This window comes from Vibrio sp. 10N.247.310.23, from assembly GCF_041467155.1.
GTDB lineage: Bacteria > Pseudomonadota > Gammaproteobacteria > Enterobacterales > Vibrionaceae > Vibrio > Vibrio crassostreae_C.
Window position 1 is genome coordinate 230,687 of sequence record NZ_JBFSTZ010000002.1, and the last position, 57,538, is coordinate 288,224.

The window sequence follows — 57,538 nt, forward strand, 5'->3', positions numbered from 1 at the left end:
TAGTTGTGGGCGCACAGGACAGCTTAACTGAGTCGAACGAACTTAAGAGCCAAGCCGCTGGCTTAAGTGACAAAGTGGCGACTTTTAAGCTTGCTTAACTGGTTCGCTCACTGATGCCTGATCAGTGAGTGCACGTTAAGCAATAAGCCAAAGCGACGTAGATTACGTCGCTTTTTTTGTATTTGTGAGTAATCGAATTCTTTACTAATCTACTTCTGAAAACTCTTTCAGCGCACTCATTGCAGCTTCTGCTTTGTCTTTTTGAACGAAGATGTGGTCGTGATAGTAGCCCGCAACCACGTTAGCGCTAATGCCGTAAGAGCCAAGCTTTGTCGCAAACGCTGCCGTCAATCCAACCGCTTCAAGGCTCGAATGTACCGATAAAGTGATCAGGCTAAACACAGCGTCGAAGTCTAGCTGAGCTTTGGTCGCAACGTCTTCTTCCAGAACCAGCGTTAAACCTTCTTTTTCACGAAAAGTCGAGATTGGATTGAGCTGAACATAGTCTGCTAGCGCTCCGTCGACAGTGCAAAAAACATAGTTACCGTCGATTAATTCTGGTGACATGGATTTCAGTAGGAGGTCTAGATCCGTAATGGCAGTCATAGTCAGTTTCCCTGCGTTAATAAGCTAATTGATGATGTATGCAGTCACGATAGAAGCAACTGACAGTTAAGTAAAATTAATGATTTTAATTCTGCATCAGTTTTACTAATGGCAAGTTTTCCTCCTTAGTGATGGCATCGTACTTCTACCAACTTGTCGATTGTTCCATCTCGTCAGATAAATGGTCGATAAAGGCTCTTAACAGCGGTGTGACTTGTTTACGCGTTCCATAAATAGCATGAACACCGAGCGTTTTAGGTTGCCATTCAGAAAGCAGTGGCACTAATAGACCATCACGCATCAAGGTTTCCACTGAAGGGAAGGGCAGTAAACAGATACCGTTGCCTTTGAGTGTGGCAGAAAGCAGAACCTCTGAGGTGTTTGCACTGATATTCCCTTTAATCGGAACCGATTCGAGCCCATTGGGGCCATTGAACGTCCAAGCGGTTTTGCCAAAGTAACTGAACGATAAACAGTTGTGGTGCGCTAGATCTTGGGCTTCTGTGGGTGTGCCTTTCTCTTTTAGATATTGAGGCGATGCGCAAATCACGGAGCGGCATTCACCGATCTGCTTCGCGACAATATTGGGCGTCAGTTCGTTGGTTATGCGAATGGCCAAATCGATGCGTGACTCAACCAGGTTGACGGTCTGATCAGTCGAGATAATGTCGATAGAAACCTCTGGCCATTTGGCGATGAAGCGACTAATTGATTCCATCAAGAAGCTATCGACAATCGAGTAGCTCGCAGTAATACGCAGCTGACCTTTTAAATGCTCTCGGTTTTGGTTTCTGATCCCAGCTAGGGATGTTTCCAGTGCCAAAAGTTCTCTGGCGACCTCAAGTGTTTCTTTACCTGCGCTGGTTAAACTCAAGCTTCGTGTTGTTCTGTGAAGCAAGCGTGTGTCCATCCATGTTTCTAACTCACCCAAATAACGAGTGACCTTGGTTCGTGAGAGATCAAGGTGCTCTGCCGCAGCGCTTAAACTGCCACGTTCCACTATGGTGACAAAGACATTCATTGCCTCGAGTTTATCCATTGTTTTATTGCCTAGAGAATTAAACCGACCTCAGTATATGTCCGAAAACTGCAACAGTTAAAGTTAATTTGATGTCTATTTCATCTAAAAACAATCAAATAAGATATTTGGACATTCAGCGAGTTGGCAGGTGTTCAACTCCAAATATCGGAATAAAGCCATGAATACGTTATCGAAAACCCTGTTATCAAAAAGCATGCTTTTAGGAACCATAAGCCTAGGAACCGTGCTGGCATCAAGTGTTGCGCTAGCGACAGAACTGAACATTACTCACTATAACCCCGGCGAGAACGCGATATTCCCGGCAAGCTCGGTATTGGTCTCGGGTGAGAAAGAAGTGATTCTGTTTGATGCGCAATTTAGTGTGGCTGATGGACAAAATTTGGTGGAGCAAATCAAAGCGACTGGCAAAAAATTATCGATGATTTACATCAGTAGCGGCGACCCAGATTACTACTTTGGTTTGGAACCGATAGTTTCGGCATTTCCTAACGTTAAAGTCGTTGCCAGTGAAGCCGTTGTCGCGCATATCAAACGCACCAAAGATGCAAAGCTTGAATACTGGGGGTCTATATTAGAAGGCAACGCGCCCTCTAAGGCGATTGTTCCAATGGTGATGAACGACACAACATTAAGCATCGAAGGTGAAACCATCGAAGTGAAAGAGATAAATACACACCAAGCTTACCTATGGGTTCCGTCTGAAAAAACGGTGTTTGGTGGCGTGTCGGTGTATAGCGGTGTGCATGTATGGATGGCAGATACTGCATCGAAAGAGATTCGTAGCCAGTGGTCACAATCGTTGGAGCGTATGAAAGCACTAGAGCCAGAGGTTGTAATTCCGGGTCACTATTTAGGTGAAATGCCAACAGGAATAAATGCAGTTCACTTCACGAAGGATTATGTGGCTGATATTGAAAAAGCGTTGGCGAGCAAAAGTAATCCAACATCGGTCGAGATCAGTGATTACATGAAGAAAGCCTACCCGAAATTTGAGGCTACGGAAGGCGATTTAGAACTTGGCGCGAAAGTGCTAAGCGGCGAAATGGCTTGGCACTAGAGTTGATTATCTCGGTTGTGTCCCAGAACAGTCTGAAGATTGTATGCTAGATTTATTGGTGATACACAACTGGAGATATCGATGATCTGGCTTTCAGTGAAAGTACTACAGATTGGACTTGTCTATGGATACAGGAAGTATCAAAAAACGAAAAGAGCTCCAGCTTAGGAGCTCTTTTTTTGTTTCGGAGAGACGACTTTCTATTTCAAGTGAGAAAGAAAATCAGCATTTACCCGGTTTACAGTTAGTAGTCAGATTAGCCTAGTAGCCAGATCCGCCCTGCAACTCAATATCACCAATAAGCGAAAGTATGTTGAAAATAGAACCCATTACTCCTCACATCGGCGCTCGTATTCACGAACTAGAGCTTTCTACATGCAGTGCTGATGAACTCGATAAGGTGCATCAGGCACTTATTGCCCATCAAGTGATCTTTCTCGACGGGCAGACTTTGTCTCCAGAACAACACTTGATGATTGCACAGCGCTTTGGAACGTTAGAACCTGCACATCCTTTCTTCCCTCGCGTGGAAAGTGCGCCACAGGTGAGTGTGATTGAAACAACCCGTGGCAATGCGCCAAAGGAAAGTTATTGGCATACCGACTTAACGTGGCGCAGCTTGCCGTCGAAAGCTTCCCTGTTGCATGCTCAACACATTCCAAGCATTGGTGGTGACACTATCTGGTGTTCTATGACTGCGGTTTTTGAATCTCTACATGAAGATATGAAAGCTAAGTTGAGAGGGTTGTCGGCGACTCATTCGCTTGTGGCCTTTGAAGGTATAGAATCAGAAGACATTGATCTCGATTGGCACAAATCCTTGATTAAAACAGCACAGGAGAATCCGCCAGTGGTTCACTCTGTTGTTCAAGTTCATCCTGAAACAGATAAAGAAACGCTCTGTATCAATGAACAGTTTACTCGTTATATCAACGAACTCGACCGCAAAGAGAGTGATGTTTTACTCAGCCAACTGTTTGAAATTGCGAGACGCCCTGAGTTTCAAGTTCGTTTCAAATGGGACAACGGCTCAATGGCGATCTGGGATAACAGGGTAACGCAACATTACGCAGTGATAGATTACGGGGATACTCCAAGAAAAATGCATCGAGTAACAGTGACATAGCGGTAAGCTGAACACAGTTATCAAAAGAACACCGCGCATGCCCATCCCTGAACCAAGCACTCGTACTTAAATTTAAGCGTCAGCAGGGTGCATCATTCATCTACGCTTAATAATAAAAACAAATGCGTTGGTACATATTTGATTGAAACCTCACTGCTCGGACGTGATGTGTAATATAATCGGCGCCAAAATATAAGTATAAAAACCAAATCATAGAATTAATAAACGTCAGGGCTTAGAGAGCAAAGTATTTCGTATGAACGCGATTCGTAAAGTTTACCAGTACGCAGAACCGAATTTAACCCTCGTGGGTTGGATGGGCTTTGTCGGCTTCCCAATTTACTACATTGTGTGGGAGTTTTTGTTCCCGCAACCCTACGAAAACTTAGCGCTTCGCCTGTTTTGCTCGGTATTGTTCTTTGGCATTATATTTCGCAATCGCGTCCCATTTGAATGGCGAAAATACCTTCCGGCTTATTATCAAGTTGCCGTAACTATCTGTTTGCCAGGTTTCTTCTTCTACATGCTGCTAATGAATAATTGGTCCAACGTTTGGGTTATGTCATTCATGTCGGCTATTTTCCTCCATATTTTATTGGTGCACGTGACGAGAGTGATGTTTGCACAAACCTTTGCCGGTATTGGGATTGCTACCTTGTGCGCTTGGATTGCACAAGGCTTCTACCTCGAACTCACAATGGATTGGACGCATGTGCCAATCTTTTTGTTTATCTACTTATTCGGCAACTTGTTCTACTTCCGCAATCAGGTGGAACATGAAAACAAGGTGTCATTGGCGAAGTCTTTTGGTGCGGGTATTGCCCATGAGATGCGAAACCCTCTAAGCGGATTACTTACCTCTATTGATGTCATGCAGTCCATATTGCCGAACCCTAAAAGTGGCGATCAAAAAGGGCAATATGCGTTAAGCAATGAAGAAGTGATTCAGTTGCGTGAAGTGGGCGATGAAGCGATGGAGATCATTCATTCCGGTAACGAAACGATAGATCTGTTACTGACTTCAATTGATGAAAACCGAGTCTCTCGATCTACGTTTAAGAAGCATTCAGCGCAAGCGGTGGTTGAGGATGCGATAGACAGTTTCAATTACAAGCGCTCTGCTGATAAGTCAGCAATCTCCTTGGATGTGCAGAGTAACTTTGAGTTCTTGGGTAGCGACACCTTGTTGAAATACGTCATGTATAATCTGTTCAAGAATGCGTTCCATCATCGTAGCCCTGAAGATTTTCATATTCATGTCACCATGTTCAGTGATGAAGTGACGAACCAGATAATGGTGACGGATAACGGCTCTGGTATTTCGAGCGATATCATTCGTCGTATTTTCCAAGACTTTTACACCACAGGCCAGTCGGGTAATTACGGTTTAGGTTTGCCATTTTGTCAGAAGGTCATGCGCTCGTTTGGTGGTGAGATTAAATGCCAGTCTGAAGTGGATCAATGGACACAGTTCACGATGACTTTTCCATCTTTGTCTTCCCATTCGGTGAAAGAAATCAAGAATGAACTGACTAAACTTAAGATTGTGCTAATGGTGAGTGACCAGAAAGTTCTCACCAATAAAATGACTGAGGTAGCCCGTTTTATGGGGTTTGAGCTCACGGTGTTGGATGTAGCATCTGCGCTTAAAAATAAGGAATACCAGTTCGAATTCGACTTGATATTCGTTGACATGGAGAGCTTGGATTTAAGAGCAAGTTGCCTCGATAGGATTGAATCTTTACTTTCATTCACTGAAGCTCGAATCATCTATTTGTATGAACATCACCCAATTAAACGTGTCCGAAACGTTGCTTTTGAACCTATTTGGGTGGAAACACAAGTTTGGCTACTGAATACCAAGGCGACCATCGAACGCTTACTTTTCGACTCCAACTATGTGATGCCTTCAGTTTCTGTAAAACCGTTAGAGGCTACCAATAAGCGCACGATCATGGTGGTCGATGATAACGAATCTCTGCGCCGATTTACCGCGATGTTATTGGAAAAGCAGGGTTTTGATGTCGTTCAGAAAGAAGATGGGCAACAAGCCTTAGACGCGTTGGACAGCGATGATATTGATTTAATTCTGATGGATATCGAGATGCCAATCATGGACGGTGTTGAAGCTTCTCGTCGAATTCGAAGCGCTAACAAAGCATACTCTTCAGTGCCAATTATTGCTCACACGGGTGACAGTTCTCCTGTGACATTGGAAAAAATGGAATCATCAGGCATGTCAGATTTTATCGTGAAACCTGCCGACAAGAACCGACTATTCGATAAAATTGCTCACTGGATTTAGTGGATGTAATAGTCAGAAGTTCACGGCCATTGGGTAGACATAGATACAAGAAAGAGCTCAGCGAATGGCTGGGCTCTTTTTGTATCGCGACATGATAGCGTCCATTCAGTCCTGCCGTTGGTGTTGGTTATAAATATGGTTTGAACAAGGTTACACGAACTCTAACTCGGGGTGATGGTACGCTTCGTGACAAACCGTGAGCACATGGTCAATGTCTCTTGGCGTCATGTCGGCATTCACTGAAAAACGGATGATGTTTTTGTTCTTGCCAGTCGCAGGGCGGCAGAATACTGCACCGAACACATCACGCTGTTCTAGGAAGTCACGCACACGTTCAGTGTTTCTTTCATTGCCGCACTCTAGCGCTACAATTTGAGACTCACTGCGGATATTAAAGCCAATTCGCTTTAGCCCCGTAGTCAGCGATTTTGCCCGATTGAATAAGGCTTCTCGTTTGTCTTCCGCACCTTTGATCACTTCCAACGTTTTCTCTAAACGAACCACCTCTTGTGGTAACACCGTCGAGCTAAAAATCGCAGGGTACGCGACAAACGGCAAGGTTCTAGACAGTTGTTTAGGACCAAGGATTGCCCCGGCGCGATAAGCAAAGGTTTTTGCCAAGCTAACGGTGATGAAGTCTACTTGGTTGGTGAGCCCTAATGCTTGTACTAAGCCTGCACCATTTTCTCCATGTGTACCCAGTGAATGGGATTCATCAACGACGACCGCACAATCAAACTCTTGCGCCATTTCGTAGATGTCGCGTAGTGGGGCAATGGTGCCTATTGTGCTGTAAACAGAGTCGACAACAATGACGCCTGAGCCGTGGCGCTCTAACTGTTTGCGTAGGTGATTCATATTGTTATGCATAAACGGATGGGCAACTGCGCCGGCAGCGCGAATGCCTTCCCAGAGTGACATGTGTGCAAGGAAATCAATATACACAGGTGTGCCCGGTGGGCAGATGGTTTGCAATAGCCCAATATTGGCCGCCCAGCCCGATTGAGAAAGCAAACAGCTCTCCATTCCAACATAGTTCGCAAGCTCAGTTTCGAACGCAGGTTTAGACTGCTCATCTTGTAAGAAAATCGCAGATATCACCACGTTGTCATCGTGCTCACAGATCGCCGCTTGATGGGCTTGTTGGATCTGTTTGTTGTGTGACAGCGCTAGGTAATCATTGCTCTGCATCACAACGGCACTGCGCTGGGGGCGTTTACCCAATACCAAATGCTTTTGGCTTTGGTTCTGGGTAATCAGGTCTTGAATATAGAAGTTCAAGCGTTCTTCGATAAAGGAAGGTAGTGGTTTGTTTTTTGTTTTATCACTCATAATAGTTCTCTTCAAATACAGGAAAACGCCAGCGCTGACGGCTGTATATTGACGATAAAAAGTGATGTGTCATTAGCCAAGTTGCATAATTTTGTGGGTGCTTGCAAACTCAGCATTTAAGGGTTTTGAGGCGAGTGGGTTTCCTTACGGTTCGGGGCTTTACCCGAATTAAGATAGGAATAATAGCCTTCTTTTTTATGACAAAAGGCTATTGAAATTCGGTGTTCGAATGGCTATGAAAAGGTCGATTATGAAAAGCTACGGTGTGCTAGCTTTGTTTATTCACTAGCACGTATTAGCTATTAATTAGCACGTATTAACTATGAATTAGCACGTATTACCTATGAATGTGAATCAGTTCTATTAAGTCGTCCAATTGCTGTTTGGCTTTCCCCTCTAACGAGTAACCAATATTGATGCGTAGGCAGTTGCTGTAGAGATCGAGTGTGCTGAACAGGTGTCCAAGCCTGATATCAATGTTCTGGTCGGCAACTGCCTGAGCAAAGGTTGATTGGTTCAAGTTGGGTATTTGCAGCCAAAGCACCATGCCACCTTGTGGGTTACTTATCTTCACATCTTGAGGAATATGCTGAGCTAAATAGCTTAGGTATTGCTGGCGTAATGAAAGGATTTGAGCACACCTTCTTCGAACGTGTTTTGCGTATTGACCAGATTCGATAAAGTCAGCAACCGCAAGCTGAGTCGGCAGGGCAACGCCATAGCTTGCTGCAGAAAACTGAGCCTTGTATTCGTTGATAAACCTACCCGGTAAGCACCATCCTAATCCGTAGCTCGGTGACAGGCTCTTCGATACCGATCCACACCATAATACATAGCCTCCTTTGTCATAGTATTTTGCTGGCAGCGGCGTGTGTGAGGAGTAGGACAGTTCCAGATACACATCATCTTCAATGATCGGCACTCGATAGTGATTCGCTAATTCAGCCAGTTTCTGCTTTTGAGTGGCTGACATGTTGATCCCTTGAGGGTTCATATGAGAGGTACAAAAGATCGCGGCATCCACTCGTTTATTCTTCAAATGCGCTTCCAGTTGTTGCAAGTCGACACCATCATCTAGAGACGGGATCTCGATGATTTGTCGCGACATTTGTCCGAGCAATTCCAGAATACCGTTGAAACATGGCGAGCTAATAGCGATGGTGTCGCCTTCTTTAGTGCAAGATTCAAGTGCGGCCTTAATCGCAGACATACAGCCAGCCGTAATCACCATCTCTTCAGGTGAAAAGTGCACATCGAGCTTGGCAAAATGAGTGGATAATGCCTGTCGTAAAATCGGCTCACCTTGTGTATCTGGGTAATGGTTAAGCCTGTTGCTCATACGCCTAATAGCGCGACGAAAACTTCGTTCCAGTTCAACGATCGACTGCTCATCATTAGTGGTGCTCGAAACCCCTAAAGGCCCATTGATTGAGTTGTGAGTCGATGAGGTTTGCTTAACACTCGATATCTTACTCTCAAACTGTACCCACTCAGGCGTAGAGTGAGACGGCTTGTGAGGCGAGACAAAATACCCCGCTTGCGGTCGAGAATGAATCCAACCTTGTGATTCCAGTTCTTGGTAGCAGCTCACCACGGTCGACATGCTGATCGCCTGTTGCTTGGCGCTACTTAGTCAGTTAAGGCTTTGTGTTCGGTGTGGGTATCTGGGGTATGGCTTCATGGTCGATCACTGCTGGTTTATCGTCTGGGCTTTCATCGGTCTTGCTTTCAACCAACGTATTAATCGGCATGGCGGTTGGCGTGTGGGTGTTCAAGGAGAGTGCTTCCGTACGTAAATTAATGGGTGCGATGCTAGCCATGTGTGCGTTGGCGGTATTGGTATCTGCAGCAACGGGCAATGTCACCGTTAATGGCGTGATCTTGATTATGATTGCGGCGTGCAGTTGGACCTTGATGGGCGTGATCGTTAAGGCATCGAAAACCACTCAAGCTTTTGCGTTCAATGTCTGGGGGATGCTGTTTGCTCCAGTGCCATTTGCCGTGATGTTACACGGTGACCAAATAATCTGGCAGGGCATCGAACAATGGGATTGGAACACGACGATTGTGGTGCTGTTTCAAGCTTACCCAACCACGCTATTTGGTTATTGGGTATGGAATAAGCTGCTAATCCAATACCCTTTAAGCACGACCGCGTCGTTAACCTTGTTAGTGCCTATCTTCGCATTGATTAGCGGTTACTTTATGTATGATGAGGTGCTGTCTGTGGCTCAGGTTGTTGCATCAATACTGTTTCTTGTCGGAATTGGTTTGATTGTGAAACCTGCGAATGTAACGAATACCAAAGCGACACAAACACTTGCTGAACAAAAATGATTGAAGAAAGCTGATATTGCATGAGCTGCTTTGAATGACAAATAAGACCTCGCACTTGTGAGGTCTTATTCTATGTCGAAGAAGTGAAGTTATTTAAATAACCAACTTACTAAGCAATCAACTAACCATACACGCAAGTAACTGGCTCTCAAGATCATCGTCTATTTCTAGACCGATCATTTCTATTCTGATTTCGATACACTCATCGAGTTCTGATTCCGTCAAGCCATCCTCTGTTAAGTTGTAACCGAAAACCTCAAAAGAACATAGGCTTTTATAAGTGAATTCGAATTAAATTCTGAAATGATACAAATCTTATATTTAATAACGCTTATTTAGTAACCTCTGTTGAGTCCCATATCAAATCAAGTGGCTGATTTTATTGGGTATCGGAGAAAAGTCTCAAAAATTATTATTTAGTTCGCTAAAGTTTTAAATTCTATTAATGGTTGTTTGTATGGAATATAACGCCATTTCGTTACTGTTGAGTAGATGGTTTTTAGCTATATATGTGAAATTTGAAGCGAGTTATCTTTCTGATTTGAAAGAATAATTAAATAGTTAAGATAAAAAAGTTGGCGAAAATCAGAAGCTTGGCATACACTTTCCTAGTAAATGACCTTATCTCATTGATTGAATAGGGTAAATGCTTTGGCGCTACTGGCGATGGTAGCAATGTTTAACATAGCTTTGAGGAAAGTTTTATGGCACTCACGAAGGCCGATTTGGCTGAGAACCTGTTTGAGACACTCGGATACAGCAAGCGGGATGCCAAGGAAACGGTGGAAGTGTTTTTCGAAGAAGTTCGTAAAGCGCTCGAAAATGGCGAACAGGTAAAACTGTCTGGTTTTGGTAATTTTGATCTTCGCGAGAAAAACGAGCGACCTGGTCGTAACCCGAAAACTGGTGAAGACATTCCAATTTCTGCTCGACGTGTTGTTACTTTTAGACCGGGACAAAAACTAAAGGCCCGTGTCGAAAATATTAAAATCGAGAAGTAGCCAAGCAATAGACCACGCCTAGCGTGGTCTTTTTGTATCTGCATAGAGTTTAAGCTAAACGCATTTCTTTAATTTTTAGTAACCTTTCTCAAACTCCATCTATTTACTGTCCGGTAAGAACTTGCTTTAGATGCGAAAACAGAGGCTAGGCCTCTGACTTTGAATCTTCACTCTAAAGGGCTTGTTGAACCTTACTTGCGATGTCTTCAGACACCCAAGGCTTCCATACCTGTGGTGAGCTTTCTAGAAAGTAATACATGGCTTCTTCGGCGTCGGCTTGGTTGTCTTCCATCCAGGCCAGCAACTCACTCATTTGTTTATTGGTAAAACCACGCTTTTCAAAGTATTGGTAGGCAAGAGGTTCGTTATTAGCAAAGGCTTCTGTGGTGATTGTGTGAACCGGTGCTGGTGGATACATGGTCACTTTAGGAGATTCACAATCAGGTTGTGTCGTACAGTTACGGAATTCCTCAGTGTCAGTACCACTTCCGAAATCAACCTTCACCATTTCATACTTACCTAGCACAGGCGTAGGCGACCAGTAATATCCAAACCATGCTTTTTTGCGTTCGTAAGCTTTCGCTATCGTACCTGCTAAAGCGGCGCCTGAGCCGGGATCAACCATTTCAAAATTGTGATCTTCTAACTTAAGCGCATCGAACAGGTGACCGGAGGTAATCTGACAAGTCCAACCCGCAGGGCAGCTATAAAACGCAAACTTCTCATCATCTTCTGGGTGTTCAAACAGCTTTGCGTTTTTAATCACACCTTCAATGGTTGTAAGCTCTGGGTACTGTTCAACAAGGTAGTTTGGTACCCAGAAACCTTCTTCACCGCCGTTGACCAAAGACTTGCCCGCGTAACGTAGACGCTTATCCGCAACACCCTTATCCAACGCTTCTTTGATGCCATTAGTCCAAAGCTCTGGCGCAACATCAGGTTGACCTTTTTCAATCATTGACGTGCCCGTAGGGACGCTATCACCGGGGATTAAGTCCGCTTCACAGCCGTAGCTGTTATTCAAAATGAATTGGTCGACATGAGCAATAGGCTCGCCGAGTTCCAGTTCATGTCTGCAATGGTGATCTTTCCGCATTCGTCAGCACTAGCGTGTACAGAAAACGCAGCAAGTAGCGCGATGGAAAGCATGGATTTGTTATTCTGCATTGACGTAATTCCTTTTCTTGTCAGAAGCTTATTCGCTATAGAAACAGAAATGTTCGACGGAGAAAAGAGACTGAGATCTAAATTTAAACGATCTGATTATTTGGGATAGGAAGTGGAGAGGCTACTCAACAAGTACTAAAAAGGGCTGCGAGTGCAGCCCTTGTGATGTTTATTGGAATACCCTATCTATGTGTTAAGCCGCTTTAATGTGCGTTGTAATGTACGGTTGCCATGCTTGTTGGTAAAGCTCTAAAGATTGGCGTCGTAGGCTATTGATTTGTGCCGCTTCGATATCGTTGATTGGGCGATGTTCTGCAATTGCGTGACGCTCAATGCCTTGGATAATTTCGTATAGCTCGTGCTCAGGACCACTTTTCACGTCAGCAATCGCTTTTAAGTGAAGTTGAACCTCTGCAATGATGTTGGTTTTAGGCAAACGAACCAACAAGTTAAGGTCACGGTAACCAGAGTCAGCCGGCGATTTAAACTTATTTTTCAGCTTAACAACGTCTGCTTCACGGCTTAGCGCTTCGTAAACTTCAACCAAGCTCTCTACATCGTTCGCGATGATAGTTGCACGGGCTAAGTCGGTAATTTTTGTCACATCACCATCAAGCTCAAGGGCGATTTTTTCTTCTGCGCGAGCTTGAGATTTAACGCCAGCAAATAGCGCTTCAGAATTGGTGAGTAGGGCAGTACTTTTACAGATAGTTTCTAGTTCAGCTTGGCCTTGATGCGCTTTGCTGTACAAAATATCGAAGTCGGTGTAAGGCTGAGTCGGGCGTGAGTCGAAGGCTTTGATGCCGTAAAGGCCGCTCAAACTATGACGGAATACGTTTGAAGATACTTGGTTTTGCGCAGGAGTGCGCGTTTGATCTGTTGAACTTGTTGAAACAGGTGCTGCTGCGAATGCAGGCGCTCGGCTCAATACCAAAAGCATTAGGGCCGTCGTACGGAGAAATACACTCATTCAAACTCCAAAATACAAGGTTACAAAAAACGGGTAGTCAAAAGGGGTAACCAGTAACGCACAAGAGTAAAAACAGCTTAACTAAACTCACTACATATTAAATGGGGCTAGCTAAGACAGAAACCAACTCTAACGTTTAATATTGCTTTAAAATGTGAAGATATAGACAAATAATCCAACCGTTAGTTCCGCAATTATCAGAACTTTGAACTTAGCCAGTTTCTGATTTTATCGAAATCAATTTAGTACTTTAAACCAAGCTAAGGTTGCTCTTACCTCTCTATACTGTACCCTTGCATTATGACTGTTTAACATGAACGAAAGATGAATAATCCTGAATTTTGGCACAATAAATGGGCAGCCAACCAAATTGGTTTCCACCTCGAAGATGTAAACCCACTTCTGATTAAATTTTGGGAAAATACTGAGCCTAGCTACGAGAAGAGTGTGTTTGTTCCACTTTGTGGCAAAAGTGAAGATCTGATTTGGCTAGCTTCAAAGCATGAAGAGGTTCAAGGTGTCGAGTTAAGCCAGATTGCGGTTCGCGCATTTTTTGCAGAGCACCTTTATACCCCGACTGTGACTCAAATTAGCGGTCAGCACGAGCTCTACCAATTCGATGAACTGAACATCTACACGGGCGATTACTTTTCAGCGCCAATCCAACCTGTCGATACCATTTATGATCGCGCGTCTTTAGTCGCATTGCCTGAAGAGATGCGAGTGCAGTACGTAGAGCGCTTAAAACAACTGCTGAAACCGGGCGGTAAGATCCTTCTGGTGACTCTGGATTATGATCAAAGCGAGATGGCGGGGCCTCCGTTTAGCGTACCTAAGTTAGAGATTGCTCAATTGTTTGCAGGATACAAAATTACATTGTTGAATCAAGATATAGCGAACGATGAACATCCGAAGATTGCTAAGAAAGGCTTGTCTCGCTTCTGTGAAGAAGTGTATTTGATTGAGTCAGACGCTTAAGTTCAGTCTGCTTAGTTAAGCCAACAGATAACACCAACAAAAAGACGGGCTCGATAGCCCGTCTTTTTATGGTTCAGATTTGAACTCGTGATTGTTCAGAATTGAATAGCAGGTTAGTAAATCACTTTTACTTTTGACGCGCTCTCAATGGCATCTTCAATCGCTGTTTCTGTGCTGTTACGACGAGTAAGCGCCACACCTAAACGACGGCGACCATCGATATCAGGCTTACCAAACAAGCGAACTTGCGTTTGTGGTGCGTCTAGCGCTTCTGCAAGGCCTTCAAAGCGGATATTCGTTGATGTGCCTTGACCAAGGATTACGGCAGAGGCACAAGGGCCATACTGAGTAATTGATTTGATCGGCATACCTGTAAATGCGCGTACGTGTAGTGCAAATTCCGATGAGTCTTGAGACATCAGAGTAACCAAGCCAGTATCATGTGGGCGAGGGGAGACTTCATTGAAGATCACGTGGTCGCCTTTAACGAACAGTTCAACACCAAAGATGCCGTGACCGCCTAATGCGTTAACCACTTGCTCTGCCGTGTATTGCGCCGCTTTAAGTGCGTTGTCAGACATGACCTGTGGCTGCCATGATTCGCGGTAATCACCGTCTTCTTGGCGGTGACCGATAGGCGCACAGAAGTGAACACCGTCGACTGCGCGAACGGTAAGTAGCGTAATTTCGTAATCGAAGTCGATGAAGCCTTCAACGATTACACGACCCGCGCCAGTACGACCGCCTTCTTGTGCGTAGTCCCAAGACTTCTGAATGTCTTCCTCTGTTTTGATAACGCTTTGGCCTTTACCTGAAGAGCTCATTACTGGCTTAACAACGCAAGGCATGCCCACGAATTCAACAGCGGCTGAGAAATCTTCAAAGGTGTCTGCAAAGCGGTAAGGAGAAGTGCTCAGCTTTAGCTCTTCTGCAGCTAGGCGACGGATACCTTCGCGGTTCATCGTTAGCTTAGTCGCATTTGCAGTGGGAACGACATTTAAACCTTGCGCTTCCAGCTCTACCAACTTGCTGGTGGCAATAGCTTCAATTTCAGGAACCACATAATCTGGTTTTTCAAGTTCAATGACTGCTTGCAGTGCATCGCCGTCTAACATGTCTAATACATGACTACGATGTGCAACTTGCATTGCTGGTGCGTCTGCATAACGATCACAAGCAATAACTTCCAAACCTAAACGTTGGCACTCGATAGCAACTTCTTTGCCGAGTTCACCTGAACCTAATAGAAGTACACGAGTAGCATTTTCACGAGTAGCGGTACCAAACATAGAAATTCCTTCCGATCTTTTAAACGATTGATTGAAAACGGGGTGATCATACTTATTTAAATGACAAAAGCAAACGTTTGCGCAAGTTGCTACGTTAATTACAAGTATAAAAAAAGCAGCCCCGTTAAATAGGGCTGCTTATTTAAATTATTGTTAACTAGATGTACTTAGATTGCTAAGTAAGTCACTGGAATGTCGGGATTAATCGCTTCTAATGTAGATTGCGTATCCGCTAGGTGACTGATGCTACCTTCGGCAATTTCAACCAACGCTGCACTTTCAATCTGTTCAAAATCGAAGCCAGCCAGTTTAAGTTGAATCAACGCCACTTGTAGAGGAGGTAAGCTCGGGTTGAACGCTGCGTTTTCAGCGTAAGCACCGGTGAAAATCTCACCCGACGTCAATTGCAGTGAAACACCACTTAGGTTTTTGGTGTAAGGAGCATGGCTGCGGTTTAGTGCTGCTAGCGCTTCTACAACAATAGGCGTTGTTTCTTCGGTCGTGTACTTATGATCAAGCTTAGTCATTAGGCCAGTCGTCACACCTAAATCAGCAGGGCCGAACGAGTCTGGTAGGTACTCTTGCAGAGACATTTCATCACGTTGTGGAAGCTGAACTTTAAGTTCTTTTGCTGTGGTCAGTTCGTTCATGAATTGACGACAGTGACCACAAGGACTGAAGTTTATGGTGATATCTGAGATACCTAGTTCGCCTTTCATCCAAGCGTGGCTGATTGCAGATTGCTCAGCGTGAACGGTTTGACCAAGTTGAGCACCAGCGATTTCAAGGTTTGCACCAAAATACAGAGTACCAGACAAACCACGCACGATTGCACCAACATAAAAGTCAGATAACGGAGCGTAAGAATACGCTGCGGCAAAAGGAAGTAGCGCAATACGTAGCTCGTCATCCGCTAGACCACTTGCTTGCAGTAGGCTAGCAAATTGTTCTGGAGACAATGTCGCGTCAAAGTTGTCTGCTAATACGATGTCACTCAAAAGTGCTTTGATTGCTGTTGGAGCACTTTCCAGCGCCAGGGTAATACGACTGTTCATGTTGAATCCTTAATTGACCTTAGGCTTTAATTCTATGCAATGCTCAGGAATTTTCTGTGACCTTTATCACTACTGCGTTGTTGTTGTTACATTGGTTTGCATAATTAGAGTGAGGTCACAGATGAAATCGATTGCAAGAGTAAAAACTACCATTGATATCCCACTTATTGGCCTAAACAGGGCGCGATTTGACTGCTATTGCCGAGTAATTGCGAGAAAAAAGCCCAAGCTATCACTGAAATAATCAGGTTATGCTTGGGCTTATTGATATCTGTAACGCTTAAAATTCGCGAACCAGTGAGTTTAGCTATTTACCAACTCATCTATTAGAGCGCGTATAAACTGTAATCAAAGTGGTTAAGAATAGAACCAAACCACAAGCGAAAATATACTCGGCGCGATAATCGAGGTAATGACGCCACAGAGCACAAGCGCCAAAGAACTGAATGCTGCGTCTTCCTGATTCTTTTCAGCACAAGTTGCCGTACCTAAAGCGTGAGACACGGTACCCATGGTTAAACCTCGGGCAATAGGGCTCTTAATACCAATGAGATTGTAGATTGGATAAGCAAAAATTGCCCCAAATAGACCAACAATCAATACCAGTATTGCCGCAATCGCTGCTTCACCACCTAAATGGCTCGATACTTCCATCGCAATTGGTGTGGTGACTGACTTACCTAATAAACTCGCAATCAAAGTTAAGTCAGCTTTAAAAGCCACTGCGATTAATGCTGTCGTTGTCATCGACATCACACTGCCTAGCGTGCAAGCAAAGGTGATGATGCGCCAGTTGGCTCTGATTTGAGGTAGCTGCTCATAAAGTGGGTAAGCAAGTGCAACAACCGCAGGCTGCAGCATGTAGGTAATCCAAGTGTTGTCAGCATAGTAAGTCTCAAACGGTACTCTAAAGAACGTGAGAATCGGGATGATGATACCAATGCTGATAAGCAGGGGGTTACACAGCGGCGAGTTTACTTTTTGACTTACCCAGCGAGCAAATAGGAATACCACGATGGTGAGTAGAATCCACATGATCAGTTACCTCTCGAAAGCAAGCGGTCTAAGAACCATGATAAGGATACTAACACCAATAATGTGCCACCAACGGCGCTCGCCATAATTGGCAATGCGTTCGCGATGAGCATGTCGAAGTGATCCATCAACCCAACACTGATCGGAACAAACAGTAAGATCATTAGGCGGATAATCAAGCTTGCGCCGGGTTGTACCCAGTGCGAAGGAACAATACCAATCACCATGGCGGCAAACAGAATCAACATGCCAAAAATACTGCCAGGGATTGAGGTATCCAAAAAGTGCTGTAACGCGTTACCTGCTGTAAGTGCACCTATGATTAAGGTGAAGGAGATTAAGCAGTAAACCAGTTGGATCAATCTTTCTTTCAAGGTGTTACGTCTCTTGATAATGGAATTAGCTAGCTAACTTTTCTACGTATTGATAAACCGCCTTCAAGATAGCCATTTTCTTCTCGTCGCTTTCATGTTCATGCGCGAGGTTTTCAAGGTTTAGCATGTACTCTTCTAAACGGCTTTCATAAAACTCACGACAATGGTTCGCCCATTTCAATTGCTCAGCTTCGTCGAGCGTCCATGGGAAGTTACGCGCACGGTAACGGAACAGTAACGGTTTAATACGTTCATCACCGAAGGTGATATCTAAAGCTGCCAAGTTATTTGGGTCAGTTTCGCGAATGATGTTCATCGCTGTTTTATCAGCAGGTGAGAAGAAACCGTCATAAAGGTGTGTATCAACATCATCACTCTTTTCGTACTCTCGCTCTTGTGAGTACAGGCCGATCAGTTTTTCGCGGATCTCTGGGTGTTCGCGCAGCAGTGCCAAGTTCTTCAAGCATTGTTGGCGATCAATACCGATGGTTTCGGCATTTTCAGCCGTCAGCGTTTTGGCTGGAGCAAGAATAGGGCACTTGTTCAGTTGAACCAATTTGATTGGTACTGGTAGCTCGTCTTCACCCAGTTCACTGCGTTTGGTGTAGAGTCTGTCTCTGAGTTCATCAGCGTCCAGTTCTAACAGTGGGCTTGGATCTTTGGCTAAATCAACCACGATAACCGCATTTTGATTGGTTGGGTGCCAAGCCATAGGCACAATCCAACTTGTGTAGTTGCAGTCACGGCCAAACATGCCCGAAACGTGCATCAATGGTGTCATGTTTACGATATCAACCAGATCATTCAGCTTACGCTTATGACGCATGTTGTAAAGGTAATCGAACATCTTAGGTTGCGCAGCTTTCAGCTTCTTCGCTAACTCGATGGTCGCAATAACATCGGCCATCGCATCGTGCGCGTTCTCGTGTTCAATGCCGTTTGCCACAGATAGGTGTTCCAGTTTGAAGCTTGGGTAACCTTCTTCGTTCTCTGGCCAAACAATGCCTTCAGGGCGCAGTGCGTGAACAGCGCGCATTACATCTAATAAATCCCAACGCGAGTTGCCGTTCTGCCAGCTCCACGCATATGGGTCGATGAAGTTTCGGTAGCAGGTGTAACGCGTTACCTCGTCATCGAATCGAATACTGTTGTAGCCAAGGCTTGTGGTGTTTGGTTTGGCTAACTCAGCATGGATCTTAGCGATAAACTCTGGTTCAGGAAGACCTTGTGAAGCCGCTTTTTGTGGTGTGATACGGGTGATCAGTGCAGCTTCAGGCGCAGGGAGGTAATCAGCGGGAGGTTGGCAATAGATAACCAGAGGCTCTCCAATAACATTGAAATCTTGGTCGGTACGAACACCCGCAAACTGACTCGGACGGTCTTTTGCTGGGCTAACGCCCCATGTTTCGTAATCGAAAAAGAAGTAGGTTGGCTGATTATCTGAACTCATTGAATTTCCTGAACAGCAAGCGCGGAACGTTTACTGTGGCTGAAGGTTAGTTTTGTTCAGTATCTGATAGTATGCGGTACGCGTGCAACCCAGATCACAAATAAATTGCCGGAAAACGGTGCTTTACTATTCAATCGAGTCAGTGGGGAAGGTTTTGAAACCAATTGAGGCGGTTTCTTAGTTAATACAATCTGTCTATCGTCCGTTTAATCCGATGGAGGCGAGAGTATCAACTGGACTTTCTGCTTCATGGTTAACTCTCGGTTCTTCAAATCTTTGAATATGGCCTTCCATTCTTGAAAGGTGACCACTATCGGATTAAAACTGTTCACGGGTTTGGTGACGCCATAACGTACAGTTTCAACTTCAGGTTCGAATGTACCAAATAACTTATCCCAGATAATAAGAACGCCGGCGTAGTTCTTATCAATGTATTGCGGGTTTTTGCCGTGATGTACACGGTGGTGTGATGGGGTGTTAAAGATGTATTCAAGTGGTCCCAAGCTTCGTATCCATTGTGTATGGACGAAGAACTGCAAACCTAGATTGAGAAGCACCACAAAGATGACCCACTTAGGGGCAAAACCTATGATGACCAACGGTATCCAGAAAAGCCACATCCCAGCAAGTGGATACATTAAGCTTTGACGGAAAGCCGTACTGAAGTTCATGCTTTCTGAACTGTGGTGTGCCACGTGTGCTGCCCACATCCAGCGAACACGATGGCTTGCTCTGTGGAACCAGTAATAGCAAAAGTCTTGCAACACCATCAATACAACAAAACTCAGCACGCCCATTTCAATGTCCATTAAGCGCCAACCAAACATCCAGAGATACAGCTGCACGACCAATAACCCGGTGAGCAAATCGGAGAGTTGATGCATTCCCGCCAGCGTGAAATTACACATCACTTCTGAAAGCTTATAGCTGGAGTTATCAGGCAGTCGACCTTGCTTCTGACCGATAAAATACTCAGCCAACATGCACACCACGAACAAGGGCGCTAATACCAGCAGTAGCCATTCTGGGTAATTGATTAATGCGTCGATATTCATGTTTTATCCTTGTTGAGACGCCATACGCGTTCTTAGTATCAAGTTTACTTAGACTTGCTCGCCTGAAATTCAGTTAGCAAAATTTCGCTACCAGCGAGCAAAGTGATCTTCTGTTAGGCCAAGAACACCATCGAGTTGATGTGTCACTCCATTGTTGTCTTCAATCGAGCCAGAAAAGTGACCAATGAACTGACGAAAGTTACTTTTTAACAGCCATAAATTGAGCTTTTCGCTGCGATTATTTAAGGGCGTAAAGGTCAGGTTTATACGTCCATCTTGTGATGTTATCTGCCAAGGTAAATTGGTGTCTTGGCGACTAAACGCAAACTGTACCGGGTTAAGTAAGTGCCGAGTTCCATTGATCCATAAAACGTTCTCGCAGCCTCCGGTTTCATTGACGCCTGCTGCGAGGTTCAAGCCAATATCTGTCCCATTGGATTGCGTGTTGATGCTTGCCCAGCGCCAACTGGTTTCACGTCTCATGTAACCCGCTGAAAAGTCATAACCGGCACGAGCTTGTTCGAGAACGAGTGATTCTCCCTTGATTTGGATTTCACCGCTGATGCGCAAAGCATTGTGCTTTTGGGTGTAAGTCCAACCTGAATAACCCGTTGGGCTGCACATCGCCATGGGCAAGCTGTCGGTTTCAGGCTCTAAAGAAATATCGGCCTTGATGAATTTCGTATTCAAGCGAACTCGCCATTGTCCGCCCTCGATATAGAAAGCAATGCTTTGATCTGCAATGCTTGTCTTTCCTTCAAATGGTGAAGGCGTTACATGCTTATCAAACCCTAATGGCCTCAACCAAGATGACTCTTGCAGATGGTTGTTTTCTATGTCGTACAGATAACAAAATGCCGAGCCTAAGTAGCGAATATCCGCGATAGCGACGCCGATAATGTGTGTGTCGGTGACGATGCTGACAAACTGGAATTGCTTATAGTGGAAGTGCTTCTGCCAAGGGTTTGCTTTTGAATCCATCGAGTTTCGGTAGTCAAAGTTCTCGATGTTTAGGTGTTTAAGGATGCCATCGAAATGCCCAATGATCGGCTGACCATTAGAATTAATCAAACTGTGTGGGGCTGGGTTGGTTTTTATCATTGCGATGGTTCACATTATTTTAACAACTAAAGCCATTGTGCGATGAGTAGCGTAGAATTGGGAGGTCATATTCGGACAAGAGCGCGTTACCAATCACGATTTTGTCAGTAGTGTTGTTGAAGCTGAGTAGTCATGTTTATGGGAATGGGCTCGATATAAGGAGAGACGATTGGAGATTATCGCGGAGTATAAGCCAACCGGACATAGGCACCAGTTGGGTACATTAGATATCGCGCTGCTGTTGAATACGCTAGAGCAACGAGGTATCGATATTGAAAGGCTACTCAATGATGTGGGTTTGCCGAACATGGATTGGCGAGGTCCGAATGGAAAACTGACTTACGCTGACAAGCTTTCGTTGTTTAGCGCGGCTAATCAGAGTTTTCCTCACGATGGTTTGGGGCTTTGGTTGGGGGAACACGCTAGCTTGAGCCACTTTGGTGTGTTGGGTTATGCGCTATCGACCAGTCAAAATGTCGGGGAGGCCATCAAGTCGGGCTTCAAGTATTTGCGCCTGAACGGTCCTATTTTCTCGGTTAAATTGTTTCTAGATTCCGAGCACGCAGTGATTCAGATTGAGAACACCTTGGAAGTGGGCGATCTGCTCCCTTTCTGCAGTGAGTATTTCTTAAGTTCCATCGTCTCTTTGTTCAAAGAACTGACTGGTCATGAGTTGGATATTCACACTTTGGCTTTGCCTTATGCTCGTCCCAATTACGCTAAGCTCTATGACGACCGTTTCCAGTGCCCTGTAGTTTTTGAGCAGAGCCATTGTGAATTGCGTTTTGATGCCTCGGTTTTATCACAGACCTTATTGACTCATGATGCCGCGACACTGAAGCGCTATCTTGCGTCTTGCCAGTCGATAGTCGAAACGTTGGACTCTGAGCATCTGCTGACTAATCAGATCAAAACGATCTTTTATCAAACCGCAGGTAGTTTCCCGACTATAGAACAACTCGCGGATGAGTTTGGTTGTAGCTCTCGTACACTCAGGCGAGAGCTAGTGACCCATGAATCCAGTTACCAAATATTGCTTACCGAAGTTCGAGTGGAGCTGGCCAAAGAGCTATTACTCGGCACAACCATGAGCATTGATGACATCGGTGAAAGGCTCGGTTATAGCGACCCTGCAAATTTCAGAAGGGCGTTTAAAGGTTGGCTCAATAAAACGCCCGCTCAGTTTCGTGATGGTTTAAGTTAAGGCGTTACTTGCTAAAGAACTGCTCCCTGAAATCGGTGACTTGCTGTTGATAATAACTGTCCCAATCTTGTTGAGTCCAAGTGGCATAACTTGATGAGCGCTGAGAGTCTAAGGTTGCTTTGAGCTGATCCAGTTGCTCGTGATAACTCATCACGGTTTGTTGCTGTTGTGCGACTTGTTGTTCTCGCGCGGCAATGTTGCTGGCCTGCGCTTCATCTAAGTAGGCATCTTGAAGGTCGGCTTTGACTGATGCTACTTCAGCAGGGCTATAGCTGCTGGGTATCAAAGATACTGCCAGTTCATATTTTTGAAGCTGTGTTTCGGCGTTTAACGTGCCCGTATTGTTTTGCCATTCACTAAGCAAATCTTGATAGTTGGCCAAAAACTGGCTCGCTTCGTTCTTTTCAAGGGTGTTAGCGTCAAGCGTAAAATCCAGATGAGCAAACTGGTCAGCGAATAGCTGGTGGGCCAACTCTCCCCATACTTGTTGTGCAGATTGCTTGAATAAGGCAACACGATCTTCAAGAGTCTCTATGGATTCAAGTGGGATAGTGCTTTGTGTTAATTGCCAGTCAGCCGATAGCTGCGGATAGTCGCTCAGTAACTCAAACCATATGCCCGGCAATTCTGATTTCAATCGTGCGAGTTGCTCTGCGCAGTCATCGCGTTGTTGGCAAAGCTTCCAGAACCCATCGAGTTCATCGAACAAAGCCTTGCCTTCAAGCTCACTCAAGTTTTCAGCAAGAATTTTACCGTCCAGTGCTCCAGCTTGGGCTTGATTGCTGTGCGATGCGGAGTTTTCCGAACTAGCGGTTGCAGTAGGCGTGGAATTATCGTCATTAGTTGTCGTAGAAACACGCGGCTTAGGTTCTGTGTGTTGAGCAGAAGATAGCGCTGTTTCGTTCGTTTTTGATGACCACGAATAGCAAATAATGCTCGCCGTTAAGACGAGCATTAGGATTAATATAACTCGATGCATTATTGGTTCACCGAGTTACTTGATCACGGCGCTAACAGGGAAGTGGTCTGAAAGGTTGTAGTGCTTCCATAACTCACTGCTTGTTGATCTTGGGACATCCACGCGATTGTCGTTATGCGCTTTAGCGGTATACTCTGAGCTCACTACCACATAATCGAGATACTCAACGTTCTCGCCACCCGACATAGGCTCTCCCGCAAAGTTGTTGATGCGTGGGTCAAAGGTAGAAGCGGTGTAACCTGAGTATGTTGGTTCATCAGCCTGCAGGTTAGCAAACATCTGTTGATAGTCGCTTGGGAACTTGAGCTTGTTCACGTTGAAGTCACCGCTGTAAACCACAGTTTCTGATGCCGGGATATTCAGAGACTGCGCCAGTGCACGCATCTGCTTGAATTGACGTTGTCGGTAATCACGAGCGGTGTCCGTATCGAATGATGCCGTGTGGGTACCGAAAACATGGTAAGCCTGACCATTCTTGATAACTTCCGCGTAGTTAACGCCTTTATCTGCAAAGCAATCTGTGCCCGTGCAATCAGGGAAAACATACTGCGCTTCATTAACGATAGGATAGCGGCTGACAATGATCACACCACCGTCGTATATGTTAATCCCATCTTTATCGAGCATTTTAGTTTGATAAGGATACTCTTTCGCAAGCTCACGCAAGAACTCATCTCTGCCGTTAGCAAACACCTCTTGAAGCGCCAACACGTCATAGCCCTTTACATATTGAGGGAGTAGGTCATAGCGGTCACCAATATGTGAAGCGATGGCAGGCAGCGCCCAGATGTTGTAAGTCATGACCTTGAGTGTATTGGCATCCGGCTCTGGTTGCTCATCCACTTTTGGTGGGGTGATGGTGTAATAAATATCATCATAGCGCGCTGTAGAATCGGCTTTGAGGGCTAGCTCTGCATTGACCCCGAACGCATCGGTTGTGCTGCGATGAATATTACGATCGTCATGCAATGTTAGGTTGACGTCTGCGGCACTCAAACCATGTTGCAGTGTCGAGTTATACCAATGTCCCTTCATGGTTTGGTTGAGCGTGACACTTTCGCCCACAGCGTTTGATACCACAGTGTCAAACTCATAGGTCTTCCCAGATTTCACACCAGTCCAGCGGTTGAAACTTATCAGCTTCTTCGTCTCCCAAGGACCAATCTGTTCAACATGCTGTTGCCACTCATCACCGAGTTGAAGCAGGTCGGTACCAGTGTGGTTGGCTTGAATGGTCATCACTTGATTGGTGTTATTGGTGAGATACACGTCGGTGTCTGCGATCGCAGAGGTCGAAGCGATTGATGTGGATGCCACAAGTGCAGCTAACCAAGTCCATTGAGTTTTCATCGTTTACGTTATCCTTATTGATTGATGTCTAGAATAACGTAGTCAAGAGTTATGACATTGGAGTTATAACTCTATGGCATTTATTCAAATATGAGATATATGCCAAGGTTTTATAAAATTGATTAACCATTGAAAATTAACATATTGTCTTATCGGAATGATAAGTGGTACGCGCGCGAATAATAGGGTCAGTTAATGCTTTCGAGTCGGTGGAACAGCCAATATTGGCGTGCTTAAGTGAAAACTGTGTGTCGCGGTAAAGTGGAGGTTGTGAGCAACAAGAAGGGAATATGGACACAGCTTAGAGCTATCAGCATAAATTTTGCGATTGTTCTGTAATTTAATCTTGTTCAGTAAACAGAAACCTCAAAAACAGGTATGATAGTGCCGTTTTTAATCCTGAACTGGGAAAGTCATGGCAAAGTTAACACTCCAAGAGCAGATGCTTAAAGCTGGCTTGGTAAATGAGAAAAAATTAAAGAAGGCGAAGAAAGGCTCTAAAAAGTCTCGCGTTCAGTCTCGTGAAGCAAAAGCGGCAGCTGAAGAAACTAAACTGGCGCAGCAAGCGAAAGACAAAGAGCTAAACCAACAGTTGAAAGAACAACAGTTGAGCAAAGAAATTAAAGCTCAAGTGAAGCAACTGATTGAGATGAACAAGATCGAACAGAAGAACGGTGAGATCAAATACAACTTCACCGACGGTACGCTAGTTAAATATCTTTACGTAGAAGAGCTGACTCAAAAGCAACTAAGTAAAGGCATTCTAAGTATTGCTCGTCAAGGCGAGAGCTATGTTGTTATTCCAACAGCAGTAGCGAACAAGATTGCTATGCGCGACGAAGAATCTATCGTTGATACGCAGGCAGGTAGCACAGACGAAGTAGACGAAGATGACCCGTACAAAGACTTCGTGATCCCAGATGATCTAATGTGGTAATCCGTTTTACCTAGCTCCATTTTAATGGTTAGCTAAGTTTACAGGATCTAAGAATGCAGCGAACAATCACTCGATTGGCGCTGCATTTTTTTTGGCGCGAAATGACTTCAACAAATCTTGAATAAAGCTTAGTGTTCTGACATGCCGTAAACAAGGCTATCATTGGCACTTGCATGATCGATAAAATCGGTATTAGCGCGCTGTTCGTGTTGGTCATAGCCATCGAAGTAACAGTCGCCAATTTCATTGCGCGGGCAAACGTGAATGTGGTCTTTGATGACCAGTTCGGTAGAGCAGCATGGGCAGTGTTTTACATGTCCAGTGAGTACCGTAGATCGATTTGGTTTCATACATCCTCCTGTTAGGCACTGTAATCTGATTGCCTATTTGCACCCTAAGTTACGCAAATTAGTGTGTCGTTATGATTTCATTTTTAAGTCAATGAAAAACGATTCGTAGAGTGAATGTTTAGGTATTAATGTAAATGTAAGAGCAAGAAAAAATAAAAGAACTAGGACGAGTAGGCTTGAAAGTAGATCGGCCATATAGTCGACTTTCACTGGTATCACATTCAGCCGAAGAGGTTGAAGTAGAGCTCGCTACGACGAATATGTTGGCCAGATGAAACCAACAAGCCCTAGTGAGCTGTGCATCATTTTATCGACTTAAGCTTTCAAAGTAATTCTGAACAAATTTAACGAACACTTGGTGTTTCTTTGCCGGATAAATAACTTGCGGATAGAACAGATAAATACTGTTGCCTTGTTGCAGACATTCATCAGGCAGCACTCGCTCTAATTCTCCCAGTTCGACCTCTTTCGCAACGTAGTAACTTGCAATACGGATGATGCCACTGCCTGCCATAGCTTGTTGCTTAAGCAGGTGGTTGTCATTACTTGAAAGCCAGCCGGACACATCAATAATTACCGATTTTAAAGGCCACTCGGTTTGGTGCAGAGTTGCTAAGCATTGATGATCACTTAAGTCACTCACATTGGTAGGGCGACCAAATTGGTTAAGATAACCGGGAGTCGCGACTAAATCATGTTGATAGCTAATCAAGTGTTTCGCCACCATGTTGTCAGGTGGCGTATTGGTGGCACGAAACGCGATATCGATATCATCTTGATTGAGATTAAAGTTGGTGTAGCTACTGTTTATCTCGAAACGAATCTCAGGGTATTGCTGCCTAAACTGTTGGCAGATATCGAATAGATATACCTCAGTAAACATCTTTGGCGCAGTGAGGCGTAATAGGCCTTTGACGATGTCGTGTTGCTCAGAAACACTGCGTTCAAGCTGTAAGACTTGCGAGCGAATCGTTAAGCCTTGTTGTAACGCGCGTTCGCCTTCTTGGGTTAAACGAACACTGCGAGTGGTTCTGACCAAAAGCGGGCACTGTAAATCGTTCTCTAAACGTTTGATCTGTTCAGAAAGGTAGCTCTTAGAGATACCGAGCTTTTCGGCTGCCTTGGTAAAGTTGAGTTGCTGAGCAAGTTCTACAAACAGGATCAGTCGTTCTATTCTTTTGTGTTCGTTCATTCGCGCGTTCCTACCAATCTATTGTTCGTCATATCAAACAATCATTTCGTAACTAGCATATTCTGTTTTTTAAAAAGAACAATATGATAGAGGCATATTTCTGGTCAGCAAATCTTCTAAGCGAGAATCGATATGACGAACAGCACTGAATCTACAAACAAAACGAATGACAAAAAGCGTATCCCATTACAAAATTATCTACCGAATGTTGGGCAAATTGCCTATGGCTGCATGGGGTTAGGTGGTGGCTGGAATGATAATCCAGTGACGAGTGCGGATGTTGCTCAAACACGAAGCGTAATCGACACCGCACTAGAATCGGGCATTAACTTATTCGACCATGCGGATATCTATACCTTCAGCAAAGCTGAGCAAGCCTTTGGTCAAGCATTACAACAAGCGCCTGATCTGAGTGAACAGATGTTCATTCAATCTAAGTGTGGGATTCGTTTTGAAGGCGAGGGCAATGTTGGTCGTTATGATTTCTCGGCTGATTGGGTAGGCCAATCGGTAGACGGTATTCTCAATCGATTGAATACTGAAAAGCTTGATGTGCTGTTATTGCACCGCCCTGATCCTTTGATGGAACTCGATGAGCTAGCAAGAACGTTAGAGAACTTAAAAGCGCAAGGTAAGGTCGATTATTTTGGTGTGTCGAACATGAACAGCCATCAAATTCAGTACCTGCAATCTGCGCTTGGGCAACCCATCATCGCGAATCAAGTTGAGATGAGCTTAGCCAAATTGGATTGGTTGAATGATGGGGTGATGATTAACTCGCAAGGGCACCATCAATCAGACTTCGCCGCAGGCACTCTTGAACATTGCCAATTGAATAACATCCAACTGCAAGCTTGGGGCTGTTTGGCACAAGGCCGATTTGCTGAGCAAGGTTTGTATTCAGAACATGAAAACGTGAAAAAGACAGCGCACTACGTGGCTCAGTTAGCGAACCAATATGGCGTAGAAAGTGAAGCGATTGTGTTGGCATTTTTGCTTCGTCACCCTGCTCGTATCCAACCTGTAATTGGCACCACAAATCTAGAGCGAATCAAAGCTTTGGCAGTCGCGACTCAGATAAACCTGTCTCGTGAAGAGTGGTACAACCTATACGTGTACTCACGTGGTCAAGCACTGCCATAAGGAATGAATATGTTGAATCAAAAGATCGCGCAACAACTGGTGTCTAACGCTCTAGACATTGCTGAGCGTAATCAACAAGCAATCGCGGTGAGCGTGTGTGATACGCACGGTGAGTTACTGGCGTTTATTCGCATGGATAATGTGAGTGTTCAAGCCGGATTGTTAGCACAGAACAAAGCTTATACATCTGCAAGAGATAGACAGCCAAGCGGTAACTTAGGTGCTTGGGCGAGAGAAACTGGTAAAGACTTAAGTTACTGGACTGACCCAAAGATTACTGGCTTTAAAGGCGGTGTTCCCATTGAATTAAATGGGCAGGTGATTGGCGCTATTGGTGTCAGCGGATTAAGTGAAGACGACGATGAAGCACTTGCCGAAAAAGTCATTCAACTTGTGTTCTAAGCTGTTGCTCGTGAAGTAATGGAAGTTAGAAGTAACAGATAATAAAAAACCGATGCATGTGCATCGGTTTTTTTGTTTAACGAGACTCAAGTGCATGAATCAATCGAACCCATTAAGCGTTCGCTTGTTCCAGATCTTGTTGCTTGTCTTTCTTGCCTAATAGGCGGCTTGTGATCGTACCGGCTGTCATAGCACCAGATACGTTAAGCGCCGTACGTGCCATATCGATAAGTGGCTCGATAGAGATAAGCAGTGCTGCAATCGTTACAGGAAGGCCCATAGCAGGAAGTACGATAAGCGCCGCGAACGTTGCACCGCCACCTACGCCAGCAATACCGAATGAGCTCACTGTGATAATAGCAATCAGAGACAGAATGAAGTTGATGTCCATTGGGTCGATGCCAACTGTAGGCGCAACCATGACTGCTAGCATTGCAGGGTAGATACCCGCACAACCGTTTTGACCAATCGTCGCACCGAAAGAGGCAGACAGGTTAGCAATCGCTGGTGGCACGTTTAGCTTAGTGATTTGAGCTTCAACGTTCAGTGGAATTGTTGCTGCAGAACTACGAGACGTGAAAGCGAACGTCAGTACAGGCCAGATCTTTTGGAAGTACTCTTTCGGGTTTACACCAACAAAAGAAACCAACACACCGTGTACGACGAACATCAGTAGAATCGCAACGTAAGATGCAACGATGAAACCTAGTAGGCTGAGGATGTCAGAAGCACTTGATGTTGCAACTACCTTCGCCATTAACGCTGCGATGCCGTATGGCGTTAGTGCCATGATCATCTTAACTAAGCGCATAACGATAGATTGTGCCGCTTCAACAAACGTACGGATCGGAGATTCTAGTTCTTCTTTCTCTGCCATCACTTTACGAGCAGCGATGCCCGTTAGCACACCAAAGATAACCACAGCGATGATAGACGTAGAGCGAGCGCCCGTTAGGTCTGCAAATGGGTTAGTCGGAATAAAGCTAATCAGCATTTGTGGAATTGTTAAGTCTGAAACGCTACCGATGCGGCTTTCAAGTGTTGCGATACGTGCTGTTTCGCGAGCGCCTTCTGTTAAACCTTCAGCAGACAGGCCGAATGCTTGCGTTACAACAATACCAACAATCGCAGAAATCGCGGTTGTTGCTAGCAGTACAGAAATAGTGATACCAGAAATCTTGCCCAGTGAACCGCCTTTTTCAAGCTTCACTACAGCCGCAATCATTGAAACCAAGACTAATGGCATGATTACCATTTTAAGCAATCCAACGTAACCACGACCAACGATGTTTACCCAGTCTAGTGTCTCTTTGATGATGGGATTGCCTTCACCAAATAGCAGCTGTAGACCAAGGCCAAATGCACTACCAAAAACTAAACCGAGTAAAACGAGGCGAGAAAGTGTGTTTTCTTTTTTCTGCTGTCCGTAGAGAAAAAAGAGGATACCAGTGAATACCGCTAAGGCAGCGATAGCTGAAAGTGACATTTGTTTTCCTTATGAATAACTCTAAATCAATTAGGCACCTAGATGTATAGGTGTCAGTACTGCTGCTAAAATAACGTTCTGTTACAAAACGTAAAATAAGGAAAAGTAATTTATTAGAACGATTAGTAATATCCACTCAATGGGATGGGGGGATATTCAACATTGTGATGAATAGGTGAGCTTTTTAGCGATATTTTGCCAATAAATTGAGCATGTCACTTGACGAGTAAATTTCGGTATTTTTGAAATTATTTTCGAATAATCGGAACAACATTGCCTTCGCGACGTCTTCCGCTTGAATAGGGCGTAGGTTTTTGAACTGACCAAACATAAAGGGAGAGACTAAAGGAAAGATGCTTTGCAGGAGTTTTTCATCAGCTCTAGGTTCATCACGCTCACCCACCAGAGGCCCAGGGCGTGCGATGAAAAGCTGCTTGAAGCCAATACGTTTTAAATTTTGTTCCATTTGTCCTTTACAGCGAAGGTAGTGCGAATAGGAATCTGGTGAAGCGCCATAGCTAGAAACGACCGCTACGCGTTGAACCCCAAGAAACTTCATCGACTGTGCGACTTGGCTAACCAGTTCCACATCGATTTTGCGAAGCGCTTCTTTTGATCCTGCCTTTTTCTTAGTCGTACCTAAGCAGATAACGCCAAGATTAGGCGTCGCATACGTGTCATCCCAACTGGTAACTTGCAGGTCGCTGTGAATGAGTGTGTGGAGCTTGTTGGAATCAAACTGTGAATCTAACGCTCGGCGAGATAGGGCATAGATATGATCAACGGCGGGTTCATCGATGAGCAACTTCATCACATGATGACCAATTAACCCGGTTGCACCAGCCACCACGACCGATGTTTTGTCTCCAGAAATGCTCATTTTAATCCCTTCTTCACTCCACAAGTGCTTGTTTAATATAAACAGTGTTTGAATTTTAAGCGAATAAAAGTTTGTTAAACGAGTGGTCAGTAGTATGTGGGGAGTCGCCTGTTTATGGAAAAAGAGATGATTTAGTTTGGCTCGACGCATAAGTACGGTCTGAAGCATAAGTACGATATGAAACATAATGGCGGTGGGAAAGATAAATGCGGTTTGAAACTTAAGTTAGGCGTTAAACATAACAAAGCCCGCTGGGCGACGGGCTTTGTTACTTTTCTTGCTTCTTACTAGGTAAAGGACAGTGGGATTTTCCTTACCTTTTTGCTAGCTTTCTTACTTGATTTATTTGGTTTTCTTTTACTTGAATTTGGAATCATTACACCTCCTAAATCGTTGTTCTGTTTTGTCTTTCTTCGTGTAGCGTCAGTGTTGTGGGCATTCACTGTATGGGTACTTATCAATGGAGAGATTAATAAGTAATTTAGATAACGCATAAACGATGCCAAAATGTAAGTTATTGATAAATCTATTATCAGTATTATCAGTATTATCAGTATTATCAGTATTATCAGTATTATCAGTATTATTTGTGTTTTAGGGTTCGTCAATTTGACTGTCAATCTGAGAAAAAACCAGTGTGATCTGTTTAAATTAAGAACACTCTCTGCGGTTTCTGCCACATAGCCATAGATACAGCCTTGCTTAACACGTAAACTGAGTCGTAATTCACATAGACCAAGGACGTGCTATGAACCTCAAGCTTGATACTCTTGCTCCCACTCAGATTTATCACCTGATGACACAAACCGTTGTTCCTCGCCCGATTGCGTGGGCATTGACGGAATCTTCTGACCAAGAGTACAACCTCGCGCCTTTCTCTTATTTCACGCCTGTTTCTAGTAATCCGCCGTTACTGATGTTATCGGTTGGGAAGAAGCCGTCCGGCGAAATCAAAGATACCACTCGTAATGCCCTAGAAACGGGTAAGCTAGTGATTCACATTGCTTCTTCAAGTTCTGCCGAAACCATGACGGCGACAGCAGCTACCCTTGAACATGGTGATTCGGAAGTCACCGCGAATAACATTGATCTGGTTGAATTTGAAGGCTTCTCTTTACCGAGATTGAAAGAGTGCGCGGTCGCTTTTGGATGCACCTTGTACGAAGTAAAAGAGGTTGGAGAAGTGCCACAAAGCCTTATCTTTGCTCAAGTCGAAACCGTGTACATTTCCGAAGACGTGATCGACAAAGACAGTGAGCGTCTTAAGATCGACGCGTTAGCACTTGATCCTTTATCTCGATTGGGTGGCGGTGAATACGCCACGCTTTCCAATGTGTTTTCTGTCGCACGCCCTAAGTAGCAATACCTAAGTAGCAGCCCTATATCAACGTACCCAGAATAAGCGTTTTTAAAAACTATGTTAGATACCCAATACTCGCAGTACATCCAACACCGAATTGACCAAAAAACCAAGCCACTTGGCGCACTTGGCTTACTAGAAAAAGTCGCACATCAACTGGCTTTGATTCAGAGCCAAGGCAAAGAAGCTGCGGTTGAACACATCGAATTGAATAAGCCAAGTATCATCATTTTTGCTGGCGACCATGGCATTGCTGACGAAGGCGTGAGTATTGCTCCAAGCGCGGTAACACAACAGATGGTGTTGAACTTCTTAAGCGATGGCGCGGCGATCAATTGCTTCTGTGCGGTGAATAATATCGATATCACGGTAGTCGACACGGGGATATTGTTGCCTGTGGAATCAGACAGTGACATGTTGATCTCTCAGCGTTTGGGTACGCGAACCAATAACTTTGCCAATGAAGCGGCAATGATTTTAGAAACGGTTGAACGTGGGATTGAACTGGGTACAGATCTTGTCTCTAGAACCATTTCGAATGGCACCAATATCATCATGTTTGGTGAAATGGGTATCGGAAATACCAGCAGCGCATCAGCGATCTTAAGTGCATTAGCGAATCGTGCTGCAGCGGAGTGTGTTGGCCTAGGCACTGGCATCAACAATGAACAGCTTGCACGTAAAGTGGCTGTGGTTGAGCAAGGTGTCGCGCGTTGCAAAGGTTTAGATGCGAATGAAGTTAAAGATATTAAAGAGGTACTCGCACAAGTCGGTGGCTATGAAATCGTTCAAATGGTCGGTGCTTTCCTTGGCGCTTACCAAAACAAAACCCCAGTATTAGTCGATGGCTTTATCGTGTCGGTTGCGGCGTATGTCGCGACTTTAATTGAACCGAGTTGCCGAGACTATATGATCTTCGCCCATCGCTCTGAAGAGTCAGGACACAAAATTCTGTTAGAGCTGCTCGACGCTGAGCCACTGCTCGATCTTGGATTGAGATTAGGCGAGGGCACAGGTGCTGCGCTAGCTATGCCAATCATTCGTGCGGCAGCCGAGTTCTATAACAACATGGCGAGCTTCGAAAGTGCTGGAGTCACGGTTTAATGAGTGATGCACCAGAAAGATCGTTGAAAGATCGAGTTACTTATCAGTGGGAGCTTTTTGCGCTGGCGATGGGTTTCTTTTCTCGCTTGCCAATGCCGAAAAACACGCCCTATTCTACAGAGCGAATGAACCGTTCTGGTCGCTACTTTTCAACGGTTGGTTTGTTACTTGGTGTTCTGTGTGGTGGTGTGTTCTTGCTACTCGATGCAATACTGCCGAGTGCAGTGGCCATCTTTTTGATGATGAGTTTTAGCCTGATGCTCACTGGCGCATTCCATGAAGATGGTTTGACTGATATGGCCGATGGCATTGGTGGCGGCATGACCCTAGAACGCCGTTTGACCATCATGAAAGACAGTCGAATCGGTACTTATGGTGCGTCTGCTCTGATTATGGCTCTGCTTGGCAAGTGGGTGCTGTTGAATGAACTCATAAGCATGACGGGACTGTTTATGGTAATCGTGACCAGTTATACCTTTAGCCGCGCGATTGCTGCATCGCTAATTTACGACATGCCTTATGTCAGTGATTTAGATACCAGTAAAAGTAAACCATTGGCCAACAAGCAAACCAAAGGCGAACTTGTCTTCTTGTTGCTGGTAGGCGTGCTGCCTAGCCTGTGGTTTGGTCTTGAATTCGCTTTGGTTTTATCTGTCGTCGCCTATCTGTTCAGAACAGGTTTTAAAACGTGGTTATTGGCTCGAATTGGCGGCTTTACTGGCGACTGCTTGGGTGCGGCTCAACAGTTGATGGAGTTGCTGATTTACCTTGTATTCATTACTGCATTTTACAATGGCTTTCTATAACGGCTTCCTATGACCAACACGAATGAAACTATTCAAGCTAATCAAATTAATCAAGCAAGTCAGCGAAACAGCCATTTGGTATTGGGTGGAGCTCGTTCTGGCAAGTCGAGTTTTGCAGAGCAACAAGCATTATGTGTGCTTGAAGCATGTTCAAATGGACGCCTCAATTATATTGCGACAGCGACATATCTTGATGATGAAATGCGAGAACGAATCGCGCACCATCAACAACGTCGTGGCGAGCAGTGGATTGAGCATGAAGTACCCGTCGAATTAGCCGAAAAACTGCAGTCTTTTGAGAAAGAAGATGTGGTATTGATTGATTGCCTAACCTTGTGGTTGAACAACATCATCTTTGAACTGGGTGATGACGCAACTAATGAACAGGTTGAAGCCGTGGTTGAAGTATTGGTCAAAAGCGTCGAGCAAAGTCCGGCGCAAATTATCATGGTCTCTAACGAAGTCGGTTTAGGTGTGGTGCCGCTGGGTAAAGTGTCTCGCTTGTTTGTGGACAATGCAGGACGAATGAACCAAGCGCTAGCTCGCGTCGTTGAGCGCGTCACGCTGGTTGCTGCCGGATTGCCGCTGCACTTAAAACCATCTAATCACTTGCTTGATATTCAAGGCTAGGTCGCACACATGGTCAATGGAACAACCAAAAACATCTATTTGTTAAGACATGGCAAAGTCGAAGGAAAAGCTGCGCTCAATGGTTTATCTGATGTGCTGGTCAACTCTGATCTTCAAGAACAGATATGTGAGGCACTAACTACACAAGACATTACCTTTGATAGCGTGGTTAGCTCTCCACTAAGACGATGTGGTGATCTCGCGAGCTTGTTTGCAGAGCGTATGTCTGTGCCTTTATCAGTTGCATCGGGTTTTCAGGAAATGAACTTCGGTGAAGTAGATGGTGTCCCATTTGATGAACTTGAAGACAAGTGGGGAATGTTAGAAACCTTTTGGAAAGACCCTGCTAATCATCAATTAACTGGCGCAGAAAGTTTACAGAGCTTCCACGACAGAGTAACTCAAGCTTGGTCGCAACTTTTGAATGATTCAAGTGACAACATATTGTTGGTTACTCATGGTGGTGTGATTCGCATACTGCTAGCGCACTGCCTTAATATTGATTGGAAAAACCCGAGTTTGTACTCGAAGTTATCGATAGAAAACGCATCGATAACGCATATTCAAATCACTCAGTTTGCGCAGAGCTTTATCAGCGTTAAATCGATAGGGATACCTGTTCTCTGAGTGTTCAAAAAACACAGTTTAAGAATTAACAATCTTTTAGATCTGTAAATAGAAACAGAAATATAAATAGAAGTATAAAGCGGCGTTCACAGCCGCTATACCTGATTGGTATTACTACCTACGTGAAAGGAATTTAGTCATGACAACACCAAGTTGGGATCTAAGCATTGCTTATAGCGATCTTAATGATGCAAAAATCGAACAGGACATTGAACTCATTCAGCAGTGCATTGAGCTGTTGAACCTACACGTTGAAAAGCGTCATATCATTCTAGCGATGCAAAACGCCATTCAAACTTCTGAAGCGGCAGGCACGTTACTGAGCACAATCAACACCTTCGCTAATTGTCACGCATCGGTAGACGCGACGCACACAGAAGCCAAAGCACTGCTTGGTCGTGTAGCGAAGCTGAACTCTGAAATGTCTCAAGCGTTCAGCCCTTACGAAGACACGCTAATTCACGCAGAGCCAGAATTTATTGATGCAGTATTAGAGCATGAGAGCGCGGATGTTGCAGGGCAACGCTTTGCTATCGAAAGCTCACGTAAGTTATCAAGCAGTCGACTCAGTGTTGCTGAAGAGCAGTTATTAGCTGCGATGAAGGTTGATGGTCGTGACGGATGGGGTCGTTTATACGACAACCTAACCGGATCTTTAAAACTGTCGCTAAAGCTGGACGGTGAAGAGGAAGCCCTAGGTTTTTCACAAGCCGCGAGCCTGTTGTACGGAAGCGAATTCGGCAAACAAGAACCTGCATGGCGCGCCGTTCAAGGCGCGATGAAAACGCATCAAGAGTCTTTTGCTTCGATCCTAAATGCATTGGCGGGTTGGCGACTGACGGAAAACAAAAAGCGCTCGAAGATAAGCGACGTACATTTCCTAGATCCAAGCCTACACGGCAGCCGCATTGTGCCAGAAACGCTAGACACCATGATGTCGGTAGCCAAGGCAAATCGAGCAGTAGGCCAGAAAGCAGGCCTGTTAATGGCAAGAGTTCACGGGCTCGATGAAATGAAGCCTTGGAACCATTTAGCAGCAATGCCACCGCTGGGTGACGCTGAATCTAAGGTTTACCCATTTGATGAGGCGATCGACGTGATCAAAACTGCGTTCGCTGAAGTAAATCCAGAGATGGCTGATTTTGTCGCTTTGATGGTTGATAATGGTTGGATTGATGCCGCACCAGCAGCCAACAAACGTTTAGGCGCTTACTGCACCAAGTTTGCTGCTACACGCACTCCGCTTGTGTTCATGACATGGAGCGGTAGCCGCTCAGATTTAATGACATTGGCACACGAGTTAGGCCACGCGTTCCACAACTGGGTGATGAAAGACATGCCGTTGTGTCAAACACGCTACCCAATGACGCTAGCAGAAACCGCTTCGATCTTTGCTGAAAATATCGTTCGAGACCATTTGTTAAAACAAGCACAAACACGTAATGAGAAACTTGAAATGCTGTGGGAAGAGCTTTCTTCTTCTTTGGCATTAATGGTGAACATTCCCGTTCGTTTTGAGTTTGAAAAAGCCTTCTACGAGCAGCGTGAAAAAGGCGAGCTAACGGCTCAGCAGCTGTGTGACTTGATGGAAACGACTTGGAAAGAGTGGTATGGCGATGCAATGACAGAAGCTGACCCTTACTTCTGGGCGAGCAAACTGCATTTCAGCATCTCTCAAGTAAGCTTCTACAACTACCCATACTTGTTCGGTTACCTGTTCAGTAAAGGTGTTTACGCTCAGCGCGATGCGAAAGGTGAGCAATTCTACAGCGATTACGTTTCGTTGCTTCGTGATACGGGCAGCATGATGGCGGAAGAAGTCGTTCAAAAGCACTTAGGAATGGACCTGACTCAAGCTGATTTTTGGCAACAAAGCATCGACATGGTCAAAGTTCAAATCGATGAATTTGAAAGATTGCTCGATCAGGAAGATTAATTGATCTCAATCTGTTCATAGCAGGTAAGAGCTGTGTTAGCTTACGTGGCTCTTATCTTGCTGGCATAACCTGAGATAAGCCGAAACAACCAAAAGTCTCTTTAAATAGAGAAAGTTATTTGGAACAGATGTCGGTTAGTAAAGTCAGCAGGTAATATAAAAATATATGGGTAGTATTTGTGAGTGATAACGGAGTTTCTGTTGATAAGTGCGATCCTAGCAACACAATTTCTATGTACAATTTATTAACATACGGCCGTGCAATTAAGGAGTAGCGCATGACGAAGACCCTCTTTCGCCAATCATTTCTTTTTGACAGCCTAGATCTTGAGCAAGAAGTGTTTGCAGGACAGACCGTACTGAGTAACGGTGTTCAAATTAAGCTTCATCAACGCGGTGTCTTGGAAGTGATTCCCGCGGATTTTAATTCTGAAACCAAGAACATCATTTTTTCAACCGGTGTTCATGGCGACGAAACTTCACCAATGGAGCTGATCGATAAGCTCATTGAGGATATTGAAACAGGTTTCCAAGTAGTAAACGCGAGATGCTTGTTTATCATAGCTCACCCAGAAGCCACTAACGCGCATACTCGTTTTCTTGATGTGAACATGAATCGTCTGTTTGATGAAAAGCAGTACGAGAGCAATCGAGAAGTGGATATCGCGAAGAACTTGAAGTTCTTGGTGACTGAGTTTTACAAAGAAACGGAACCTGCCACTCGTTGGCATCTAGATTTGCACTGTGCAATCCGTTTATCTAAGCATTACTCGTTTGCAGTGAGCCCTAAAGTTCGCCACGAAGTACGCAGTAAAGAGCTGTTTGATTTCATTAACAGTGCGCACGTGGAAGCAGTGTTGTTGTCAAATGCGCCAACCAGTACATTCAGTTGGTACAGTGCTGAAAACTTCGAAGCGCAAGCACTGACAATGGAACTAGGGCAGGTCGCGAGAATTGGTGAGAACCAACTTGATAAGCTAACGGCTTTTGACTTGGCGATGCGTAACTTGATTGCTGAAGTTGAGCCAGAGCATTTACCTAAGCGAACCATCACTTATCGCGTGAGCAGAACCATTGTTCGTTTACATGATGACTTCGATTTCATGTTCTCAGATTCTGTAGAGAACTTTACCGCGTTCAAGCACGGTGAAGTATTCGGTCATGATGGTGATAAACCGTTAATGGCTAAGAATGAAAACGAAGCGGTGGTGTTCCCTAATCGTAATGTTGCTATCGGTCAACGAGCGGCCTTAATGGTGTGTGAAGTTGAAACGCGATTCGACCATGGTCAGCTTGTGTACGATTAATATCGACTCGGGTTTAAACGACGAAAACAACCGCTCAACTGGTTGAAATATCAAGGTTCACATTACGGTGTGAGCCTTGAGTTTATTTAGGGATACAGGTAAGGTTACGCGAACATTTTCAAAGTAGCTTGATATGGATTTCCAACAACTTCTTCACCAAAAACAGCGCAAATGGACTAGAGCCATTTATCTGATGGCAGCACTGCTTGTCGCGCTGAGTGCGATTTACCTAATGGTTGGCGATCTTTTCATTTCCCCTCTGGGCACATTGTCCACGTTAGAACAAAAACTACTGATTGATTTACGCTTACCTCGACTATTGGCGGCTATTGCTATCGGGGCAGGGTTAGCCGTATCTGGCGCAAGTTTACAAGTCTTATTGGGTAACGTATTAGCAGAGCCCGGTGTGCTCGGCATTTCTGGTGGTGCAAGTTTGGCGATGGTTATCGTGCTGTTCTTCTTGCCGTTTGCTCCCACACCAGAACTGTTCATGATTGCCGCCGTTTTAGGCTCGCTCTGTTTCACCGTGATACTGGTGAGCATGGTAAAAACGATGCGACTCACCACGGCTAAATTACTGCTAGTGGGTGTCGCGTTAGGCATTCTTTCTGGCGCGATGGTGACATGGGCGTTCTATTTTAGTGATGACTTAAGTCTACGCTTATTGATGTATTGGCTGATGGGCAGCTTAGGTGGCGTCACTTGGTATCAACACTCGCTCACGTTGGTGATGATCCCCGTGATTATTTGGCTGTGCCTGCAAGGTAGTAAGCTAGATAAGTTAATGATTGGCGAAACGCATGCCGCACAGTTAGGCGTAAACGTACCGAGATTGCGCTGGCGTCTAATTTTCGCCGTGTCTATTTTAGTCGGCTGCGCGGTAGCTTTAGGTGGCGTGATCAGCTTTGTTGGCTTGGTTGTGCCACACTTATTGCGTTTAGCGATTGGTACTGATAACAAATACCTTCTTCCTTTGTCTGCCGTTGCTGGCGCTGCGTTGTTGGTGTTTGCTGATATCTGTGCAAGAACCTTATTAGATTCCGCAGAGCTGCCTTTGGGTGTGATGACCACCAGTATCGGTGCGCCTATCTTCATTTGGATGTTAATTAAAAATCATGATTCAAATTAAGAGCCTGAGCGTCGGCGCTCGTTTATTACCACTCTCATTCGAGCTCAAGCAAGGGCAGGTGACTCACGTTATCGGCCCTAATGGCAGCGGAAAAAGTACCTTACTCGAAGCGATATCTGGTATTGGTGATGGCTACAAAGGTGATATAAAGCTCGACGGGCAGGATTTGTCGGAGCTGTCTTTACAAGATTTATCATTGCATCGTGCTTACTTGTGCCAAAGCGCAAGGCCAGCCTTCAACTTAGAAGTGTTCCAATATCTTGCATTGTCACTGCCAAGCTCCTCACACGGCCTTGATGCTGAAATCAACGCAGCTTTGGAAGAAATCAGCCAGATGCTAGACATTGCAGACAAACTTCATCGCTCAATTCAGACACTGTCTGGTGGTGAATGGCAACGCGTACGTTTGGCGGGAATGTGCCTGCAAATTTGGCCGACACTTAACCCATACGCGAAGCTGCTGATCCTCGACGAACCCGCAGCTCCGTTGGATATTGCTCAAGAAGCCTTGTTGTACAAGCTCATTGAACGAGTGGCAGAGAAGGGCATCGCTGTGATCATGGCTAACCATGATTTGAACAGAACACTAAGACACGCAGACCAAGTGTTGTTGCTCGATAAAGGTGTACTTCAAGCATCAGGCTCAGCTGATCAAGTGCTTACCCCTGAGCAGCTAGAGTCCGTGTTCAACACCGAAGTCAAAAGTATCTCAGTCGACAATCAGACCTATCTTTTGTTTGGTTAAAAGACTAATTAGTTAAGCTGCTCATTGGGTTTAAGGCGAGTTAGTAAAGGAAGCAAATATGTTTAGATATATCCAAAGAAGAAGAATCAAAAAGGTGATTAAGTCATTGTCTGCAAAGATGGTGAAGAGCTACGGAAGCCGTGATTTCTTCTCTATTGGGCAGGTTGAAACAAGTTCTCGTGAGTTGAGTAAACGCCAACAACAGATTGCTTTAGCCTTGTTTGCGGATCCACAAGATCTTGCTGTTGAATTAGCTCCAACTATTCAGTTGCTGCGTAATGATGTGTCTAATGACTTCTTTGGCGGAGAAGACTACACAGCGCGAGATGTACTTAATCTATTGGGTGGCGGCGGTTGGAAGGGCGGTCGTATGGACGATGACATGTCACATCGCATGGGCATGCATAGCCGTTATTAAATATCTTCTTACTACCTAACGCCTTTATATCCCCAAAGCGGCTTAATCATAAAGCCGCTTTTTTATTCATTCCGAATAATGTTCCCTCAATCAACATAGAATACTGAAACGTCATAATTCGAAGCAACATCATCTATCTACAACGCATTTGTTTGAGTTGTGTGATGCTGATTCCTATCAATATAAAACCCGCTGTTATTGATAAAATTGACGTATATATTTTTCGTTGTTCTTTAAGTCAGAAACTATAAACCTTCGAATTACAGTGCTGGTTGGTTAGTAACCAATTGGTTTTGTGTTTAGGGTAAAATAATAGAGAGTGGGAAAGTGACAACAATAAATAATAATATTCTAAAAATAGCAGTGGGTATGGCTATGCTATCGAGTGTGCCGTCAGTGGCAAATGCTCATGGTTGGTCTGAGTTTCCAAGCGCGCGTCAGAACACGTGTTACGAGCAAGGCGGGATTTGGTCGGGTACACCACCTAATGCTGCGTGTGCTCAAGCAAAAGACATTTCGGGTTCATACCCGTTTGTTCAACGTAACGAGTACGCGAAAAATATCCAAGATTTCAACAACATCAATGCTGTAAAAGCGGCGATTCCTGACGGCACGTTATGTTACGCCAATGATTCGCAAAAACGCGGCATGGGTGCACCTCATACAGGCTGGACTCGTACCGAGCTAAATACTGGTACATTTGAATATGTATTCAATGCGACTGCACCACACAACCCGTCATTCTGGGAGTTCTACCTAACCAAACCAAACGCCGACCTAAGCAAAGGCCTAGCGTGGGGAGACTTAGATCTTATCCAAGAAGAGGGTAACGTTCCGGTTAATGGCGGCAAGTACCGCATTAATGTCACTATTCCTTCAGACCGTTCTGGCGATGCGATTCTATTCGTTCGTTGGCAACGTGACGATGCTGCAGGTGAAGGTTTCTACAACTGTTCAGACATCACTATCACGGGGGGAGCAACTCCACCACCAGATCCTACACCTCAACCTGATCTAGTCCGTGGCGACCTGTTTGTTTCTGACCAGTTTGGTACGCCAGAAATTGGTGATACGGTTAAGTACGACATCATCAACAAGTACGGTGAAGTCGCGCGTAGCTTCGACATCGTTATCGACGCTTCAAACGTTAACGATTGGGCTCGCTTGTTGGCTTCAGAGATTAACGGCTGGCACGAAGAGTTTAAAGATGGCGCGATCTTCATTGGTGATTGGCACGCTGAAATGCAGCACTACATGTACTTCCAAAACGATCCTTCACGTAACTTCTTTAACTCAAAAGATAGCCGTGCTTCTGGTCAGTTAACGCTGATTGATGGTGGCGACGGTGGTGTTGAACCATTAAAAGGCGACATCTACGAGCTAGTGAAGAGTGACAACGTAGTGAATGCTGGCGACAAAGTTGTAATTGCAACAAGCGAAGCGGCGACATTGACTCAAACTCAAGGTACTTCTGTAAGCATTCAAAATAACGGCACGGCTTCTATCGTAGTTGATACCACTGGCATCACTGCAAACGAAACTTTATCGTTTATGGCTAGCTCGATTGAAAGCGACAGTGTTGAAACCTTCACTTTTGAAGTAATTGCTGATGACGGTGGCGTAACACCAGACCCAGATCCAACGCCGGATCCTGATCCGACTCCTGACCCAGACCCTACGCCAGATCCAGGTACGTGGGACTCATCAGCGACTTACCTTGGTGGCGAAGTCGTGACTTACTCGAACCAGTCATGGAAAGCACAATGGTGGGTTCAAGGTGGTACTAACCCTAAAGCGACTTACGAAAATGACAAATGGGGCGTTTGGCGTCCAGCCAACTAATCTTAACTATTGTTAGTTAATTAGCCTTGCAATAATAACCAAGACACCACACTTTTTGACGAGTGTGGTGTCTTTTTTAGCGTCTGCATTTGCGGTTTTGAATGTCATCAGCCTAGAAAAAGTGATTCAGGAACGGAGTCTTAATCACTCAGCACGGCTCTATAAGAAGATGAGAGTTATATAGAAAACAAGAGCTATATAACGTTTTGTAATGTGTTGAAGAATTATTCCAGAGTAAGGTTTTGCTTAATCTCATCGTTAAGATACCCCTGATCAAAATCTGGTGTCATGAATTCGACGAAGGAGGAGTCTAGATAGCTGGTTTCTAGATAACTCGACTCTAGATAATGGAAATCTAAGTGATCAGCACTTGCGTAGGTGGGAATCGCAGAAAACAAAACGATACTGATCGCTGCAGCGATATTAATGACTTTGTTACGTTGAGAAGTAATTTTCATAGTAGTGCCCTCGAAAGGTGGGCAAATCCATCTGCCTATGAGAATTGAATCTGAGATATTTAGAAGTCGTAAGACAAACCAAGTGTGATGATGCTGTCGTTGTCGATCGGGCCCATCGATTGGCCGTTCAAGTAAAGGTCACCTTCGTTGGTGTTGAAATAGGTGTATTTCACGTAGGGTGTCCAGTCGTCGATGCTCTTAGAGAGAACGACTTCGTGTTCATTGGTACGGTAGTCGCCTTGATGAAAGATTACGTTGTCATCGTTGTGGGTAAACCCGCCATTGGATCCATCACTGTTTTCGTGAGTGTATTGGTAAGCTAAATCCCAGCCTGAGAGTGAGTACCCCGCACCGGCGATGAACTTATTAGTGTTGATCGTGGTGTCGCTTACATTCTCGAGTACTTGCCCTGACTGGTTATATCCCAATCCACTGAATACATTGAAGTTATCATTGACTTGGTAATCAATAATACCTTCGATTAATAACTCTTCACCGTTGTCCCATTTACCGAGTTCACCGTATAGGTTGAACGTGAAGGACTCGCTGATGTGAAAGTCGTGGCCGTAACCCGCTGCTAACCAACCTTGGTCATCAAAACCTATATAGACTTGTCCATTTTCTGAGGTATCGATTAATGCGCCAGCTTCTGTGGTGTAGACACCGTTATCAGCAGCATTAGAGGCAACGTTTTGTTCGATGTAAACTTGAGTCGAAGTCGCAAACGCTGCGCTGCTGAGTAACGTAAGTGGTAGAGCAATAAGGTTAAGTTTTTTCATGGATTCTCCAGTGTCGTTCTATTGAATTAACTTGCTGGAGAGTATGTGATTAAATTGAATTTATATTAATAGGGTTAACTTTAGTTAAAACCTCAGTTTCATTTATGTTTTCTTAATGCCGACTTGATTGCTTCGCGGGTTTTGATGTGTTGTTCGTCGTTAGCGTAACGGCGGTGATAGAGCATCCGAAACGTGATCGGTCTTAATTTGATGGGGATAGGGTGAACGCGTAAGCCAAGCGCCGGTGCGAGCATTTCTGCAAAAGAACGAGTAGAAGCGGCAATATAATCCGTCGTGCTCGCCAAAATCAGCATGCTTGAAATTGAGCTGGTTTCAATTCTGACTTTTCTCGGCTCGATATCGCTCTCTGATAAAAACTCGACTGTGTTCATGTTGGCGCGTTTGATCTTGAGTGCAATATGTTCCTCTTGGAAATACTCCTCTTTACTCAGTGTCTCACCAATTCGAGGGTGGTTAATTCGAGTCAGACACACGGGTTCCTCATCGACGATGGTTTCTTCAATCAATGAGTGTTTCTTACTCGAAAGTACATCAATGACGATATCCACTTTTTGTGCAGTAAGCGCATCAAACAGTTCTTCCTCTTCGAGCGGCGCTTCCGTAAAGCTTACGCCTTCAACCTGGCTAACGAAATGAAGCAAGCTCTCTGTGCAATAGACTTTAAGGTCATTCTTTTGCTGCTCAACCGTTCCAATGATGTTCAATGGGTCTTCTATCTTATTAGCGAGTGATACCGCTGCTCCAGTGGGCGCGATACCTCGCCCTTCTCTCACAAATAAAGCCTTGCCCACGACCCCTTCGAGCCTCTTAATCGCCGCGCTTACCGCGGGTTGAGAAATATCGAGCTGCTCTGATGCCACGGTGATAGAGCTGTGTTTGTAAACGGCCAAAAATGTCGTCAGTAGATTAAGGTCCAAATTCAGTTCCCTCTATTCTTATTGCCACTCATCCAAATCATGGTGGAGTCGTTATTAACTCATAAATGAAATGGAGGTTTTAAGTAAAGTTTACACTATATATCAAGGTTCTGTTTATTAATAAACTTGTTTGCATCGGAGTGAGGAAGGAACTTCATTCATTTACTAAATACTCAGACCGATAGGTGAAACTATGAGAACTTTCGCAAAATTATCAATCATCTCTACAGCAATGATCATCACGACCACCGCTTTTGCTGCTGACCCAATGATGCAATACAACACTAAGCAGACTAACTCTGATATTCAAAAACTCGAGAAATTTGAATATCACGAGGGTGAAACCCTTGAAGAGTATCTGAGCACTCAACCTAAGGGGAACTTGTACTCTTCAGAAGAAGAAGTGCTTTCTGTGTTAATGGGCGGTGTAAACAATGGTGACTATCGCAAAGAAACCAATTCAGGTTGGAAAGAAGGCTTGATGTTTGAGGGCATTGCACCTTATGGCGATCACATGGTGTCGGGCGCCAACTGGTTCCCACGAACTGAAGAAGTTCAACCGGATGAAATGCGTGTCACGTTCATGGGGACATCACCAATGATTCGCCCGGGGCAGGCAAACACCTCGATATACGTCGAATTGGGTAACGGCTCGAACTTTGTCTTTGATTTAGGTGAAGGATCAATTGCGAACTACGTAGCGGCGGGTGTCGCGATGAATGAACTCGACCATATCTTCATTACTCACTTACACGTAGATCACTACGGATCATTACCTTACCTGTATCAATTTGGTGGTTGGAATGGTCGCTGGGAAAAGCCGCTTAACATTTATGGCCCGAGTGGTGCGACTCCAGAATATGGCACTCGTCATATGATTGAAGGCATGCAGCAAATGTTGAACTGGCACACCGATGCATTTGATGTGTTCCCATCAGGCAACGACATAGTGGTACACGAGTTTGATTTCCGCGACGACGGTGGCGTTATCTATGACCAAGACAATGTGGAAGTGATTCACTGGCGACGCAGTCACGCAAAAGATGGCGCGTCTGGTTACCGCTTGAATTGGACTCAAGATGACGGCCGAGTGCTTTCATTTGTTTGGACAGGAGACGGTCGCCCAACCGAGTTGGATTTGAAATACGCAAAAGGCGCAGACTTGTTCATTACTGAACTGCAAACCGAAACGTTTGGTGTGTCTTCGATTATTCAAGGCGTGCCGCCATTCTTAGCACGTTACACCGTTGATACTCACCATACACCAGCGTACGCGGCGGGTTATGTGGCCAATGAAGTACAGCCGCGTTTGTTCATGACAACGCACATGACATTCGACCCATATCTCAATGAGGAAACCGTTGCAGAGGTTCGCCACCATTGGCAAGGGCCTTACCACTTCGGCGCACCAGATGGCATTGTCGTTAACATGACTAAAGATAATGCGTGGGTTCGTGAAGGTATTTTACCTGATTTCCCGAATGCGCGAGCGCCACAATTTGATATGGCAGATGGGTCTGACTTTAGAATTCCATTACCGAAAAATAGCCGTGAAGACATACAAGAACAAGAGATTCGTGATTTAGAGTTAGATCCTAAACTGTACTACCCAGAAGGCTACCATCCAGAGCTGTTAACTGAGTGGCCAGTCGACCGTGACATCGTGATCCCAGCTGAACAAGTACCAGAAGCAATGAAGCAAGGTATGAACACCAAGCAAGAATACATGGATAGAGTGCGTGCTCACCACAACCTTGAGCGCAAGTCGGTAAGTCGTCCAACTGAGCCTGGTGAAGGAGCAGGAACCGATAACAAATAGGGTATTTGCAGTGAGGGCTGATATTGCCCTCACATCCTAAAAAGTTAGGTAAATAAACCCATTCTCTTACTCAATCATAAAACTATTGCTTACCACTTCTTTGCTTAGAATATCTGGAGTTCATTATGAAAAAATCAATTTTAGCGGTCGTCATTCTATCTTTAGTGTCAGCGTCTGTTTTCGCTAACGGACAATCCAATGCTCACAACTATCAACCTGGTGCGACGAATAACTCAGAACGTTTAGCGGATATTGATCCTAACTACGAACTGACCTTACCTTCAGAAAAAGAAGGCTACACCATGTATGACAACCAATCCATGTCAGATGGCGGGACCTACACAACGTATGTCAAACCGAATCCTTCCGATGCAATGCATGTCGCCGATGAAGGCTCGCTAAAAATAACGCATGGAGAAGGTGGTGTCATTATGACGGAATACACCACAAAGAATGGGCAACACACGTTTTCAGTGATGTGCGGCTACACTTCGGGTCCATCATACTGGGCTGACGGAAAACCAGCGAAGGTATGTGAAGAGGCGCAAGCACTAGCGGTTGCATTGGAAGCAAAAGGTGAATGGGAGGTGAAGCCAATGACTTACACCATCGCACCAGCAAGAATCGTAGTTGATAAGTGATTTTTGTCTATAGAACGCTCGTTATATCGAGCCTCGTTATCCAATCATATTGATTATTTGTAGTGAGACAGAGGGGTACTCAGGCTGAAATGGTCTTGAAGTTCCCCTTAACTTAGCTCATCTCACAAGAAGCTAAGTCAGCCAACTAATCAAATTTGTATTCGAAAATACAGAAGGTCTATCCCATGAAAAATACCATTAAGCTACTGGCTATCGCATGTGTTTTACTTACTCCAATGCTTGTCGCCGCTGCCGAACATAATCATAGTCACAATCATTTTAACCCTGAATTAGAGAAACTTGGCGACGATATTATTGGTCTAACCGTGTGTTACAAAAATGGTCATCTATCAGATGAGAATCAAGAGCCTGCGTTTATGAACCTTATCAACCACGCCAATGTAGAAGGTGAGGAGCTGGGGATGTTCTACATGGACAAATTGGGCCCTAAAGCCGAGCAAATCATGAGTGATGATGAGGCTCGACGTTTATGGACCGAAGAATATTGTGCTGATTTAACTGATACCTATTTGGACTCACACAAGTTAGCTCAAAGAGCAAATGAACACAAAGGTTATTCCCACGGACACGATCATGGTCATCACCATAATCATGACCACCATGGACATGGCGATTTAACGCCGGAGGTACTTGAGCAAGATATTGAGAGAGGGCGTTTACTCAGTATCAATTAAGCCCAATAAGATAAGTTCATCTAACCTATTGTTAAATATTCACTATTTGATAGTGTGTCTAGGTGCACATTAAGGATGTGTTTCATATTTAGCGATGAAAATAGTAGGAGTTGCGATGAGTATTATAGTGAGACGGTCTGAACCGTCAGATGCAAAGGGAATAAAAGAAGTTTACGAATGCACTAATGCTTATACCGGTACGCTGCAACTCCCAAATCCATCTCTGGAAAGCTGGCAAAAACGAATCTCTAATATGCCTGATAACGTGTACTCGTATGTCGCGATGATCGACGATGAGATTGTTGGCAACTTGGGAATGGAAGTGTGCGTGAATCCAAGAAGACGACATGTGGCTTCATTTGGTATGGGTGTTAAAGACGATGCGCTAGGCAAAGGTGTGGGTAGTCAGCTGCTCGCGACCGCGATCGACTTGTGTGATAACTGGATTAACATCAAGCGAATGGAGTTAACGGTATACACCGATAATGAAAGAGCGATCAGCCTGTATAAGAAGTTCGGTTTCGTGATTGAAGGAGAGTCCGCAGGGTTCGCTTTCAGAAATGGCGAATATGTGGCGGCTTATCATATGGCTCGACTGGTATAGCATTTAGCTACGATTAACACAGTTAGAATTAACTGACAGATAATAAAACGCCACGTTATTTAAACGTGGCGTTTGCTATTTTGGTGCGCTGGTGCTTTAAAGAGCTACAGCCATAACCTTAGTTCAGTCGTAAACTTAGTTAAGCCGTTAGTGGCTCAAGGTTCGCAGGACGGTAGTGTACAGATTTTAGTACTTTACCTTGGCGAACTGTCTTGCCTTCCGATACGAAATCTTCCGCACACTTAGCGATGATGTATTCGCCTTTTTGAACCGCCATCAGCTTGATGTTCTGCTCAGCATAGAAAGCTTCTGTTTCAGCATATTCAGTTTCGTTGCGACATACTTTGCTCATGTTGCTTGAGTGTACTTCGTCCCAGCAAGGTAAGAAGTCAATTGAGCGGTTTTTAGAAACATTCAATAGCAGGTCGATCAGGTAGCTGATTGCTAGGTTGTCTTCAACCTTAGCTTGGCCAAGGTGAACCAGACGTCCCATCAAAACATAAACGCTGTCTACAATAGCGTCCGCTTGTTCGATTTTTGAGTCAGCTTCTGCAAGTTCTGTTAGCTCTTCGATCGCTAGAGATGTATGTAGCGTATCGCCTTTTTCGTCCATTGTTTCAGGAGCAGCAACAGGCAGATCAAAAGTACTGCGGAACTCTTCAATGTCGCGGTAAAGGTGATCGTAGATTTCTTGGCTTAGTTGAGAAAGGTTCATTTTCCTATCCATTCTGTTTCGTTAATGGATTATTTTACCAAAGCTAGGAATAGGGTGCTAACGCAAAGTCGAAGAAGTCGACTTTTATTCATTGGACCAATGAGGTATTTTGCATACAAACCAATTGATTATTATGTTTTTTTACACTTTACTCTTCTTAATATACCAAATATTAATGTTGCCATTAACTTCGGCTGCAGTGGGATCCCAGTTATGAACCAAGCCAGTGAAAGCGAAATTGTTATACGTCGCTTGTATCAAATCACCAATGATTACCGGAAGGGCTTCGATATTCAGATCGCTCAGCTGCTTATCATGGGGCTTGAACGCTTCAACCTTGATATCGGTATTTTATCTAAAGTCGAGGGTAATTCTTATTTAGTCGAGCACTGTGTTACGCCAGAAGGGGTTGAACTCAATAGCGGTGACACCTTCGATTATCGTTCAACCTATTGCGAAATTACCTGTAAATCGATTGGTCCTATCTGCATTGAGCATTGTGGCAAACACGATAAGTATGCGACGCATCCCGCTTACCAGTCTTTTGGTTTAGAGTCTTATATTGGCATCCCGATTTTCGTTAATGATGAGCTTTATGGCACTTTAAACTTTTCAAGCCCAGCCCCCTATCATCGCGAGTTCAAAGAGTTCGATGTCGACGTGATGAGACTAATGGCATCATGGATTGAAGTGGAGCTGGTTAGAAGACAGCAAGAACGAAAACTCAAAGAGCTGAATGAGAAGTTAGAGTACCAAGCTCTTTATGACCCTCTTACACACTTACCGAATAGACGTTGCTTGTTCAAAACGTTGAACGCAGAAGTGGAGCAGTTAAAAGGATCTTTAGGAAAGGGAACCTTAGCGGTTGTCGACATCGATTTCTTTAAGGTCGTTAATGATACTTACGGTCATCAAATGGGTGATGTTGTCTTAAAGAAAGTGGCGAACGTGCTGAGCAATAACACTCAAGAAGGTGAGTTTGTGGCGCGCTTTGGTGGCGAGGAGTTCATTCTTTGGTACCCAAATAAAACACCAAGTTGTGTTGAAGATAAGTTCATGACTCTTTTGCAAGAGATGAAGAAAATCACACTGGATAGAAAGCCTGTCACTATATCAATCGGTGCGTGTCATTTTGAGTTGAGTACAGGGGATACCAAAGGGGAAAGGATGTCGGCGTTAGATAAGCTCATCAAAGTTGCCGATGAATGCCTGTATATTGCGAAACAAAATGGACGAGATCAGTTCATTTCTCGTCCATATCATCAAGAACGCTCAGGAATATGAGCTATTTTGTTAGCGATTAACTGAACGATTAGCTGAACAGATAAGGGAACAGTTGACGACGTTCTTCCGGAGTTAAGGATTCAACTCTCGCGATGTTGGTATCAGGAATCGCTTCAGGGTTAGGGTAGTGCTTCAACACTTTTTCCATACTCGCTTCACGAATCAAATGGTAAACCGGGTACGGAGAACGGTTCGTTAGGTTTTCATCGTCTTCTGGATCCGCACCACCAAAGCAATAGTCTGGATGGAAGGTTGCCACTTGGTAAACGCCTTCCCAATCTTCTTGCTTGATCAACGCTTCAATCCAATCAATGAACATGTTGTAGTCGAAGAAATCTTGCAGCATGTTGGGTACAACCACCAAAGTCGTCTCCAACTCTGCGACAGGCGTGTTATCTAACTCTACGAAATGCGTCATGATGTCTTCCAATAACGCTTCTTCCGTATTCGCTTCACTCACAAAGATCTTAATCTGTTTATTACGTTGTGGCTTGGCTGCGAATGGACACAGGTTTAGGCCAATAACGACATCATCTAACCATTGTTTAACTTGGTCGTGGATGGTTTGAAGATCTGTGCTTTGAGTGTTCGACATAACAGGTTCCGAAATGAAATTTTGCGTAGGATATCAGAACGGACGTTAATCAAAAGCAATAATTGAGTTACAAACTCAGTCGTAGTTATGCTTGTGCGAGTTTGGAAGTCGATACTTGTAGCTGTTTCAACTGATAGACCCAAGCAAATATCGCGACATAGAAGATTGAACCACCTGCAATCACGCCATTCCAACCGAACAGTTGCCAGCAATATAAAAGCAAGAATCCACCTAAACTACCGCCAATATAATAGTGAACCAGATAGAGCGCGGTCGCTGTCGCCTTAGCGCTCGGTGCTTTTTGACTCACCCAAGAGTAGGCAAGAGTGTGGGCAAAGAACGCACCGCCACTAATCAATAACAAGCCAGCTAACATGAACGGGACTTTATCGACCGCAGAAACCAGCATTCCAATTAAGCTAATACACACGCCCATCAATATTCCGCTTAACGGGTCAAAGCGAAGTGTCCATTTGTTGGAGAGCTTAGAGCTTACCGTACCGGCCAAGTAACATAGGAATATCAGTGAAGCTAAACCAACGGGTACCGAGTGAGGTTCGGATACTAGCCTAAAGCCCATTACAGAGTACAGGTTAACAAACAGCGCGAAGTTAGCACCACCAATCAACATGGCAAGCCACAAGGTACGGTTTCTTAAGTGCATTACAACGGAGCGGTTGTGATGAAAGAACAGCCCTTTTTGAGGTTTGAAGTTCTGTTGGTCAGGTAGGCGATAGGCAATAAAGAGTGCACCAAGCAATGAACCGACAACGAAAAACAGTACAGTTGCATGCCAATCGAAATAGTCTGTAATTAAGCCGCCTAATACACGTCCGAAGATTCCACCCAATGAGTTGGCCGCAATATAACCTCCAATCGCGACAGCAAAGGCTTTGGGTGTTAACTCCTCAACCATATAGGCAACCGCCACACCAGCAAACGCCGCCACAGCGATGCCCATAAATGCGCGGGCAATAACGAGTTGCAACAAGGTAGTCGTGAACACCATGCTCAGCCCAATCAAAGGAATAGCGAACAGACTGAACAGAATGATGGGTTTTCGGCCAAAGGTTTCAGAAGCGATAGCCCAAGGCACCAAGCTGATGGAAAGCCCAAGTGTTGTCGCGGCAAACAGCCAGTTGATTTGAGTTTCCGATACTTGGAAGTGCTCCGCCATGTGCGGTAAGATAGGCTGAAAGAGGTAAAGGTTACAGAAAATGATAAATGAACCAATCGCCAATGATTGAGTGATACGTTTGTATTGAGGACTGCCTTTATCAAACATTTACGTTGTGCCTGCGCGAGTTAGTAAGCTATTTGTGAACAAGTTATCAGTACAGGTGTGATTAAAGAAATATATTAAAAATATCACCTCTATATATTAAATATATCGCCATGCTTGAATCAAAACCACTTCGACATTTTCTGGCTGTTGCTCAGTTTGGTAACTTCACCCAGGCGGCCAAAGCGCTGCATATCGCACAGCCTGCATTGAGTATCTCCATTAAAAAACTAGAACAGACACTAGAGTTGATTCTATTTCGTCGAGGCGATAAATCCGTCACTTTAACGGAGGAGGGCAAAGTACTGTTTGAGCATGCAAAGCGAATCGCCCAGCAGTTTGATGATGCTCAGCTCGCGATGAATGAACTAAAGGGGCTAGAAAAAGGCGAGGTTCGATTAGGCGCTCCAAGTATGATGGGCAGTTACTTTTTCCCCCAAGTAGTGATGGCATTTAAAAGCCAATACCCAAACCTAAAGTTGACCTTGATTGATGCTGGCACCGCATCGATTCGTGAAATGCTGTTAAACGGCGAACTCGATATTGGCGTAATTAATCATGAGAACGTTCCAGATGATTTGGAAACGGATCATCTGTTAAGTTCTGAGATGGTCGCCGTTGTCGGTAAGGAGCATCCGCTAGCACAACAGCCTTCGATGACCTTTGAAGAATTCTTTGCTCAAGAGCTGATCATGTTTAAATCGGGCTACTTCCACCGCGATTTTATCGATGCGACTTGTAAGAAGTACAATCTCGATATGACCATTGCGTTCGAAACCAATTTATTGCCAATGATTCTTTCTATCGTGAAGCGAGAGTTTGCCATCACCGCGTTGCTTAGCTTGGTGACAGAATACGAGGAAGATGTCGTAGGCGTGCCATTTAAAGACCCTGTAAAACTGAATCTATCGTTGGCCTGGAGAAAGGAAGGGTATTTGTCGAAAGCTGACAGAACCTTTATTGATTTCGTTAAGCGGTATGTGTGATTTAGTAAGATTTAAATAAACAAAGCCCGAACATCCTAGATTGGATATTCGGGCTTTGTTGTATAGAAGTATGACTGGCTCAGAGCACGTTAGGTGTTCTTTGAGTTATACATCTTATCGAAGTTCTTCTGATTCCAGCCGACCATCACTTGATCGCCGATCTTAAGCACGGGGATAGAACGAGCACCCATCGCTTGTAATTCTTTACGACCACGCTGCATCTTTGCATTCGTCAGGCGGTAAACAATTTTCTTAGAGTCTAAATACCTTTGGGCATCTTTACAGTGCGGGCATTTGTCTGCGACGTACAATACAACACGTTTCATTTTTTCATTCTCTTGGTGAATCTCGCTAAAGTGTAACGAATCCTAGGTGATTAGAAAAGTGTGATCAGTTACACTATGCGGCTCAATTTTCAAGACCACAACGTATTGTCGTGGTGTAACTTGTACGGTCTTTCAGCATGCATCCTTCTTTACGCTATATTCAAGGCTATCCTAAGCACATTCTTGATCCTGTTACTCAACTTGTAGAGTCGGGTAAATTGGTGCCTTGGTTTGAAGCTCGCTACCCAAAGAATCATGAAATAAAAAGCGAGAAAGCCCTGTTTGACTATGCGGTTGAGATAAAAAATCGCTACATGAAAAAAACACCACCGATCAGCAAAGTGATTTACGACGGCAAGATACACCTAATCAATAATGCGTTAGGTCTGCATTCTTACGTTGCTAAGAATCACGGTGGAAAGATCAAATCAAAGAATGAAATTCGTATCGCCAGTGTTTTTAAAAATGCACCAGAACCTTTGCTAAGAATGCTGGTGGTACACGAACTGGCGCATATCAAAGAGAAAGAGCACGACAAAGCCTTTTACCAACTATGCTGTCACATGGAACCGGAATATCATCAACTTGAGTTGGATGCCCGTTTATTCATGATGTATTTAGATTTAAAGAAGTAGCCCAATGAGCCAATCACAAAATAGAACGACGCTAAGCCTGTCGAAAAACAGCACTTCATCAGCAAAAACAAAAGACAACCAAGCTGATGTTAAGCCAAGTACAGCTAAGCCAAGCAGCGACAAGCGTATTTCTACAAAGAACACATCTGATAAAAGCCGCAAGAATAGCGCACCTAAAGGCGCGGGCAATAACAAAGCAAAGCGACCTTTTGCAAAAGACAGTAAAGGGAAGCAGGGTGCAAATAAAGGATCATCGAATAAGGGTTCTTTCAATAAAACGGCTTTTAACAAGAACGCAGCTCAGAAAAGACGCTCGGCTGAAAAACCTCAAGGTGGATTACACCCAAGAAACCAGCACACTGGCCGCTATAACTTCGAGTTACTAGTTGCAGCCTTGCCTGAGCTAAAAGAGCATCTGATCAAGAATCCGGTTGGCGAAGACACCATTAATTTCTCTGATCCATTGGCCGTTAAGCTACTCAACAAAGCTTTGTTGGCGCATCACTATGGCGTTAAACATTGGGATATTCCTGCTGGTTACTTGTGCCCGCCAATTCCTGGTCGTGCAGACTACATTCACAGAGTGGCCGACATCCTTAATAGCGATGGCCAAGGTGAACCCTATAACCACGCGTCTGTGAAAGCATTAGATATTGGTGTCGGTGCAAACTGTATCTACCCAATCATTGGTGCGACAGAGTATAAGTGGCGTTGTACAGGGACAGATGTTGATTCAGTCTCCATCAAAACAGCGAACTTCATAGCGGAAAGCAACCCTAATCTAAAAGGTAAGATCCGCGCTCGCCTACAAGCTGACTCTGAATCTATCTTTAAGGGCGTGATTAAGGATAATGAACGTTACGATGTCACTATTTGTAATCCTCCATTCCACAGCTCTCTTGAAGAGGCTGAAAAGGGGTCACAACGTAAACTGGATAATCTAGCGGCGAACCGTGCTAAGAAAGCCGGTCAGTCATTCAAGCCTGAAACGAACAAGAAGCCAGTTAAGCAAGCTAAACCAACCTTAAACTTTGGTGGTCAAAAAGCCGAGCTTTGGTGCCCAGGTGGTGAAGCCGCTTTCATTATGAAGATGGCAAGAGAGAGTCAACTTTTTGCTACTCAAGTTTTGTGGTTTACGACATTGATTTCTAAGAAAGACAACGTCGATATAGTTCGTTCAGAACTGGGCAAGCTGCGAGCGAAACAAGTAAAAGTCGTCGAGATGTCACAAGGCCAGAAGGTAAGTCGCTTTATCGCATGGACCTTTATGGACGATGAGCAAAGACAAGAGTGGATTGCGCTAAAATAGCGGCTGCACTTAGTTAAGTTATTAAGCTGAAATACGGACGGGCTTGTTGTTAACGCAACAAGCCCGTTTTTTGTGTTTTACCTATACGCTAAGCAGAAAGCAACTCATCTAACTTACTCTGATATTTCTGCTCTAGAGCTCTGTTGCCTGCTTTATTTTCGAGATCGACCAAGATTTTAAGTGATGGAATTTGATAGCCATAACGCTGGTGGAATTTGAATAAACGGAGTCGAGCTTCATTGTAATCGGCGTCACTCACTTCAATCTTTGAAAGCTGCAGTATCGATTTCACACGGTTTGGATCGTGGTCAATTGCTCTGCTAAAGTAGTACTTCGCTTGGTCCGTATTGCCAGCCTTAAATGCGCAAAACGCGGCATTTTCATAACTTGCAGATACCAAGTAGTAGTAAGGTTGATCGATAGCGCGATTAAAGTACTTATCAGCTTGCTCGTATTCGCCCTGTTTACACAAGAAGGTACCGTAGTTGTTCAATACATTGCCGTTTCTTGAATCAAGACTGAGTGCTTTACGGTAAGTGGTTCTCGCTTCATCTACTTCACCCACTTGTTCGTAGTAATGCGCCATTGAAAGCCGAGCACGGTAGTAGCTAGGTGCGTGTTTAATCGCGAGCTCAAGGTTTTCACGCGCTCTCACCATATTGCCTTGTCCCATATAGCCCAAACCTAATTCGATTCGAGATTCAGACATCGCGATAGGGTCACTTTCAATCTTTGGTGGTCCTTCTGTGACAGAGACACAACCGGCCAACGAAAGCGAGGCGAGTAGTACCAGATTTGATAACGAAAGGGGGTGGGATAACGAAATCGGATTTGAGAATGACGGCTTGGCAGGCATGTGAAGCTCCTTATGAACACCAAGCCATCATATGAAATCAAACCCGTTGAAGTGGTAAATCTATTATGGAATGCGACCCACACACCATAAAAAAACCGCGTCCAATTCGTCGTTTTATCAACAACATACTGAACACGGTTTATGTGTTTGTGAATCGGAAGAAAGAATTTAATCGTCTTTGGTAAAGTTGTCTTCGCTGAAATGATCCAGATCGTAAGGCGTTTGTTGGTAAACGCAGTAGTTTAGCCAGTTTGAGAACAACAAGTGTCCGTGGCTGCGCCAGCTTGCAACCGGTTTGTTGTCTGGATTGTTATTCGGGTAGTAGTTGATTGGTATCACAGGCTCCATGCCTTCACCCAAATCTCGAATGTACTCATTGTGAAGTGTGTGAGAGTCGTACTCAGGGTGACCCGTTACAAACACGTTTCGCTTATCTTTGGTTGCTGCTAGGTATACGCCTGCAACATCAGAAGTTGCAAGAACATCAAGGTCAGTATGTTCCGCTAAGT

55 protein-coding genes and 4 pseudogenes (2 of these 59 cut by a window edge) are annotated in these 57,538 nt (G+C 44.6%); 30 read left to right on the forward strand and 29 right to left on the reverse strand.

Translation table 11 applies throughout. The annotated features are described in order from the left end of the window. Positions 1-98, forward strand: partial view of a methyl-accepting chemotaxis protein gene (locus AB6D93_RS02410; protein WP_102333241.1) — the final stretch only. The gene continues 1,789 nt to the left of window position 1, outside the view; 98 of the gene's 1,887 nt are visible here — the last part of the coding sequence; its start codon lies beyond the left edge, outside the window; its stop codon occupies positions 96-98. 106 nt (positions 99-204) lie between these two features. On the opposite strand, the gene AB6D93_RS02415 is transcribed toward AB6D93_RS02410, so the two are convergent. Further along, complete coding sequence (locus AB6D93_RS02415; RefSeq protein WP_102333242.1) at positions 205-606, reverse strand: ACT domain-containing protein; 402 nt, start codon at positions 604-606, stop codon at positions 205-207. 145 nt (positions 607-751) lie between these two features. Continuing rightward, a complete protein-coding gene (locus tag AB6D93_RS02420) occupies positions 752-1,645 on the reverse strand; it encodes a LysR family transcriptional regulator (protein ID WP_017059121.1) in 894 nt (297 codons plus the stop codon). Positions 1,646-1,805: 160 nt separating this feature from the next. Between AB6D93_RS02420 and AB6D93_RS02425 the strand changes: the two genes are divergently transcribed. The 3 genes from AB6D93_RS02425 (at position 1,806) to AB6D93_RS02435 (ending at position 6,136) form a co-directional block, all read left to right on the forward strand. Further along, a complete protein-coding gene (locus AB6D93_RS02425) occupies positions 1,806-2,705 on the forward strand; it encodes a Vmh family MBL fold metallo-hydrolase (protein ID WP_102333243.1) in 900 nt (299 codons plus the stop codon). 310 nt (positions 2,706-3,015) lie between these two features. Continuing rightward, complete coding sequence (locus AB6D93_RS02430; RefSeq protein WP_102333244.1) at positions 3,016-3,831, forward strand: TauD/TfdA family dioxygenase; 816 nt, start codon at positions 3,016-3,018, stop codon at positions 3,829-3,831. 256 nt (positions 3,832-4,087) lie between these two features. Continuing rightward, complete coding sequence (locus AB6D93_RS02435; protein ID WP_102333245.1) at positions 4,088-6,136, forward strand: response regulator; 2,049 nt, start codon at positions 4,088-4,090, stop codon at positions 6,134-6,136. 150 nt (positions 6,137-6,286) lie between these two features. On the opposite strand, the gene cqsA is transcribed toward AB6D93_RS02435, so the two are convergent. Further along, complete coding sequence (gene cqsA / locus AB6D93_RS02440) at positions 6,287-7,468, reverse strand: alpha-hydroxyketone-type quorum-sensing autoinducer synthase (protein WP_102333246.1); 1,182 nt, start codon at positions 7,466-7,468, stop codon at positions 6,287-6,289. Positions 7,469-7,805: 337 nt separating this feature from the next. Next, a pseudogene (locus AB6D93_RS02445) lies at positions 7,806-9,092 on the reverse strand (PLP-dependent aminotransferase family protein); the annotation flags it as partial. On the opposite strand from AB6D93_RS02445, the pseudogene AB6D93_RS02450 reads away from it, so the two are divergent. After that, positions 9,083-9,805: pseudogene (locus tag AB6D93_RS02450) on the forward strand (DMT family transporter); the annotation flags it as partial. The pseudogenes AB6D93_RS02445 and AB6D93_RS02450 overlap by 10 nt on opposite strands. Positions 9,806-9,922: 117 nt before the next feature. On the opposite strand, the pseudogene AB6D93_RS02455 reads toward AB6D93_RS02450, so the two are convergent. After that, positions 9,923-10,060: pseudogene (locus AB6D93_RS02455) on the reverse strand (GTP-binding protein); the annotation flags it as partial. A 449-nt stretch (positions 10,061-10,509) separates the two neighbouring features. Between AB6D93_RS02455 and ihfA the strand changes: the two are divergent. Further along, positions 10,510-10,806 carry an integration host factor subunit alpha gene (gene ihfA, locus AB6D93_RS02460; protein WP_004734853.1) on the forward strand — a complete coding sequence of 99 codons (297 nt, stop codon included), beginning with the start codon at positions 10,510-10,512 and terminating at the stop codon, positions 10,804-10,806. Positions 10,807-10,978: 172 nt separating this feature from the next. On the opposite strand, the pseudogene AB6D93_RS02465 reads toward ihfA, so the two are convergent. After that, positions 10,979-11,973 (reverse strand): annotated as a pseudogene (locus AB6D93_RS02465) (ABC transporter substrate-binding protein). A gap of 193 nt (positions 11,974-12,166) precedes the next feature. After that, positions 12,167-12,943: a RelA/SpoT domain-containing protein gene (locus tag AB6D93_RS02470; RefSeq protein ID WP_017059130.1), complete on the reverse strand. Its 777-nt coding sequence runs from the start codon at positions 12,941-12,943 to the stop codon at positions 12,167-12,169. Between the two features lie 324 nt (positions 12,944-13,267). Here AB6D93_RS02470 and AB6D93_RS02475 point away from each other — a divergent pair, with 324 nt between their 5' ends. Then, positions 13,268-13,921: a thiopurine S-methyltransferase gene (locus tag AB6D93_RS02475; protein ID WP_102333249.1), complete on the forward strand. Its 654-nt coding sequence runs from the start codon at positions 13,268-13,270 to the stop codon at positions 13,919-13,921. A gap of 113 nt (positions 13,922-14,034) precedes the next feature. Here AB6D93_RS02475 and purT read toward each other — a convergent pair whose 3' ends face one another. The 7 genes from purT to AB6D93_RS02510 all read right to left on the reverse strand — a co-directional run bounded on the left by purT (position 14,035) and on the right by AB6D93_RS02510 (position 21,280). After that, the gene (purT, locus tag AB6D93_RS02480) at positions 14,035-15,210 is read right to left on the reverse strand and encodes a formate-dependent phosphoribosylglycinamide formyltransferase (RefSeq protein WP_102333250.1); all 1,176 of its coding nucleotides are present in this window, start codon (positions 15,208-15,210) and stop codon (positions 14,035-14,037) included. A gap of 167 nt (positions 15,211-15,377) precedes the next feature. Continuing rightward, the gene (cdd, locus tag AB6D93_RS02485) at positions 15,378-16,265 is read right to left on the reverse strand and encodes a cytidine deaminase (protein ID WP_017069825.1); all 888 of its coding nucleotides are present in this window, start codon (positions 16,263-16,265) and stop codon (positions 15,378-15,380) included. Positions 16,266-16,622: 357 nt separating this feature from the next. After that, positions 16,623-17,300: an LrgB family protein gene (locus AB6D93_RS02490; RefSeq protein WP_017090893.1), complete on the reverse strand. Its 678-nt coding sequence runs from the start codon at positions 17,298-17,300 to the stop codon at positions 16,623-16,625. A gap of 2 nt (positions 17,301-17,302) precedes the next feature. Beyond that, complete coding sequence (locus tag AB6D93_RS02495; RefSeq protein WP_004734867.1) at positions 17,303-17,674, reverse strand: CidA/LrgA family protein; 372 nt, start codon at positions 17,672-17,674, stop codon at positions 17,303-17,305. Positions 17,675-17,699: 25 nt separating this feature from the next. Continuing rightward, positions 17,700-19,124, reverse strand: coding sequence for an exodeoxyribonuclease I (gene sbcB / locus AB6D93_RS02500; RefSeq protein WP_017080644.1), 1,425 nt, complete (start codon positions 19,122-19,124; stop codon positions 17,700-17,702). A 206-nt stretch (positions 19,125-19,330) separates the two neighbouring features. Next, positions 19,331-20,179 (reverse strand): sterol desaturase family protein, encoded by an 849-nt coding sequence (locus AB6D93_RS02505; RefSeq protein ID WP_017059137.1) that lies wholly within the window; start codon positions 20,177-20,179, stop codon positions 19,331-19,333. Positions 20,180-20,266: 87 nt separating this feature from the next. Further along, the gene (locus AB6D93_RS02510; protein WP_017070924.1) at positions 20,267-21,280 is read right to left on the reverse strand and encodes a DUF2804 domain-containing protein; all 1,014 of its coding nucleotides are present in this window, start codon (positions 21,278-21,280) and stop codon (positions 20,267-20,269) included. 169 nt (positions 21,281-21,449) lie between these two features. On the opposite strand from AB6D93_RS02510, the gene AB6D93_RS02515 reads away from it, so the two are divergent. Beyond that, positions 21,450-22,484 (forward strand): AraC family transcriptional regulator, encoded by a 1,035-nt coding sequence (locus AB6D93_RS02515; protein WP_017065510.1) that lies wholly within the window; start codon positions 21,450-21,452, stop codon positions 22,482-22,484. 4 nt (positions 22,485-22,488) lie between these two features. On the opposite strand, the gene AB6D93_RS02520 is transcribed toward AB6D93_RS02515, so the two are convergent. Further along, complete coding sequence (locus AB6D93_RS02520; protein WP_017065511.1) at positions 22,489-23,439, reverse strand: hypothetical protein; 951 nt, start codon at positions 23,437-23,439, stop codon at positions 22,489-22,491. A 39-nt stretch (positions 23,440-23,478) separates the two neighbouring features. Then, the gene (locus tag AB6D93_RS02525; RefSeq protein ID WP_017065512.1) at positions 23,479-24,813 is read right to left on the reverse strand and encodes a sphingomyelin phosphodiesterase; all 1,335 of its coding nucleotides are present in this window, start codon (positions 24,811-24,813) and stop codon (positions 23,479-23,481) included. 415 nt (positions 24,814-25,228) lie between these two features. On the opposite strand from AB6D93_RS02525, the gene AB6D93_RS02530 reads away from it, so the two are divergent. After that, positions 25,229-25,750: a DUF2058 domain-containing protein gene (locus tag AB6D93_RS02530; protein ID WP_010441213.1), complete on the forward strand. Its 522-nt coding sequence runs from the start codon at positions 25,229-25,231 to the stop codon at positions 25,748-25,750. A 128-nt stretch (positions 25,751-25,878) separates the two neighbouring features. Here AB6D93_RS02530 and AB6D93_RS02535 read toward each other — a convergent pair whose 3' ends face one another. Both AB6D93_RS02535 and AB6D93_RS02540 read right to left on the reverse strand, forming a co-directional pair. Next, positions 25,879-26,100, reverse strand: a complete 222-nt coding sequence (locus AB6D93_RS02535) for a hypothetical protein (protein ID WP_017059142.1) — start codon at positions 26,098-26,100, stop codon at positions 25,879-25,881. A 307-nt stretch (positions 26,101-26,407) separates the two neighbouring features. Next, positions 26,408-27,292 carry a LysR family transcriptional regulator gene (locus tag AB6D93_RS02540; protein WP_102333251.1) on the reverse strand — a complete coding sequence of 295 codons (885 nt, stop codon included), beginning with the start codon at positions 27,290-27,292 and terminating at the stop codon, positions 26,408-26,410. A 132-nt stretch (positions 27,293-27,424) separates the two neighbouring features. Here AB6D93_RS02540 and AB6D93_RS02545 point away from each other — a divergent pair, with 132 nt between their 5' ends. Next, on the forward strand, positions 27,425-28,435 hold the full coding sequence (locus tag AB6D93_RS02545) for an aldo/keto reductase family oxidoreductase (RefSeq protein WP_102333252.1): 1,011 nt from the start codon (positions 27,425-27,427) through the stop codon (positions 28,433-28,435). A 9-nt stretch (positions 28,436-28,444) separates the two neighbouring features. Next, positions 28,445-28,837 (forward strand): heme-binding protein, encoded by a 393-nt coding sequence (locus tag AB6D93_RS02550; RefSeq protein ID WP_017066157.1) that lies wholly within the window; start codon positions 28,445-28,447, stop codon positions 28,835-28,837. Positions 28,838-28,949: 112 nt separating this feature from the next. Here the strand turns inward: AB6D93_RS02550 and AB6D93_RS02555 are convergent, their stop codons facing one another. Together AB6D93_RS02555 and AB6D93_RS02560 are read right to left on the reverse strand one after the other, a co-directional pair. Next, complete coding sequence (locus tag AB6D93_RS02555; RefSeq protein WP_102333253.1) at positions 28,950-30,323, reverse strand: L-cystine transporter; 1,374 nt, start codon at positions 30,321-30,323, stop codon at positions 28,950-28,952. Between the two features lie 184 nt (positions 30,324-30,507). Then, positions 30,508-31,203: an NAD-dependent epimerase/dehydratase family protein gene (locus AB6D93_RS02560; RefSeq protein ID WP_102333254.1), complete on the reverse strand. Its 696-nt coding sequence runs from the start codon at positions 31,201-31,203 to the stop codon at positions 30,508-30,510. A 748-nt stretch (positions 31,204-31,951) separates the two neighbouring features. Here AB6D93_RS02560 and AB6D93_RS02565 point away from each other — a divergent pair. The 11 genes from AB6D93_RS02565 (at position 31,952) to AB6D93_RS02615 (ending at position 43,107) form a co-directional block, all read left to right on the forward strand. Continuing rightward, complete coding sequence (locus tag AB6D93_RS02565) at positions 31,952-32,563, forward strand: flavin reductase family protein (RefSeq protein WP_017065519.1); 612 nt, start codon at positions 31,952-31,954, stop codon at positions 32,561-32,563. A gap of 57 nt (positions 32,564-32,620) precedes the next feature. Further along, positions 32,621-33,667: a nicotinate-nucleotide--dimethylbenzimidazole phosphoribosyltransferase gene (cobT, locus tag AB6D93_RS02570; RefSeq protein ID WP_102333255.1), complete on the forward strand. Its 1,047-nt coding sequence runs from the start codon at positions 32,621-32,623 to the stop codon at positions 33,665-33,667. After that, positions 33,667-34,473, forward strand: a complete 807-nt coding sequence (locus tag AB6D93_RS02575; RefSeq protein WP_102333256.1) for an adenosylcobinamide-GDP ribazoletransferase — start codon at positions 33,667-33,669, stop codon at positions 34,471-34,473. The genes cobT and AB6D93_RS02575 overlap by 1 nt, the downstream gene beginning before the upstream one ends. Positions 34,474-34,482: 9 nt before the next feature. Next, complete coding sequence (cobU, locus tag AB6D93_RS02580; protein ID WP_102333257.1) at positions 34,483-35,103, forward strand: bifunctional adenosylcobinamide kinase/adenosylcobinamide-phosphate guanylyltransferase; 621 nt, start codon at positions 34,483-34,485, stop codon at positions 35,101-35,103. 9 nt (positions 35,104-35,112) lie between these two features. Next, positions 35,113-35,730, forward strand: a complete 618-nt coding sequence (cobC, locus tag AB6D93_RS02585; protein WP_017059155.1) for an alpha-ribazole phosphatase family protein — start codon at positions 35,113-35,115, stop codon at positions 35,728-35,730. 139 nt (positions 35,731-35,869) lie between these two features. Next, the gene (locus tag AB6D93_RS02590; RefSeq protein WP_102333258.1) at positions 35,870-37,666 is read left to right on the forward strand and encodes a M3 family oligoendopeptidase; all 1,797 of its coding nucleotides are present in this window, start codon (positions 35,870-35,872) and stop codon (positions 37,664-37,666) included. A gap of 278 nt (positions 37,667-37,944) precedes the next feature. Continuing rightward, positions 37,945-38,973, forward strand: coding sequence for a succinylglutamate desuccinylase (locus AB6D93_RS02595; RefSeq protein ID WP_017059157.1), 1,029 nt, complete (start codon positions 37,945-37,947; stop codon positions 38,971-38,973). Positions 38,974-39,106: 133 nt separating this feature from the next. After that, positions 39,107-40,102 (forward strand): vitamin B12 ABC transporter permease BtuC, encoded by a 996-nt coding sequence (gene btuC, locus AB6D93_RS02600; protein WP_017096955.1) that lies wholly within the window; start codon positions 39,107-39,109, stop codon positions 40,100-40,102. After that, entirely contained in the window at positions 40,089-40,847 is a 759-nt protein-coding gene (btuD, locus tag AB6D93_RS02605; RefSeq protein WP_102333259.1) for a vitamin B12 ABC transporter ATP-binding protein BtuD, read from the forward strand. The genes btuC and btuD overlap by 14 nt, the downstream gene beginning before the upstream one ends. Before the next feature lie 58 nt (positions 40,848-40,905). Beyond that, on the forward strand, positions 40,906-41,265 hold the full coding sequence (locus tag AB6D93_RS02610) for a DUF6559 family protein (protein ID WP_017066163.1): 360 nt from the start codon (positions 40,906-40,908) through the stop codon (positions 41,263-41,265). Positions 41,266-41,640: 375 nt separating this feature from the next. Continuing rightward, positions 41,641-43,107 (forward strand): lytic polysaccharide monooxygenase, encoded by a 1,467-nt coding sequence (locus tag AB6D93_RS02615; protein WP_102333405.1) that lies wholly within the window; start codon positions 41,641-41,643, stop codon positions 43,105-43,107. 224 nt (positions 43,108-43,331) lie between these two features. Here AB6D93_RS02615 and AB6D93_RS02620 read toward each other — a convergent pair whose 3' ends face one another. From AB6D93_RS02620 to AB6D93_RS02630, 3 genes are all read right to left on the reverse strand, one after another. Further along, positions 43,332-43,565 (reverse strand): hypothetical protein, encoded by a 234-nt coding sequence (locus AB6D93_RS02620; RefSeq protein WP_102333260.1) that lies wholly within the window; start codon positions 43,563-43,565, stop codon positions 43,332-43,334. A gap of 59 nt (positions 43,566-43,624) precedes the next feature. Further along, entirely contained in the window at positions 43,625-44,344 is a 720-nt protein-coding gene (locus AB6D93_RS02625) for a hypothetical protein (RefSeq protein ID WP_102333261.1), read from the reverse strand. Between the two features lie 98 nt (positions 44,345-44,442). After that, positions 44,443-45,282 carry a LysR family transcriptional regulator gene (locus AB6D93_RS02630; RefSeq protein WP_017070907.1) on the reverse strand — a complete coding sequence of 280 codons (840 nt, stop codon included), beginning with the start codon at positions 45,280-45,282 and terminating at the stop codon, positions 44,443-44,445. 193 nt (positions 45,283-45,475) lie between these two features. Here AB6D93_RS02630 and gntH point away from each other — a divergent pair, with 193 nt between their 5' ends. The 4 genes from gntH (at position 45,476) to AB6D93_RS02650 (ending at position 49,041) form a co-directional block, all read left to right on the forward strand. Then, positions 45,476-47,101, forward strand: coding sequence for a guanitoxin biosynthesis MBL fold metallo-hydrolase GntH (gntH, locus tag AB6D93_RS02635; RefSeq protein ID WP_017068281.1), 1,626 nt, complete (start codon positions 45,476-45,478; stop codon positions 47,099-47,101). 125 nt (positions 47,102-47,226) lie between these two features. Beyond that, on the forward strand, positions 47,227-47,742 hold the full coding sequence (locus AB6D93_RS02640; RefSeq protein ID WP_017068282.1) for a hypothetical protein: 516 nt from the start codon (positions 47,227-47,229) through the stop codon (positions 47,740-47,742). A 185-nt stretch (positions 47,743-47,927) separates the two neighbouring features. Further along, the gene (locus tag AB6D93_RS02645) at positions 47,928-48,437 is read left to right on the forward strand and encodes a hypothetical protein (protein WP_017070904.1); all 510 of its coding nucleotides are present in this window, start codon (positions 47,928-47,930) and stop codon (positions 48,435-48,437) included. Between the two features lie 115 nt (positions 48,438-48,552). Next, positions 48,553-49,041, forward strand: a complete 489-nt coding sequence (locus AB6D93_RS02650; protein ID WP_102333262.1) for a GNAT family N-acetyltransferase — start codon at positions 48,553-48,555, stop codon at positions 49,039-49,041. A 139-nt stretch (positions 49,042-49,180) separates the two neighbouring features. Here AB6D93_RS02650 and AB6D93_RS02655 read toward each other — a convergent pair whose 3' ends face one another. Next, a complete protein-coding gene (locus tag AB6D93_RS02655; protein WP_017059167.1) occupies positions 49,181-49,756 on the reverse strand; it encodes a nucleoside triphosphate pyrophosphohydrolase family protein in 576 nt (191 codons plus the stop codon). A 213-nt stretch (positions 49,757-49,969) separates the two neighbouring features. Here AB6D93_RS02655 and AB6D93_RS02660 point away from each other — a divergent pair, with 213 nt between their 5' ends. Then, entirely contained in the window at positions 49,970-51,040 is a 1,071-nt protein-coding gene (locus tag AB6D93_RS02660; RefSeq protein WP_102333263.1) for a diguanylate cyclase domain-containing protein, read from the forward strand. Between the two features lie 28 nt (positions 51,041-51,068). Here AB6D93_RS02660 and AB6D93_RS02665 read toward each other — a convergent pair whose 3' ends face one another. Continuing rightward, a complete protein-coding gene (locus AB6D93_RS02665; RefSeq protein ID WP_009846920.1) occupies positions 51,069-51,635 on the reverse strand; it encodes a DUF1415 domain-containing protein in 567 nt (188 codons plus the stop codon). Positions 51,636-51,720: 85 nt separating this feature from the next. Next, the gene (locus AB6D93_RS02670; protein WP_102333264.1) at positions 51,721-52,920 is read right to left on the reverse strand and encodes an MFS transporter; all 1,200 of its coding nucleotides are present in this window, start codon (positions 52,918-52,920) and stop codon (positions 51,721-51,723) included. A gap of 110 nt (positions 52,921-53,030) precedes the next feature. Here AB6D93_RS02670 and AB6D93_RS02675 point away from each other — a divergent pair, with 110 nt between their 5' ends. Then, positions 53,031-53,903 carry a LysR family transcriptional regulator gene (locus AB6D93_RS02675; RefSeq protein WP_102333265.1) on the forward strand — a complete coding sequence of 291 codons (873 nt, stop codon included), beginning with the start codon at positions 53,031-53,033 and terminating at the stop codon, positions 53,901-53,903. A gap of 89 nt (positions 53,904-53,992) precedes the next feature. Here the strand turns inward: AB6D93_RS02675 and AB6D93_RS02680 are convergent, their stop codons facing one another. Continuing rightward, on the reverse strand, positions 53,993-54,229 hold the full coding sequence (locus AB6D93_RS02680; protein ID WP_016786183.1) for a glutaredoxin family protein: 237 nt from the start codon (positions 54,227-54,229) through the stop codon (positions 53,993-53,995). A gap of 137 nt (positions 54,230-54,366) precedes the next feature. Here AB6D93_RS02680 and AB6D93_RS02685 point away from each other — a divergent pair, with 137 nt between their 5' ends. Continuing rightward, complete coding sequence (locus AB6D93_RS02685) at positions 54,367-54,864, forward strand: YgjP-like metallopeptidase domain-containing protein (protein WP_102333266.1); 498 nt, start codon at positions 54,367-54,369, stop codon at positions 54,862-54,864. Between the two features lie 4 nt (positions 54,865-54,868). Further along, the gene (gene rlmF / locus AB6D93_RS02690) at positions 54,869-56,173 is read left to right on the forward strand and encodes a 23S rRNA (adenine(1618)-N(6))-methyltransferase RlmF (protein WP_102333267.1); all 1,305 of its coding nucleotides are present in this window, start codon (positions 54,869-54,871) and stop codon (positions 56,171-56,173) included. Between the two features lie 88 nt (positions 56,174-56,261). Here rlmF and pilW read toward each other — a convergent pair whose 3' ends face one another. Continuing rightward, positions 56,262-57,029 (reverse strand): type IV pilus biogenesis/stability protein PilW, encoded by a 768-nt coding sequence (gene pilW / locus AB6D93_RS02695; protein WP_017066438.1) that lies wholly within the window; start codon positions 57,027-57,029, stop codon positions 56,262-56,264. Positions 57,030-57,197: 168 nt separating this feature from the next. Beyond that, a protein-coding gene (gene metA, locus AB6D93_RS02700; RefSeq protein ID WP_017066439.1) for a homoserine O-succinyltransferase crosses the window boundary here: on the reverse strand, positions 57,198-57,538 show its final stretch. It continues 601 nt past the right edge of the window; 341 of the gene's 942 nt are visible here — the last part of the coding sequence; its start codon lies beyond the right edge, outside the window — the gene reads right to left on this strand; its stop codon occupies positions 57,198-57,200.

Coding starts and splice junctions, on each gene's coding strand:
- AB6D93_RS02415 (WP_102333242.1), bottom strand. CDS start 606: ATGACTGCCATTACGGATCTAGACCTCCTACTGAAATCCATGTCACCA.
- AB6D93_RS02420 (WP_017059121.1), bottom strand. CDS start 1,645: ATGGATAAACTCGAGGCAATGAATGTCTTTGTCACCATAGTGGAACGT.
- AB6D93_RS02425 (WP_102333243.1), top strand. CDS start 1,806: ATGAATACGTTATCGAAAACCCTGTTATCAAAAAGCATGCTTTTAGGA.
- AB6D93_RS02430 (WP_102333244.1), top strand. CDS start 3,016: ATGTTGAAAATAGAACCCATTACTCCTCACATCGGCGCTCGTATTCAC.
- AB6D93_RS02435 (WP_102333245.1), top strand. CDS start 4,088: ATGAACGCGATTCGTAAAGTTTACCAGTACGCAGAACCGAATTTAACC.
- cqsA (WP_102333246.1), bottom strand. CDS start 7,468: ATGAGTGATAAAACAAAAAACAAACCACTACCTTCCTTTATCGAAGAA.
- ihfA (WP_004734853.1), top strand. CDS start 10,510: ATGGCACTCACGAAGGCCGATTTGGCTGAGAACCTGTTTGAGACACTC.
- AB6D93_RS02470 (WP_017059130.1), bottom strand. CDS start 12,943: ATGAGTGTATTTCTCCGTACGACGGCCCTAATGCTTTTGGTATTGAGC.
- AB6D93_RS02475 (WP_102333249.1), top strand. CDS start 13,268: ATGAATAATCCTGAATTTTGGCACAATAAATGGGCAGCCAACCAAATT.
- purT (WP_102333250.1), bottom strand. CDS start 15,210: ATGTTTGGTACCGCTACTCGTGAAAATGCTACTCGTGTACTTCTATTA.
- cdd (WP_017069825.1), bottom strand. CDS start 16,265: ATGAACAGTCGTATTACCCTGGCGCTGGAAAGTGCTCCAACAGCAATC.
- AB6D93_RS02490 (WP_017090893.1), bottom strand. CDS start 17,300: ATGTGGATTCTACTCACCATCGTGGTATTCCTATTTGCTCGCTGGGTA.
- sbcB (WP_017080644.1), bottom strand. CDS start 19,124: ATGAGTTCAGATAATCAGCCAACCTACTTCTTTTTCGATTACGAAACA.
- AB6D93_RS02505 (WP_017059137.1), bottom strand. CDS start 20,179: ATGAATATCGACGCATTAATCAATTACCCAGAATGGCTACTGCTGGTA.
- AB6D93_RS02510 (WP_017070924.1), bottom strand. CDS start 21,280: ATGATAAAAACCAACCCAGCCCCACACAGTTTGATTAATTCTAATGGT.
- AB6D93_RS02520 (WP_017065511.1), bottom strand. CDS start 23,439: ATGCTCGTCTTAACGGCGAGCATTATTTGCTATTCGTGGTCATCAAAA.
- AB6D93_RS02525 (WP_017065512.1), bottom strand. CDS start 24,813: ATGAAAACTCAATGGACTTGGTTAGCTGCACTTGTGGCATCCACATCA.
- AB6D93_RS02530 (WP_010441213.1), top strand. CDS start 25,229: ATGGCAAAGTTAACACTCCAAGAGCAGATGCTTAAAGCTGGCTTGGTA.
- AB6D93_RS02535 (WP_017059142.1), bottom strand. CDS start 26,100: ATGAAACCAAATCGATCTACGGTACTCACTGGACATGTAAAACACTGC.
- AB6D93_RS02540 (WP_102333251.1), bottom strand. CDS start 27,292: ATGAACGAACACAAAAGAATAGAACGACTGATCCTGTTTGTAGAACTT.
- AB6D93_RS02545 (WP_102333252.1), top strand. CDS start 27,425: ATGACGAACAGCACTGAATCTACAAACAAAACGAATGACAAAAAGCGT.
- AB6D93_RS02550 (WP_017066157.1), top strand. CDS start 28,445: ATGTTGAATCAAAAGATCGCGCAACAACTGGTGTCTAACGCTCTAGAC.
- AB6D93_RS02555 (WP_102333253.1), bottom strand. CDS start 30,323: ATGTCACTTTCAGCTATCGCTGCCTTAGCGGTATTCACTGGTATCCTC.
- AB6D93_RS02560 (WP_102333254.1), bottom strand. CDS start 31,203: ATGAGCATTTCTGGAGACAAAACATCGGTCGTGGTGGCTGGTGCAACC.
- AB6D93_RS02565 (WP_017065519.1), top strand. CDS start 31,952: ATGAACCTCAAGCTTGATACTCTTGCTCCCACTCAGATTTATCACCTG.
- cobT (WP_102333255.1), top strand. CDS start 32,621: ATGTTAGATACCCAATACTCGCAGTACATCCAACACCGAATTGACCAA.
- AB6D93_RS02575 (WP_102333256.1), top strand. CDS start 33,667: ATGAGTGATGCACCAGAAAGATCGTTGAAAGATCGAGTTACTTATCAG.
- cobU (WP_102333257.1), top strand. CDS start 34,483: ATGACCAACACGAATGAAACTATTCAAGCTAATCAAATTAATCAAGCA.
- cobC (WP_017059155.1), top strand. CDS start 35,113: ATGGTCAATGGAACAACCAAAAACATCTATTTGTTAAGACATGGCAAA.
- AB6D93_RS02590 (WP_102333258.1), top strand. CDS start 35,870: ATGACAACACCAAGTTGGGATCTAAGCATTGCTTATAGCGATCTTAAT.
- AB6D93_RS02595 (WP_017059157.1), top strand. CDS start 37,945: ATGACGAAGACCCTCTTTCGCCAATCATTTCTTTTTGACAGCCTAGAT.
- btuC (WP_017096955.1), top strand. CDS start 39,107: ATGGATTTCCAACAACTTCTTCACCAAAAACAGCGCAAATGGACTAGA.
- btuD (WP_102333259.1), top strand. CDS start 40,089: ATGATTCAAATTAAGAGCCTGAGCGTCGGCGCTCGTTTATTACCACTC.
- AB6D93_RS02610 (WP_017066163.1), top strand. CDS start 40,906: ATGTTTAGATATATCCAAAGAAGAAGAATCAAAAAGGTGATTAAGTCA.
- AB6D93_RS02615 (WP_102333405.1), top strand. CDS start 41,641: ATGCTATCGAGTGTGCCGTCAGTGGCAAATGCTCATGGTTGGTCTGAG.
- AB6D93_RS02620 (WP_102333260.1), bottom strand. CDS start 43,565: ATGAAAATTACTTCTCAACGTAACAAAGTCATTAATATCGCTGCAGCG.
- AB6D93_RS02625 (WP_102333261.1), bottom strand. CDS start 44,344: ATGAAAAAACTTAACCTTATTGCTCTACCACTTACGTTACTCAGCAGC.
- gntH (WP_017068281.1), top strand. CDS start 45,476: ATGAGAACTTTCGCAAAATTATCAATCATCTCTACAGCAATGATCATC.
- AB6D93_RS02640 (WP_017068282.1), top strand. CDS start 47,227: ATGAAAAAATCAATTTTAGCGGTCGTCATTCTATCTTTAGTGTCAGCG.
- AB6D93_RS02645 (WP_017070904.1), top strand. CDS start 47,928: ATGAAAAATACCATTAAGCTACTGGCTATCGCATGTGTTTTACTTACT.
- AB6D93_RS02650 (WP_102333262.1), top strand. CDS start 48,553: ATGAGTATTATAGTGAGACGGTCTGAACCGTCAGATGCAAAGGGAATA.
- AB6D93_RS02655 (WP_017059167.1), bottom strand. CDS start 49,756: ATGAACCTTTCTCAACTAAGCCAAGAAATCTACGATCACCTTTACCGC.
- AB6D93_RS02660 (WP_102333263.1), top strand. CDS start 49,970: ATGAACCAAGCCAGTGAAAGCGAAATTGTTATACGTCGCTTGTATCAA.
- AB6D93_RS02665 (WP_009846920.1), bottom strand. CDS start 51,635: ATGTCGAACACTCAAAGCACAGATCTTCAAACCATCCACGACCAAGTT.
- AB6D93_RS02670 (WP_102333264.1), bottom strand. CDS start 52,920: ATGTTTGATAAAGGCAGTCCTCAATACAAACGTATCACTCAATCATTG.
- AB6D93_RS02675 (WP_102333265.1), top strand. CDS start 53,031: ATGCTTGAATCAAAACCACTTCGACATTTTCTGGCTGTTGCTCAGTTT.
- AB6D93_RS02680 (WP_016786183.1), bottom strand. CDS start 54,229: ATGAAACGTGTTGTATTGTACGTCGCAGACAAATGCCCGCACTGTAAA.
- AB6D93_RS02685 (WP_102333266.1), top strand. CDS start 54,367: ATGCATCCTTCTTTACGCTATATTCAAGGCTATCCTAAGCACATTCTT.
- rlmF (WP_102333267.1), top strand. CDS start 54,869: ATGAGCCAATCACAAAATAGAACGACGCTAAGCCTGTCGAAAAACAGC.
- pilW (WP_017066438.1), bottom strand. CDS start 57,029: ATGCCTGCCAAGCCGTCATTCTCAAATCCGATTTCGTTATCCCACCCC.